At 72.5% G+C, this 56,157-nt stretch carries 45 protein-coding genes and 3 pseudogenes (2 of these 48 only partly in view); 35 read left to right on the top strand and 13 right to left on the bottom strand.

What is annotated here, in order from left to right; all coding sequences use genetic code 11:
• The 10 genes from murF to ftsZ form a co-directional block, all read left to right on the top strand.
• Positions 1-1,309, top strand: partial view of a UDP-N-acetylmuramoyl-tripeptide--D-alanyl-D-alanine ligase gene (gene murF / locus G5B56_RS12330; RefSeq protein ID WP_164963379.1) — the 3' portion only. Its footprint begins 38 nt before the window's first position; the window shows 1,309 of its 1,347 coding nt (coding positions 39-1,347); its start codon lies beyond the left edge, outside the window; it ends in the stop codon at positions 1,307-1,309.
• Positions 1,309-2,490 (top strand): phospho-N-acetylmuramoyl-pentapeptide-transferase, encoded by a 1,182-nt coding sequence (mraY, locus tag G5B56_RS12325; protein WP_009858068.1) that lies wholly within the window; start codon positions 1,309-1,311, stop codon positions 2,488-2,490. Before murF ends, mraY begins: the two co-directional genes overlap by 1 nt.
• Positions 2,487-4,127 carry a UDP-N-acetylmuramoyl-L-alanine--D-glutamate ligase gene (gene murD, locus G5B56_RS12320; protein WP_404947960.1) on the top strand — a complete coding sequence of 547 codons (1,641 nt, stop codon included), beginning with the start codon at positions 2,487-2,489 and terminating at the stop codon, positions 4,125-4,127. Before mraY ends, murD begins: the two co-directional genes overlap by 4 nt.
• Entirely contained in the window at positions 4,124-5,362 is a 1,239-nt protein-coding gene (gene ftsW / locus G5B56_RS12315) for a putative lipid II flippase FtsW (protein WP_206023518.1), read from the top strand. The genes murD and ftsW overlap by 4 nt, the downstream gene beginning before the upstream one ends.
• Positions 5,359-6,438: an undecaprenyldiphospho-muramoylpentapeptide beta-N-acetylglucosaminyltransferase gene (gene murG, locus G5B56_RS12310; protein WP_164963378.1), complete on the top strand. Its 1,080-nt coding sequence runs from the start codon at positions 5,359-5,361 to the stop codon at positions 6,436-6,438. The genes ftsW and murG overlap by 4 nt, the downstream gene beginning before the upstream one ends.
• Positions 6,435-7,856: a UDP-N-acetylmuramate--L-alanine ligase gene (gene murC, locus G5B56_RS12305; protein WP_164963377.1), complete on the top strand. Its 1,422-nt coding sequence runs from the start codon at positions 6,435-6,437 to the stop codon at positions 7,854-7,856. The genes murG and murC overlap by 4 nt, the downstream gene beginning before the upstream one ends.
• Positions 7,853-8,803 carry a D-alanine--D-alanine ligase gene (locus G5B56_RS12300; RefSeq protein WP_164963376.1) on the top strand — a complete coding sequence of 317 codons (951 nt, stop codon included), beginning with the start codon at positions 7,853-7,855 and terminating at the stop codon, positions 8,801-8,803. Before murC ends, G5B56_RS12300 begins: the two co-directional genes overlap by 4 nt.
• Before the next feature lie 7 nt (positions 8,804-8,810).
• On the top strand, positions 8,811-9,593 hold the full coding sequence (locus tag G5B56_RS12295; RefSeq protein ID WP_009858062.1) for a cell division protein FtsQ/DivIB: 783 nt from the start codon (positions 8,811-8,813) through the stop codon (positions 9,591-9,593).
• An 8-nt stretch (positions 9,594-9,601) separates the two neighbouring features.
• On the top strand, positions 9,602-10,834 hold the full coding sequence (gene ftsA / locus G5B56_RS12290; RefSeq protein ID WP_009858061.1) for a cell division protein FtsA: 1,233 nt from the start codon (positions 9,602-9,604) through the stop codon (positions 10,832-10,834).
• A 76-nt stretch (positions 10,835-10,910) separates the two neighbouring features.
• Positions 10,911-12,143: a cell division protein FtsZ gene (gene ftsZ / locus G5B56_RS12285; RefSeq protein ID WP_009858060.1), complete on the top strand. Its 1,233-nt coding sequence runs from the start codon at positions 10,911-10,913 to the stop codon at positions 12,141-12,143.
• 82 nt (positions 12,144-12,225) lie between these two features.
• On the opposite strand, the gene G5B56_RS12280 is transcribed toward ftsZ, so the two are convergent.
• The 3 genes from G5B56_RS12280 to G5B56_RS12270 all read right to left on the bottom strand — a co-directional run bounded on the left by G5B56_RS12280 (position 12,226) and on the right by G5B56_RS12270 (position 17,362).
• On the bottom strand, positions 12,226-12,993 hold the full coding sequence (locus tag G5B56_RS12280) for an immunoglobulin domain-containing protein (protein WP_164963375.1): 768 nt from the start codon (positions 12,991-12,993) through the stop codon (positions 12,226-12,228).
• A 105-nt stretch (positions 12,994-13,098) separates the two neighbouring features.
• Positions 13,099-16,320 (bottom strand): BTAD domain-containing putative transcriptional regulator, encoded by a 3,222-nt coding sequence (locus tag G5B56_RS12275; RefSeq protein WP_164963374.1) that lies wholly within the window; start codon positions 16,318-16,320, stop codon positions 13,099-13,101.
• 217 nt (positions 16,321-16,537) lie between these two features.
• A complete protein-coding gene (locus tag G5B56_RS12270) occupies positions 16,538-17,362 on the bottom strand; it encodes a M48 family metalloprotease (protein ID WP_206026548.1) in 825 nt (274 codons plus the stop codon).
• 303 nt (positions 17,363-17,665) lie between these two features.
• On the opposite strand from G5B56_RS12270, the gene G5B56_RS12265 reads away from it, so the two are divergent.
• The 4 genes from G5B56_RS12265 (at position 17,666) to G5B56_RS12250 (ending at position 21,498) form a co-directional block, all read left to right on the top strand.
• Complete coding sequence (locus tag G5B56_RS12265; protein ID WP_164963373.1) at positions 17,666-19,000, top strand: ferric reductase-like transmembrane domain-containing protein; 1,335 nt, start codon at positions 17,666-17,668, stop codon at positions 18,998-19,000.
• Positions 19,001-19,151: 151 nt separating this feature from the next.
• A complete protein-coding gene (locus G5B56_RS12260; protein ID WP_009855297.1) occupies positions 19,152-19,724 on the top strand; it encodes a YfiR family protein in 573 nt (190 codons plus the stop codon).
• The gene (locus G5B56_RS12255) at positions 19,721-20,965 is read left to right on the top strand and encodes a sensor domain-containing diguanylate cyclase (protein WP_009855298.1); all 1,245 of its coding nucleotides are present in this window, start codon (positions 19,721-19,723) and stop codon (positions 20,963-20,965) included. The genes G5B56_RS12260 and G5B56_RS12255 overlap by 4 nt, the downstream gene beginning before the upstream one ends.
• The gene (locus G5B56_RS12250; RefSeq protein WP_164963372.1) at positions 20,962-21,498 is read left to right on the top strand and encodes an OmpA family protein; all 537 of its coding nucleotides are present in this window, start codon (positions 20,962-20,964) and stop codon (positions 21,496-21,498) included. Before G5B56_RS12255 ends, G5B56_RS12250 begins: the two co-directional genes overlap by 4 nt.
• Before the next feature lie 10 nt (positions 21,499-21,508).
• On the opposite strand, the gene G5B56_RS12245 is transcribed toward G5B56_RS12250, so the two are convergent.
• Entirely contained in the window at positions 21,509-23,425 is a 1,917-nt protein-coding gene (locus G5B56_RS12245) for a radical SAM protein (protein ID WP_164963371.1), read from the bottom strand.
• Positions 23,426-23,619: 194 nt separating this feature from the next.
• Here G5B56_RS12245 and G5B56_RS12240 point away from each other — a divergent pair, with 194 nt between their 5' ends.
• The 6 genes from G5B56_RS12240 (at position 23,620) to G5B56_RS12215 (ending at position 29,549) form a co-directional block, all read left to right on the top strand.
• A complete protein-coding gene (locus tag G5B56_RS12240; RefSeq protein WP_164963370.1) occupies positions 23,620-24,597 on the top strand; it encodes a tripartite tricarboxylate transporter substrate binding protein in 978 nt (325 codons plus the stop codon).
• 63 nt (positions 24,598-24,660) lie between these two features.
• Entirely contained in the window at positions 24,661-25,245 is a 585-nt protein-coding gene (locus G5B56_RS12235; protein WP_164963369.1) for a TetR/AcrR family transcriptional regulator, read from the top strand.
• Positions 25,246-25,324: 79 nt separating this feature from the next.
• Positions 25,325-26,074, top strand: coding sequence for an SDR family NAD(P)-dependent oxidoreductase (locus tag G5B56_RS12230; protein ID WP_240920802.1), 750 nt, complete (start codon positions 25,325-25,327; stop codon positions 26,072-26,074).
• Between the two features lie 221 nt (positions 26,075-26,295).
• Positions 26,296-28,275, top strand: a complete 1,980-nt coding sequence (locus G5B56_RS12225; protein ID WP_164963367.1) for a response regulator — start codon at positions 26,296-26,298, stop codon at positions 28,273-28,275.
• Positions 28,276-28,333: 58 nt separating this feature from the next.
• A complete protein-coding gene (locus G5B56_RS12220) occupies positions 28,334-28,792 on the top strand; it encodes an SRPBCC domain-containing protein (RefSeq protein WP_164963366.1) in 459 nt (152 codons plus the stop codon).
• A 52-nt stretch (positions 28,793-28,844) separates the two neighbouring features.
• On the top strand, positions 28,845-29,549 hold the full coding sequence (locus tag G5B56_RS12215; protein ID WP_164963365.1) for a dihydrofolate reductase family protein: 705 nt from the start codon (positions 28,845-28,847) through the stop codon (positions 29,547-29,549).
• On the opposite strand, the gene G5B56_RS12210 is transcribed toward G5B56_RS12215, so the two are convergent.
• The 4 genes from G5B56_RS12210 to G5B56_RS12195 all read right to left on the bottom strand — a co-directional run bounded on the left by G5B56_RS12210 (position 29,546) and on the right by G5B56_RS12195 (position 34,109).
• Positions 29,546-30,556: a metal-dependent hydrolase gene (locus tag G5B56_RS12210; RefSeq protein WP_164963364.1), complete on the bottom strand. Its 1,011-nt coding sequence runs from the start codon at positions 30,554-30,556 to the stop codon at positions 29,546-29,548. The genes G5B56_RS12215 and G5B56_RS12210 overlap by 4 nt on opposite strands.
• Before the next feature lie 243 nt (positions 30,557-30,799).
• Positions 30,800-32,476, bottom strand: coding sequence for a 2-isopropylmalate synthase (locus G5B56_RS12205; RefSeq protein ID WP_164963363.1), 1,677 nt, complete (start codon positions 32,474-32,476; stop codon positions 30,800-30,802).
• A gap of 537 nt (positions 32,477-33,013) precedes the next feature.
• Positions 33,014-33,469: a hypothetical protein gene (locus G5B56_RS12200; protein ID WP_164963362.1), complete on the bottom strand. Its 456-nt coding sequence runs from the start codon at positions 33,467-33,469 to the stop codon at positions 33,014-33,016.
• A gap of 109 nt (positions 33,470-33,578) precedes the next feature.
• A complete protein-coding gene (locus G5B56_RS12195; RefSeq protein WP_164963361.1) occupies positions 33,579-34,109 on the bottom strand; it encodes a hypothetical protein in 531 nt (176 codons plus the stop codon).
• Between the two features lie 342 nt (positions 34,110-34,451).
• Between G5B56_RS12195 and G5B56_RS12190 the strand changes: the two are divergent.
• Positions 34,452-34,820: pseudogene (locus G5B56_RS12190) on the top strand (site-specific integrase); the annotation flags it as partial.
• A 269-nt stretch (positions 34,821-35,089) separates the two neighbouring features.
• Here the strand turns inward: G5B56_RS12190 and G5B56_RS12185 are convergent.
• Entirely contained in the window at positions 35,090-36,073 is a 984-nt protein-coding gene (locus G5B56_RS12185) for a LysR family transcriptional regulator (RefSeq protein WP_164963360.1), read from the bottom strand.
• Positions 36,074-36,204: 131 nt separating this feature from the next.
• On the opposite strand from G5B56_RS12185, the gene G5B56_RS12180 reads away from it, so the two are divergent.
• From G5B56_RS12180 to pta, 8 genes and pseudogenes are all read left to right on the top strand, one after another.
• Positions 36,205-37,626, top strand: a complete 1,422-nt coding sequence (locus G5B56_RS12180; protein ID WP_009855312.1) for a form I ribulose bisphosphate carboxylase large subunit — start codon at positions 36,205-36,207, stop codon at positions 37,624-37,626.
• Positions 37,627-37,661: 35 nt separating this feature from the next.
• The gene (locus G5B56_RS12175) at positions 37,662-38,018 is read left to right on the top strand and encodes a ribulose bisphosphate carboxylase small subunit (RefSeq protein ID WP_164963359.1); all 357 of its coding nucleotides are present in this window, start codon (positions 37,662-37,664) and stop codon (positions 38,016-38,018) included.
• Between the two features lie 63 nt (positions 38,019-38,081).
• Positions 38,082-38,885 carry a CbbQ/NirQ/NorQ/GpvN family protein gene (locus G5B56_RS12170; protein WP_009855314.1) on the top strand — a complete coding sequence of 268 codons (804 nt, stop codon included), beginning with the start codon at positions 38,082-38,084 and terminating at the stop codon, positions 38,883-38,885.
• Between the two features lie 16 nt (positions 38,886-38,901).
• The gene (locus G5B56_RS12165; protein ID WP_009855315.1) at positions 38,902-41,217 is read left to right on the top strand and encodes a VWA domain-containing protein; all 2,316 of its coding nucleotides are present in this window, start codon (positions 38,902-38,904) and stop codon (positions 41,215-41,217) included.
• Positions 41,218-41,292: 75 nt separating this feature from the next.
• Positions 41,293-41,713 (top strand): annotated as a pseudogene (locus G5B56_RS20140) (FMN-binding negative transcriptional regulator); the annotation flags it as partial.
• 89 nt (positions 41,714-41,802) lie between these two features.
• Positions 41,803-42,123 (top strand): quaternary ammonium compound efflux SMR transporter SugE, encoded by a 321-nt coding sequence (gene sugE, locus G5B56_RS12155; protein ID WP_009855317.1) that lies wholly within the window; start codon positions 41,803-41,805, stop codon positions 42,121-42,123.
• Positions 42,124-42,403: 280 nt separating this feature from the next.
• Positions 42,404-43,627, top strand: a complete 1,224-nt coding sequence (locus G5B56_RS12150; protein WP_164963357.1) for an acetate/propionate family kinase — start codon at positions 42,404-42,406, stop codon at positions 43,625-43,627.
• A complete protein-coding gene (gene pta / locus G5B56_RS12145; RefSeq protein ID WP_009855319.1) occupies positions 43,627-45,687 on the top strand; it encodes a phosphate acetyltransferase in 2,061 nt (686 codons plus the stop codon). Before G5B56_RS12150 ends, pta begins: the two co-directional genes overlap by 1 nt.
• Positions 45,688-45,706: 19 nt before the next feature.
• Here the strand turns inward: pta and G5B56_RS19890 are convergent, their stop codons facing one another.
• From G5B56_RS19890 to G5B56_RS12135, 3 genes and pseudogenes are all read right to left on the bottom strand, one after another.
• Entirely contained in the window at positions 45,707-46,936 is a 1,230-nt protein-coding gene (locus G5B56_RS19890; protein ID WP_240920804.1) for a M20 family metallo-hydrolase, read from the bottom strand.
• A 33-nt stretch (positions 46,937-46,969) separates the two neighbouring features.
• Positions 46,970-48,130: pseudogene (locus G5B56_RS19885) on the bottom strand (diaminopropionate ammonia-lyase); the annotation flags it as partial.
• Positions 48,127-49,323 carry an amidohydrolase gene (locus G5B56_RS12135; protein WP_164963355.1) on the bottom strand — a complete coding sequence of 399 codons (1,197 nt, stop codon included), beginning with the start codon at positions 49,321-49,323 and terminating at the stop codon, positions 48,127-48,129. The pseudogene G5B56_RS19885 and the gene G5B56_RS12135, both read right to left, overlap by 4 nt.
• A gap of 94 nt (positions 49,324-49,417) precedes the next feature.
• Here G5B56_RS12135 and G5B56_RS12130 point away from each other — a divergent pair, with 94 nt between their 5' ends.
• The 4 genes from G5B56_RS12130 to G5B56_RS12115 all read left to right on the top strand — a co-directional run bounded on the left by G5B56_RS12130 (position 49,418) and on the right by G5B56_RS12115 (position 53,486).
• A complete protein-coding gene (locus G5B56_RS12130; protein ID WP_164963354.1) occupies positions 49,418-49,930 on the top strand; it encodes an Lrp/AsnC family transcriptional regulator in 513 nt (170 codons plus the stop codon).
• 122 nt (positions 49,931-50,052) lie between these two features.
• Entirely contained in the window at positions 50,053-51,111 is a 1,059-nt protein-coding gene (locus G5B56_RS12125) for a phospholipase A (protein ID WP_164963353.1), read from the top strand.
• A 13-nt stretch (positions 51,112-51,124) separates the two neighbouring features.
• Positions 51,125-52,024 carry an isopenicillin N synthase family oxygenase gene (locus G5B56_RS12120; RefSeq protein ID WP_164963352.1) on the top strand — a complete coding sequence of 300 codons (900 nt, stop codon included), beginning with the start codon at positions 51,125-51,127 and terminating at the stop codon, positions 52,022-52,024.
• Positions 52,025-52,094: 70 nt separating this feature from the next.
• On the top strand, positions 52,095-53,486 hold the full coding sequence (locus G5B56_RS12115) for an amidohydrolase family protein (RefSeq protein ID WP_164963351.1): 1,392 nt from the start codon (positions 52,095-52,097) through the stop codon (positions 53,484-53,486).
• Here G5B56_RS12115 and G5B56_RS20085 read toward each other — a convergent pair whose 3' ends face one another.
• Positions 53,487-55,040, bottom strand: a complete 1,554-nt coding sequence (locus G5B56_RS20085) for a methyl-accepting chemotaxis protein (protein ID WP_164963350.1) — start codon at positions 55,038-55,040, stop codon at positions 53,487-53,489.
• A 155-nt stretch (positions 55,041-55,195) separates the two neighbouring features.
• Here G5B56_RS20085 and lpxC point away from each other — a divergent pair, with 155 nt between their 5' ends.
• Positions 55,196-56,131, top strand: coding sequence for a UDP-3-O-acyl-N-acetylglucosamine deacetylase (lpxC, locus tag G5B56_RS12105; RefSeq protein WP_009855944.1), 936 nt, complete (start codon positions 55,196-55,198; stop codon positions 56,129-56,131).
• 10 nt (positions 56,132-56,141) lie between these two features.
• Positions 56,142-56,157 carry the beginning of a hypothetical protein gene (locus G5B56_RS12100; RefSeq protein WP_014427223.1) on the top strand. 170 nt of this gene lie beyond the right edge of the window, so the window shows 16 of its 186 coding nt (coding positions 1-16); it begins with the start codon at positions 56,142-56,144; its stop codon lies beyond the right edge, outside the window.

The following is a 56,157-nucleotide window of genomic DNA, read 5'->3' as shown; positions in this document are numbered from 1 at the left end:
CGGCGCGACGCTGGTCGGCGACGGCACGACGGCGTTCGCGCGCGTGCACACCGACACGCGCACGCTGCAGCCTGGCGACCTGTTCGTCGCGCTGCGCGGCGAACGTTTCGACGGCCACGAGTTCCTCGCGTCCGCGCGCGAGGCCGGCGCCGTCGCGGCGATCGCCGAACACGGCCTGTCCGATGCGCTGCCCGGCCTGCAGGTGCCCGATGCGCTGGCCGCGCTGCAGCAGCTGGCGGCCGGCTGGCGCGCGCGTTTCACGCTGCCGCTGGTCGCCGTCACCGGCAGCAACGGCAAGACGACGGTCACGCAGATGGTCGCCGCGATCCTGCGTGCCGCGCACGGCGACGCCGCCTTCGCCACGCGCGGCAACCTGAACAACCACATCGGCGTGCCGCTGACGCTGCTCGGGCTGGAGCCGGCGCATGCCGCCGGCGTCGTCGAGCTGGGCATGAACCACCCGGGCGAGATCGCCGAGCTGGCGGCCATCGCCCGGCCGACGATCGCGCTCGTCAACAACGCCCAGCGCGAGCACCAGGAGTTCATGGCCACGGTCGAGGCCGTGGCGCGCGAGAACGGCCAGGCGATCGCGATGCTGCCGCCCGACGGTGTCGCCGTGTTCCCGGCCGACGACGACTACACGCCGCTGTGGCGCGAGCTGGCCGGCGCGCGCCGCACGATCACCTTCGCGCTCGACGGCGCTGCCGACCTGACGGCCCGCGCCACCTGGCAGGGTGATCGCTGGCGCGTCGAGATGGCGACGCCGTCCGGCCCGCTGGTCACCACGCTGGCCGTCGCCGGCCGGCACAACGTGAAGAACGCGCTCGCCGCCGCCGCCTGCGCGCTGGCCGCGGGTGTCGCGCCGGCGGCCATCGCCGCCGGCCTGGCGGCCTTCCAGCCGGTGGCCGGGCGTTCGCAGGCCGCGCGCCTGGCCACGGCGCACGGCGAGATCACGCTGGTGGACGACAGCTACAACGCCAACCCCGACTCGGCGCTGGCCGCCGTCGCCGTGCTGGCGGCGCTGCCCGGCCCGCGCTGGCTGGTGCTGGGCGACATGGGCGAGGTCGGCGAGCGCGGCCCCGAGTTCCATGCCGAGGTCGGCGCCGCGGCGCGGGCCGCCGGCATCGAGACGGTCTGGACCGCCGGCACGCTGTCGCGCCACGTCGGCGCCGATCGTCATTTCGACAACACGTCGGCGCTGGTCGCCGCGCTCGCCGACGCGCCGCAGGCCGCGTCGGTGCTGGTCAAGGGTTCCCGGTTCATGCGGATGGAGCAGGTCGTGCGCGCGTTGAAGGAAGGGGTGCGCTGATGCTGCTCACCCTCAGCCAGTGGCTCCTCTCGCTGTTCCCGGACGAGCTGGGTTTCCTGCGCGTCTTCCAGTACCTCACGTTCCGCGCGGTGCTCGCGGCGATGACGGCGCTCTTGATCGGCCTGGCGCTGGGCCCCTGGGTCATCCGCCGGCTGACCGAGATGAAGATCGGCCAGCCGATCCGCGAGTACGGCGTGCAGACCCACCTGGGCAAACGCGGCACGCCGACGATGGGCGGCGTGCTGGTGCTGCTGGGCATCGCGGTGTCGACGCTGCTGTGGTTCGACTGGAGCAACCGCTTCGTCTGGGTCGTGATGATCGTGACCTTCGGCTTCGGCGCCATCGGCTGGGCCGACGACTACCGCAAGGTCGTGCGCAAGGACCCGGAAGGCATGCGCTCGCGCGAGAAGTTCTTCTGGCAGACGCTGATCGGCCTGTTCGCCGCGGTCTACCTCGCGTTCAGCGTCTCCGAGACCTCGAACCTGCGCGTGCTGGAGCTGTTCGTGCGCTGGGTGACGAGCGGCTTCTCCAACGACCTGCCGCCCAAGGCCGACCTGATCGTGCCGTTCTTCAAGACGGTGAGCTACCCGCTGGGCGTGTTCGGCTTCATCGCGCTGACCTGGTTCGTCATCGTTGGCGCCAGCAACGCCGTCAACTTCACCGACGGCCTGGACGGGCTGGCGATCATGCCGGTGGTGCTGGTCGGCTCGGCGCTGGGCGTCTTCGCCTACGTCACCGGCAACTCGGTGTTCTCGCGCTACCTGCTGCTGCCCTACATCCCGGGCGCCGGCGAGCTGCTGGTGTTCTGCGCCGCGCTGGCCGGCGCGGGGCTGGCCTTCCTGTGGTTCAACGCCAACCCGGCGCAGGTCTTCATGGGCGACGTCGGCGCGCTGGCGCTGGGCGGCGCGCTGGGCACGATCGCCGTCATCACGCGCCAGGAGATCGTGCTCGGGATCATGGGCGGCATCTTCGTCGCCGAGGCGCTGTCGGTGATGGCCCAGGTCGCCTGGTTCAAGTACACGAAGAAGCGCTACGGCGAGGGCCGGCGCATCTTCCTGATGGCGCCGCTGCACCACCACTACGAGAAGAAGGGCTGGACCGAGAGCCAGGTCGTGGTGCGCTTCTGGATCATCACGATGCTGCTGTGCCTGGTCGGCCTGGCCAGCCTGAAGCTGAGATGACCCACCCCCGTAGCGCCTTCGGCGCTCCCCCTCGAGGGGGCGCCCCCAGTGGCCCGGCGGAGCCGGATCCACGGGGTCCGCTTGATGCGCCGGTGGAAGACATCGAGCCTGGCCCTTCGGCGATCGTCGGACTCGCGAGCCGCCTCTCGGGGACCACCGTCCTCGTGCTCGGCCTCGGCGACTCCGGGCTGGCGATGGCGCGCTGGTGCGCGCGCCACGGCGCGCGCGTGCGCGTCTGGGACTCGCGCGAGAACCCGCCCGGCGCCGCCGCGCTGCGCGAGCACTGCCCCGGCGCCGAGCTGCTGTCGGGCGCGCTGCCGCGCGAGGCCGTCGAGGGCGCCGCGCGCGTGCTGAAGAGCCCCGGGCTGGCGCCGCACGACGCGCGCATCGCCGCGGTGCTGCAGGAGGCGCGGTTCCGCGGCCTGCCGGTGCAGGGCGAGCTCGACCTGTTCGCTGAGGCGCTGGCGGCGCTGAAGGCCGAACGCGGCTACGCGCCGCAGGTCATCGCGATCACCGGCACCAACGGCAAGACGACGACGACGACGCTGACCGGGCTGCTCGTCGAACGTGCCGGGCGCAGCGTCGTGCTGGCCGGCAACATCGGCCCGACGATGCTCGACACGCTGGCCGCGCGGCTGGACGAGCTGCCCGAGGTCTGGGTGCTCGAGCTCTCCAGCTTCCAGCTCGACGGCGTCACCGGCTTCGAGCCGGCCGCCGCCGCGGTGCTCAACGTCACTCAGGACCACCTGGACTGGCACGGCTCGATGGAGGCCTACGCCGCGGCCAAGGCGCGTGTCTTCGGCCGCGACGCGGTGATGGTCGTCAACCGCGACGACCCGCTGGTCGAGGCCATGGTGCCGCCGCCGCCGCCGGCCAAGGGCCGCAACAAGCCGGTGGGCCGCAGCGTGCAGCGCTTCGGCCTGGAGGCGCCGCGCCGCCCCGGCGACTGGGGCCTGGTCGTCGAGAACGGCATGGCCTGGCTGGTGCGGGCGCTGCCGGCCGACGAGACCGTCAAGCTGCGCCGCGACGAGGACCACGAGATCCACCTGCAGCGCCTGATGCCGGCCGACGCGCTGCGCATCCGCGGCCGCCACAACGCCGCCAACGCGCTGGCCGCGCTGGCGCTGGCCACGGCGATCGGCTGCCCGCTGGCGCCGATGCTGCACGGCCTGCGCGACTACGCCGGCGAGCCGCACCGTGTGCAATGGATCGGCAACGTCGGCGAGGTCGAGGCCTTCGACGACAGCAAGGGCACCAACGTCGGCGCCACCGTCGCCGCGCTCGACGGCCTGGGCGCCGACAAGACGCCGGCCAAGCTGGTCGTCATCCTCGGCGGCGACGGCAAGGGCCAGGACTTCGCGCCGCTGGCCGCACCGCTGGCGCGCTGGGCGCGTGCCGTGGCGACCATCGGCCGCGACGCGCCGGCCATCGAGCCGCACGTGCGCGGCCCGGTGCTGGCGCGCCACGCCACGCTGGAGGCCGCCGTCGCCTGGTGCTTCGAGCAGGCCCAGCCGGGCGACGCCGTGCTGCTGAGCCCGGCCTGCGCCAGCATGGACATGTTCCGCAACTACGCCCACCGCGCCGAGGTCTTCGCCGCCGCGGTGCAGGCGCTGGCCGCGGAGAAGGGCCAGGCATGAAGGCCGTCGGCGCGATCCGCGAATGGTGGGCGGCCCGGCGCGAGAGCGTCGGCACGCTGCCGGTGCGCGACCGCGTCGCCGCCGGCGGCCGCCCGGCGACGCTGCGCGCCTTCGACCAGAGTTTCGTCGCCGTCGTCGCGACGCTGCTGCTGCTCGGCCTGGTGATGGTCTATTCGGCGTCGATCGCGCTGCCCGACAACCCGAAGTTCGCCAACTACTCGTCCTCGTACTTCCTGACGCGCCACGTGTTCGCGCTGGCGCTGGGCGCGGTGGTCGCGTTCGCCGTCGTGCAGGTGCCGGTGTCGTTCTGGGAGAAACACGCCGAGAAGATCTTCGTCGTCTCGCTGGTGCTGCTGGTGCTGGTGCTGCTGCCCTTCGTCGGCAAGGTGGTCAACAACTCGCGCCGCTGGATCCCGCTGGGCATCATGAACTTCCAGCCCTCGGAGCTGGCGAAGATCACGATCGCCATGTACGCGGCCAGCTACATGGTGCGCAAGATGGACGTGAAGGAGAACTTCTTCCGTGCCGTCTGGCCGATGGTCGTCGCGGTGGCCTTCATCGGCGCGCTGCTGCTGCGCCAGCCCGACATGGGTGCCTTCATCGTCATCGCGACGGTGGCCATGGGCATCCTGTTCCTGGGCGGCGTCAACGGCCGCATGTTCTTCCTGATCGCCGCGGTGCTGGTCGGCACCTTCGCGACGATCATCGCCTTCGACGACCTGCGCCGCGAGCGCATCCTGGCCTACCTGAACCCCTGGGACCCGGCCTACGCGCAGGGCAAGGCCTACCAGCTGACGCACTCGCTGATCGCCTTCGGCCGCGGCGAGCTCTTCGGCCAGGGGCTGGGCGCCAGCGTCGAGAAGCTGCACTACCTGCCCGAGGCGCACACCGACTTCCTGCTCGCCGTCATCGGCGAGGAGCTGGGTTTCGTCGGCGTCGCCTCGGTCATCGCGCTGTTCTTCTGGCTGACGCGGCGCATCTTCGTCATCGGCCGCCAGGCGATCGCGCTGGACCGCGTCTTCGCCGGGCTGATGGTGCAGGGCGTCGGCATCTGGATGGGCGGCCAGGCCTTCATCAACATGGGCGTGAACCTCGGCGTGCTGCCGACCAAGGGCCTGACGCTGCCGCTGATGAGCTACGGCGGCTCGGCGATCCTGATGAACCTCGTCGCTTTGGCGATCGTCGTGCGGGTCGATATCGAGAACCGCACCTTGATGCGGGGAGGGCGAGCATGAGCACGCGCCACCTCGTCGTGATGGCGGCCGGCACCGGCGGCCACGTCATTCCCGGCATCGCCGTCGCGCGCGAGATGCAGCGCCGCGGCTGGACCGTCAGCTGGCTGGGCACGAAGACCGGCATGGAGAACAAGCTGGTGCCGCCGACCGGCATCACGCTGGACACGATCGGCTTCGCCGGCCTGCGCGGCAAGGGCGCGATGGGCGCGCTGACCGGCGGCCTGCGCCTGCTGAAGGCCTTCGCCGACTGCCTGGGCATCCTGCGCCGGCGCCGCGCCGACGCCGTGCTCGGCATGGGCGGCTACGTCTGCTTCCCCGGCGGGCTGATGGCTTCGCTGCTGTCCAGGCCGCTGGTGCTGGTCAACGCCGACGCCGCGATGCTGCTGTCCAACCGCTCGCTGCTGCCGGTGGCCGACCGTGTCGCCTTCGGCTTCGACGGCGCCGCGGCGCAATCGACGAAGAACGCCGTCGTCACCGGCAACCCGGTGCGCGCCGAGATCGAGGCGCTGCCGGCGCCGGCCGAACGTTATGCCGGCCGCAGCGGCGCGCTGAAGCTGCTCGTCGTCGGCGGCAGCCTGGGCGCCAAGGTGCTCAACGAGACCGTGCCGCAGGCGCTGGCCCGGCTGGCGCCGCACGAGCGTCCGCTCGTCACCCACCAGACCGGCGCCGCCCAGCTCGAGGCCGTCAAGGCCGCCTACGACAGCGCCGGCATCGACGCCGAGGTGCTGCCGTTCATCGACGACATGCCGCGCCGCCTGGCCGAGTGCGACCTGATGCTGTGCCGTGCCGGCGCGATCACGGTCAGCGAACTGTGCGCCGCCGGCGTTGCATCGATCCTGGTGCCGCTGATCGTCAGCACGACCTCGCACCAGCGTGACAACGCCGAGATGATGGCCGCCCGAGCTGCCGCCAGGCACCTGCCGCAATCCGAACTGAACCCCGAACGCCTCGCCGACGAGCTGCGCGCGCTGGACCGCGCCGCGCTCGCCGCGATGGCCGACCGCGCCCGCGCGCTGGCCCGCCCGCAGGCGGCCGCGCGTGTCGCCGACCTCATTGAAGAACTGACCCCGCGATGAAACACGCCGTCAAGCAGATCCACTTCGTCGGCGTCGGCGGCGCCGGCATGAGCGGCATCGCCGAGATCCTGCACAACCTGGGCTACCGCGTCACCGGCAGCGACCAGGCCGCCAGCGCGACCACCGAGCGCCTGGCCGCGCTGGGCCTGCGCATCGCCATCGGCCACGACGCCGCCAACATCGAGGGCGCCGACGCCGTCGTCATCTCGACCGCGGTGAAGGGCGACAACCCCGAGGTCATCACCGCCCGTGCGCGCCGCATCCCGGTCGTGCCGCGCGCGGTGATGCTGGCCGAGCTGATGCGCCTGCGCCGCGGCATCGCCATCGCCGGCACGCACGGCAAGACGACGACGACCTCGCTGGTGGCCAGCGTGCTCGCCGAAGCCGGCCGCGACCCGACCTTCGTCATCGGCGGCAAGCTGCTGAGCGCCGGCGCCAACTCGCGCCTCGGTTCGGGCGAGTACATCGTCGTCGAGGCCGACGAGAGCGACGCCTCGTTCCTGAACCTGATGCCGATCATGGCCGTCGTCACCAACATCGACGCCGACCACATGGAGACCTACGGCCACGACCTGTCGCGGCTGCGTTCGGCCTTCGTCGACTTCATCCACCGCATGCCGTTCTACGGCGCGGCCATCGTCTGCGGCGACGACCCCGGCGTGCGCGCGATCATGCCGATGCTGTCGCGCCCGGTCGTCAGCTACGGCCTCGGCGAGGACGTGCAGGTGCGCGCCGTCGACGTCGAGGCGCTGCCCGGCGGGCGCATGCGGTTCACCGCCCAGCGCCGCAACGGCGTCGCGCTGCCCGACCTGGCGATCACGCTGAACCTGCCCGGCGTGCACAACGTGCGCAACGCGCTGGCCGCGATCGCCGTGGCGATGGAGCTGGAGCTGCCCGACGAGCCGACGGTGCGTGCGCTGGCCGGCTTCACCGGCGTCGGCCGGCGCTTCCAGCGCTGGGGCGAGCTGCCGGTGTCGGCGGCGCGCGGCGGCGGCAGCTTCACGCTGATCGACGACTACGGCCACCACCCGGCCGAGATGGCGGCGGTGGTCGCCGCGGCGCGCGGCGCCTTCCCGGGCCGGCGCCTGGTGCTGGCCTTCCAGCCGCACCGCTACACCCGCACGCGCGACTGCTTCGAGGACTTCGTCAAGGTCATGGGCAGCGCCGACGCGGTGCTGCTGACCGAGGTCTACGCCGCCGGCGAGGCGCCGATCGTCGCCGCAGACGGCCGTGCGCTGGCCCGTGCGCTGCGGGTCGCCGGCAAGGTCGACCCGGTGTTCGTCGACGCCATCGCCGAGCTGCCGCAGGCGATCGCCGAGTTTGCGCAGGACGGCGACGTCGTCATCGCGATGGGCGCCGGCTCGATGGGCGGCGTGCCGCAGAAGGTCGTGGAACTGACGCAAGGAGCCGTGGCATGAACCCCCTGGGCAAGGTCGCCGTCCTGATGGGCGGATCGAGCGCCGAGCGGCAGGTGTCGCTGATGTCGGGCCACGGCGTGCTCGAGGCGCTGCACCGCGCCGGTGTCGACGCGCACCCGTTCGACCCGGCCGAGCGCGAGCTGGCCGAACTCAAGCACGCTGGCTTCGAACGCGCCTTCATCGCGCTGCACGGCCGCCACGGCGAGGACGGCACGGTGCAGGGCGCGCTGGAGCTGCTGCGCATCCCCTACACCGGCTCCGGCGTGATGGCCAGCGCGATCGCGATGGACAAGGTGATGACCAAGCGCATCTGGGCCGCCGAAGGCCTGCCGACGCCGCGCTGGGCCTGGCTCGCGCCCGATCGCCAGGCGCGCGAGCACGTCGTCGCCGTGCCCGACCAGCTCGGCCTGCCGCTGATCGTCAAGCCGCCGCGTGAAGGCTCGTCGATCGGCATCACCAAGGTCGCCGGCTACTCCGAGATGCAGGACGCGGTGAAGCTGGCCTCCGAGTACGACGCCGACGTGCTCTGCGAGGAGTTCATCGACGGCGAGGAAGTCACCTGCGCGGTGCTCGGCGACGGCGCCTCGGCGCGGGCGCTGCCGGTGATCCGCATCGTCGCGCCGGGCGGCAACTACGACTTCGAGCACAAGTACTTCTCCGAGGAGACCGGCTACCACTGCCCGAGCGGCCTGCCGCCGGCCGAGGAGACCGAGATCCAGCGCCTGACGCTGGCCGCCTACCGCCTGCTCGGCTGCCGCGGCTGGGGCCGCGCCGACCTGATGATCCGCGCCAGCGACCGCAAGCCCTTCCTGCTGGAGATGAACACCAGCCCGGGCATGACCAGCCACTCGCTGGTGCCGCTGGCCGCGCGCGTGGCCGGCCTGAGCTACGAACAGCTGTGCGTGCACGTGCTCGAGTGCGCCGCGCTGGACCACCCGGGGACCTGAGACGACCATGAGCCGCGCCCCAGCCCTGCCGCTGGCCGAACAACCGGTCGACGTGCGCCTGATGAACGGCGTCGCGGCCGGCGTGTTCGTGCTCGCCGGTGCGGCGCTGCTGGCCGCCGGCGTGGCCTGGCTCTCGCGCGCGCCGCTGTTCACGATCCACGCCGTCGAGATCGACGGCGACCTGGGCCGCAACAGCGTGCACACGATCCGCGCCAACGCGATGCCGCGGCTGCGCGGCAACTTCTTCAGCCTGGACCTGGACCAGGGCCGCGAGGCCTTCGAGGCCGTGCCCTGGGTGCGCAGCGCGGTCGTGCGCCGGGTCTGGCCCGACCGGCTGGCGGTGCGTCTGGAGGAGCACCGCGCGGCCGCCGTCTGGCAGGGCGACGACGGCAACGACCGCCTCGTCAACAGCTACGGCGAACTGTTCGACGCCAATGTCGGCGACGTCGAGGACGACGGCCTGCCGGCGTTCTCCGGCCCCGACGAGGCTGCGGCCTCGGTGCTGGCGATGTACCGCCGGCTGCAGCCGCTGTTCGAGCCGCTGGACGCGGCGATCGGCGAGCTGCATCTGTCGCACCGCGGCTCGTGGCGTGTCGAGCTCGACAGCGGCGCGACGCTGGAACTGGGCCGCGGCAGCGAGGACGAGGTGCTCGCGCGCGCCGCGCGCTTCGTGCGCACGCTGCCCGAGGTGACGGCGCGCTGGCGCGCGCCGCTGGAATACGCCGACCTGCGCCACACCGACGGCTATGCGGTGCGACTGCGCGGCGTGACGACGAAGACGATCAACTGAAGGACAACATGGCCAAGGAATACAAGGATCTCGTCTTCGGCCTGGACATCGGCACCGCCAAGGTCATGGTGGTCGCCGCCGAAGTGCTGCCCGACGGCGAGCTGCGCGTCGCCGGCCTCGGCGTCGCGACGACGCATGGCCTGAAGCGCGGCGTCGTCGTGAACATCGACGCCACGGTGCAGAGCATCCAGCAGGCCTTGAAGGAGGCCGAGATGATGGCCGCCTGCAAGATCGACCGGGTCTACACCGGCATCACCGGCAGCCACATCCGCGGCCAGAACTCCACCGGCATGGTCATCGTGCGCGACAACCGCGAGGTGACGACGGTGGACGTGGCGCGTGTCGTCGAGACCGCCAAGGCGATCAACATCCCCAACGACCAGCGCCTGCTGCTCGTCGAGCCGCAGGAGTTCGTGATCGACGGCCACGAGGTCAAGGAGCCGATCGGCATGAGCGGCTCGCGGCTGGAGGTCAAGGTCCACATCGTGACCGGCGCCCAGAGCGCCGCCGAGAACATCCTGAAGTGCGTGCGCCGCTGCGGCCTGGAGGTCGAGCGCCTGGTGCTCAACCCCAGCGCCAGCGCCGCCGCGGTGCTGACCGACGACGAGAAGTCGCTCGGCGTGGCCGTCGTCGACATCGGCGCCGGCACCACCGACGTGCAGATCTACACCGACGGCAGCGTGCGCCACACCGCGGTGATCCCGATCGCCGGCGACCTGATCACCAGCGACATCGCGATGGCGCTGCGCACGCCGACCAAGGACGCCGAGGAGATCAAGGTCGAGCACGGCGTCGCCAAGCAGCTGCTGGCCGACCCGGCCGACCAGGTCGAGGTGCCGGGTCTGGGCGACCGCGCGCCGCGCATGCTGAGCAAGCAGGCGCTGGCCGGCGTCATCGAGCCGCGCGTCGAGGAGATCTTCACCCTCGTGCACCAGGTCATCCGCGAGAGCGGCTACGAGGAGCTGCTGTCCTCGGGGATCGTCATCACCGGCGGCTCGTCGGTGATGCCCGGGATGATCGAGCTCGGCGAGGACATCTTTCTGAAGCCGGTGCGGCGTGGCCTGCCCACGTACCACGCCGCACTCGGCGACATGGTCGCGAATCCGCGGTCGGCCACCGTCATGGGGCTGCTCGAGGAGGCGCGTCTGGCACGGCAACGCGGTCACAAGGCCGCGGCCCAGGCGGGGTCGGTGACGACGCTGCTCGGCCGCGCCAAGGACTGGTTCCTGGGCAATTTCTGAAGAGGACCCGTGACGAGGTCCCGTTTCCAACCGTCAAGTCAACCGTCTGGCAACTGCATTCACTAGGAGGCTCCACATGCCCATCGAAATGATCGAGGAATTCGACCAAGGCACGCAGATCAAGGTGATCGGCGTTGGCGGCGGCGGCGGCAATGCCGTCGAGCACATGATCGCCCAGGGCGTGCAGGGCGTGGACTTCATCTGCGCCAACACCGACTCGCAGGCCCTGCACCGCAGCGGCGCGGCGACGCTCGTGCAGCTGGGCACCAGCGGCCTGGGCGCCGGCGCCAAGCCCGAGGTCGGCCGCTCGGCCGCCGAGGAGGCCGTCGACCGCATCCGCGAGGCCATCAGCGGCGCGCACATGCTGTTCATCACCGCCGGCATGGGCGGCGGCACCGGCACCGGCGCCGCGCCGGTCATCGCCCGCGTCGCCAAGGAGATGGGCATCCTGACGGTGGGTGTCGTCACCAAGCCCTTCGAGTTCGAAGGCAAGCGCCGCGGCAAGCAGGCCGACGACGGCGTCAGCGAACTCGAAGCCAACGTCGACAGCCTGATCGTCGTGCTCAACGAGAAGCTGCTCGACGTGATGGGCGAGGACGTGACGCAGGACCAGGCCTTCGCGCACGCCAACGACGTGCTGAAGAACGCCGTCGGCGGCATCAGCGACATCATCCACATCCCCGGTCTCGTCAACGTCGACTTCGAGGACGTGAAGACGGTGATGAGCGAGCCCGGCAAGGCGATGATGGGCACGGCCACCGCCGGTGGCCCGGACCGCGCGACCAAGGCCGCCGACGCCGCCGTCGCCTGCCCGCTGCTCGAAGGCATCGACCTGTCGGGCGCACGAGGCGTGCTGGTGCTGATCGCCGCGAGCAAGGCGACCTTCAAGCTCGCCGAGAGCCGCAACGCGATGAACACCATCCGCCGCTACGCCGCCGACGACGCCCACGTCATCTACGGCACGGCCTACGACGAGAGCCTGGGCGACCAGCTGCGCGTCACCGTCATCGCCACCGGCCTGAGCTCGGCGCGCCGCCAGGAGACCCGCCCGGCGCCGCCGCTGGCCGTCGTCCAGCAGGCCCCGGCCGCGCAGCCGGTGCTGCGCACCGGCACCGACAACCTGCCGATCCTGACCCAGCCGGCGCTCGGCGCCGCCGCGCCGGCCCCGGCGCACGACTACGCCGGGCTGAACACGCCCAGCGTCTGGCGCAGCGGCCGCAGCCAGGCCGCGGCCAAGGTCGACGCGCTGGCCAGCAACGGCATGGACGAGATCGAGATCCCGGCCTTCCTGCGCAAGCAGGCTGACTAAGAGCCGACGCAACGGTTGACCAGACGGGAAGGGGCGGCCCCCAGGGCCGCCCCTTTGTCGTTCCCGCTCCTCCTCCCCCTGTTCAGTAGCGCAGCGCGCCGTCGAGCACGACCTCGGGCCCGCCGGTCCAGGCCGGCACGCGGGTGCTGGCGAAGCGCAGCGTGCGGGCCTGCCGGTCCAGCGTGATGCCCAGTGCCGGCAGGCTGCAGCCCTCGCCGGCACAGGCGTAGTTCAGTCCCATCGCGCCGACGACCCCGGGTGACAGCGTGATGCCGATGGCGTTGACCTGCGTGCCCGGCGTCGCGCCCGGCTCGGCGACGCCGTTGGACATCAGCGTGACCATCAGCTGGTCGCCCGGGCCGCGGCTCCAGATCAGCATCAGCGACGAGCTGCAGCTGCCCGCGTTGCAGGCCGGTGCCTGCGCCGAGGCCGACGCGCTCACCGGCACGTAGCGCGCGCCGGCCCCGACCGCGTCCGCGGCCGGGCCGCTCAGCGTCAGCGCGTCCTCCACCGGGGCCGCCGCGACCGACAGCACGGCCTCGGCGCTGGTCGTGCTGCCCTCGGCGTTGGAGACCACGACACGGAACACCGCGCCATCGTCCGCGGCGGTCGCCGCCGGCGTCGTGTAGCGATCGTCGGTCGCGCCCGCGATGTCCAGGCCGTCGCGCTGCCACTGGTAGACCAGCGGCGCCGTGCCGCTGGCGCTGACCTCGAACTGCGCCTGCCGGCCTTCCTCGACCCGGGTCGACGCCGGCTGAAACACGATCACCGGCGCGCCGGCCGGCACGACGTTGGTGTCGCCGCCGCTGCCACCGCCGCCGCCGCAGGCGGCCAGGGCCGCCGTCAGCATCGCGGCGAGCCACACCCGCCCCACGTCCCGTGCACGACTGGAAACCATCGCTGCGCTCCTTCCTGAATGCCGGCATCCGGCTCCCAGGGTGTAGCGGCGAGGCACTTACTGCCGCGTTACCCGCGCCGCCAGGGCGCGCAAGGCCACGTTGACCGGCTGGCGGTGCAGGAACCCCTCGACGAACGGGGCGGGCACGTGGGGCAGGGCCTCGCGGTGCACCCAGTCCAGCGCCGTGTCCAGGCAGCGGCGGGTGTCGGCGGCGCGTCCGGCGCGGTGGAAGGCCTGCGCGCACAGCAGCAGCTGGCCCGGCAGGTAGTAGGCCGGCGATCGCGCGGCCAGCGCCCGCTGCTCGACACGTTCGGCGGCCACGCCGGCGGCGGCTTCCGGCAGGAACTCGAGCACGCGTGCGGCGGCTTCCGCTGCAAGCGGAAAGAACTCGGCCGCTTCGGCACGCCGCTGCAGCGCCGCCAGCGCCTGTGCATCACCGTCCAGCGCGGCGAGTTCGACGGCTGCCGCGAGGTGGACTTGGTCATCGGGCGGTGCCTGCACCACGGCGTCGTCGAGCAGCGCCCGCGGCACCGCTGCAGTCGCCGCGGCGATCTGGGCGCGCAGCAACTGCTGCCCGGCCCGTGTCGGGCCGGGCGGGAACTCCATCATCCCGTCCAGGCAGCGGTGCGCCCGCGCCGGCTGGCCCAGCGCCAGCCAGACGCGGCCCGTCAGACCCAGGGCGACCGTGCGCTGGACGCCGTTGTCGGCCAGCATCTCGGTGGCCGTCTCCAGCAGTTCCAGCGCCTCGTCGTAACGGCCAGCTCCGGCCAGCCAGTAGCCGAGTGTCGCGCGGTTCCAGCCGACGATCGAACGCGAATGCTCGACGTCGGTGGCCAGACGGTCGGCCTCGCGGCCGTAGGCGATCGCGGCCTGCAGCTCGCCCTGCCGTCCGTGCAGGTTGGACAGGTTCATCAGCGCGCACAGCTGCTCGCCGACGGCGCCCAGCTCGCGGGCCACCGCGAGGTGGGCTTCGGCCACGGGCCGGGCCTCCATGGCCCGGTTCAAGCGCACCAGGATCGCGGCCAGGTTGCCGAGGAAGTCGCATTGCAGCGCCGGGTCGCCGACGCGGTCGATGCGCGAGCGCCACGGTTGCATCAGCGCCAGCGCCTCGTGCACGCGCCCGCGCAGCGCCTCGCCGTGGGCCAGCAGCGCGGTGGCGCGGGCGCGGGTGGCGTCGTCGCCGGCCTCGCGCAGCGCGGCCGCGGCGGTCTCGTGGCCTTCCTCCAGCTGCAGGCCCCACAGCAGCGCCAGCGCCAGCGCGGCCAGCGCCGCCGCTGCCTGCGGCGTGCCGCGGCAGGCCTCGGCCAGCGCCCGGCCTTCGGTGATCGCGGCGGTGCAGGCGCCGCTGTGCAGCACGGCTCCCAGCCGCAATGTGCGCGCCCGCCGGGCCGCGACGGCGTCCCCGGCAGCGTCGTGCTCGTGGGCCGCGTCGGCCAGCAGTTCCGCCTGCTCGCGAGGCCGGCAGGCCCTTTCCGCGAGCCGCGATGCGGCCTCGAAGGCCGCCGCCGCCTCGGCGTGCCGGCCGGCCTCGCGCCAGTGCCGCGCGACACGTGCCGGAGCGGCGCCGTTGGCGGCCAGCGCCGCCGCCACGTGGCCGTGCGTGTGCCGGGCGATCACCTGCGGGATCGCGGCCAGCACCGCGTCCTGGATCAGGTCGTGCGCGAACTGCTCGCCGCGCAGCACCTGAGCCTGCTCCAGCTCGTGCCAGGCGCCGGCCAGGCGCAGTGCCGGCACGCCCAGCACCTGCTCGGCCAGCGGCAGGTCGAAGTCGGGCGTCGCGATGGCCGCCACGCGGGCCAGCGCCAGCGCCTCGGGCGACAGCCGTGCAAGCCTCAGCTCGACCAGGTGCGCCAGCGCGCGCGGCACCGGCAGCGTGCCTTCGGGCAGGCCGTCGCGCCAGGCGGCGCGCAGCGTCTCCAGCACGAACAGCGGGTTGCCGCCGCAGCGCTGCAGCAATTGGTCGGCCAGGGCCCGCGACTGCGGCGGCGCCACGTCCAGACCCTGCAGCAGTTCGGCAAGGTCGCTGGCTTCCAGCGGCCCGAGCAGCAGGCGGCGCGTGCCGCCGCTCTCGAGCAGCGCCGCCAGTGCGTCCTCGGCGCCGTGGGGTGGCGGCCGCCGGGCGAGGATCCAGCGCAGTGCAGGTTCAACGGCCAGTGCCAGCAGCGTCTCGATGCTCGCGCGGTCGGCGAAGTGCAGGTCATCGACGGCGACGACGCGCAGGGCCTGCCGCTGCGCCGCCAAGAGCGCGTGCCGCAGCAGCGCGGGCATGCGCTCGGGACGCGCCGGCGCCGTCTCGGCCTCGGCCGGGTCCAGGCGCTGCAGCAGCCGCATCAGCGTCGCGTAGGGCACGCCTTCGTCGCCGGGCCGGGCCTGCACGTGCAGGGCGTCGGCCCGGCCGGCCAGATGCTCCTGCAGCAGCCGCGTCTTGCCGATGCCGGCGTCGCCGACCAGCAGCAGCACGGCGCCGTCGCGCTCGGCGGCCGCGAGCTCGGCCAGCGCCTCGCGCCGGCCGGCCAGCCGGGGCGGGCGCAGCAGCGCGGCGGGCACCGGCCGCACCGGCGCCAGTTCGCCGCCGCGACCGCGTTCGACCGTGCTCAGCAGGGCGCGTGTCTCGGCGTCGGGCGTCAGCCCCAGTTCGTCCTTCAGCAGCCGCTCGCAGCGCTCGAACGCCGCCACCGCGCCGGCGCGGTCGCCGCGCAGGTGGTGCAGGCGCATCAGGCGGCGGTGGGCGTGTTCGCTCAGCGGGTCCAGCGCCAGCAGGCGTTCGGCGCAGCGCAGCGCGAGCACCAGCGCGCCGTCGCGTTCGGCCGCCGCGGCGCGGGCTGCCAGCGCCTCGCGCCAGGCAGCGCCGCGCGCGGCGCGCTGATGCTCCAGCCACTCGGCCAGGGCCGGCCGGTGGGTGAAGTCGCAGCCCGCCAGCCATTCGCCCGGCTCGGCTTCGGGGTCGGCGGCGAGCGCTGCGAAGTCCTCGGGCGGCAGTTCCAGGTCGGCAGCCAGCACGAAGCGCGTGCCGGTCTCGACCAGGCGGGCGCCGGTGGTGCGGCGCAGCCGGTGCACACGCTGGTGCAGGTTGTTCAGCGCACCACGTTCGCCGGCGTCGGGCCAGACAAGCAGCGCGACCTGGCGGCTGTCGCGGCCTTCGGGCGCGGCGGCCAGCGCCAGCCAGGCGGCGTCGAGCGCGATCAGCGCCAGCGTGCGCCCCTGCGGCTGGGCCTCGAGCAACTGCGGCGCGCCGCCCAGCCGCAGCCGCCAGCCGGCCGGCGGCGCGGGCTCAGCCATCGCGCCGGTGCCGGCCCGGTGCCGGGCGGCAGGCAGTGGGGAGCATTCGTGGTCCTCCTTGCGCACGGGTGCGGCCGGGACGGTGTACACGCTGGGCGCTTACCCACCTCTTATCGGCCGCCGCGCAGCATGCCCAGGCGGCGCGGGAGACGACATCCCACGTCCCGGGAAACAAAAACGGCCGCCCGAAGGCGGCCGTTGCCGGGAATGTGGACGCTCAGAGCGCCTGCACGGCCTGGCTGCGCGCGAAGGTGCCGGCGGTGGCGTTCTGCGCGTCCATGCAGCGGCCTTCTTCGGCCGGCGCGGCGCGCAGCACGTCCAGCGCGACCTGCTGCGCCTGGGCCTTGGGCGTGCCCAGCGCCTGCAGCGAGCGCACGGCGAAGGCGTCGGCCTGCAGCTCGAAACGCTTGTTCAGCCCGGCGACCAGGCAGGTGCCGACGCCCAGGCCGGCGTCGACGGCGGCGCCGCTGGCGACGACCGAGGCGCTGATCGTCGGCAGCATGCCGAAGCCCAGCACGCTGGTGGCGTAGAAGCCGGTGGACAGCAGGCGCAGCGCGGCGGTGCGCGTGCCGTGGCGGTAGACGCCGTGGCCGAGCTCGCGCGACAGCGAGAAGGTCAGCGCGTCGGGCGTGGCCTGGTCGGCCAGCGTGGTGCTGACGGTGACGACGTAGTGCGGCGCGCGCAGGCGGCTCTGCTGCAGGTCGGTGGCGGGCTTGCCGTCGGCCGGGTCGACGGCCGAGACGATCACGTCGCCGAGCCAGTCGCGGTCCATCCAGCCGTCGTCGTTGACACGCTGGGCGGCGGCGATGGCGCGGCAGGCCGGCGCGCGCAGACGCTCCAGGCGTGCCGGTGCGGGCTTGGCCGATTCGTCGACGAGCAGCACCGAGAGCTGGCCGGGCGCGAGCGACAGGCCGGCGACGGCGGCACAGTCGACACGTTCGGCGAGGTACTTGGGCGTGCTCGCGGGGACGGCAGGCGTGGTGGCGAGCAGGGCCGGTGCGGCCAGGGCCGTCACGGCCACTGCTCTGGTTGTGTACTTCATGAGGTCCTTCCTTACGGCTGCGGGTGTGGCTGCCTGCGTGCCACGGTGGGCTTGCCAGTTCGTGAAATCGCCTGTCAAGCTGCCGTTACAGTCTAACGACTGCTTTCAATCAAGCCTCTGGAGCCAAGTCAAAGGACTTGTCGCAACGCAGGATTGCGGCGCCTGTCAGGCGTCTTGCGCCCGAATCGGCTTGAAGGCGGCCGACGGGCGACGCAAGGCCGCGCGGCGCTGTCGCGGCGCTGTCTTAAGACCAGCTTCACCTCGCACGCGCAGCATGACGGCATCGAATCCCGAGAGTCCGTCATGAAAACGATCCGCACCACCTTCGTCGCGCTCGCCGCCGGGCTGAGCGTGTTGTGGCTGGCGGCCGAGGCGTCCGCGCTGGCGGCCGCGCAAGGTGTCTTCCCCTGGCGCAACCTGCTGGTGCAGTACAGCGGCGTGCTGGGCATGGGGCTGATGAGCGCCGGCATGCTGCTGGCGCTGCGCCCGGCCTGGCTGGACGAACGCCTGCACGGCCTGGACAAGGGCTACCGGCTGCACAAGTGGCTGGGCATCGCCGGGCTGGTGCTGTCGGTGGCGCACTGGCTGTTCGCCAAGGGGCCGAAGTGGCTGGTGCAGGCCGGCTGGCTGGAACGCCCGCAGCGCGGCCCGCGGCCCCAGCTCGAGCCCGACAGCCTGCTCGCGCTGATGCAGGGCCTGCGCCACCCGGCCGAGGAGATCGGCGAATACGCCTTCTACGTGATGCTGGCGCTGATCGCGATCGCGCTGATCAAGCGTTTCCCGTACCGGCGCTTCTTCCAGACCCACCGTGCGATGGCGCTCGTCTATCTGGTGCTCGTCTTCCACTCGGTGGTGCTGACCAAGGCCGAGTACTGGCTGCAGCCGGTGGGCCTGGTGCTGGCCGCGCTGATGGCCGTGGGCACGGTGTCGGCCTTCATGAGCCTGGCGCGCCGCATCGGCCGTGCGCGCCGTGTCGAAGGCCGGGTCGAGAGCGTCGAGTTCCTGCCCGGCACCCAGGTCACCGCGGTGACGGTGAAGCTGGCCGACGGCTGGCGCGGCCACGACGCCGGCCAGTTCGCCTTCGTCACCTTCGACGCCGCCGAAGGCGCGCACCCGTTCACGATCGCCTCGGCCTGGGCGGGCGACGGCCGGCTGCGTTTCCTCATCAAGGCGCTGGGCGACTACACGCGCACGCTGCCGCAGGCGCTGAAGGCCGGCGACGCGGTGGCGGTGGAAGGCCCCTACGGCCGCTTCCGCTTCGAGGGCCGGCAGCGGCGGCAGGTGTGGATCGGCGCGGGCATCGGCGTCACGCCCTTCGTCGCCCGCCTGCAGGCGCTGGCGCGCCACCCCGATGGCCGCACGATCGACATGTTCCACCCGACGGCCGCCGTCGACGCCACCGCGCTGGCGCGGCTGGCGGCCGACGCCGGCGCCGCCGGCGTGCGCCTGCACGTGCTGCAGGACGCCCGCGACGGCCGTCTGGACGCCGCCCGGCTGCGCCAGCTGGTGCCCGACTGGCTGCACGCCGACTTCTGGTTCTGCGGCCCGGCGGCCTTCGGCGAGGCCCTGAAGCGCGACCTGGCCGCCGCCGGCCTGCCGCCGGGGCGTTTCCACCAGGAGCTGTTCGAGATGCGCTGAGCGTGCAGGACGCACGCCGGCCGCCCCGCGCGAATGAGGGGGCGGTCGCGCGCTCGGGCATCGCGCCGGGGGGATCATCGGCACGGGCGGCCCGCCGCCCGCCGGCCGCGCGGCACCCAGGCCACGCGGCCGGCCAGACCACCGCGACCCGATGACCGATTCCCGCTGCCGTGCCGCCCGCCGTCTCCCGCGCGGCGTCGGTGCCCGCCTGCTGCAGGTCCTGCCCGTCGGGCTGGCGCTGGCCGCGGCGGCCCAGGCCCAGACCACGTCCACCGTCGCCGAGAGCCGCTCGGCGCTGAGCCCGGCGGCGATCGTGCTGGGCATCGTGCGCTACACGCGCTGGCCGGCCGACGGCCCGCTGCGCCTGTGCGTCGGCGAGGGCAGCGGTGCCGAGCTGCGCGCGCAGCTCGAACGTGCACCCGACGCGCGCGGGCTGGAGGTCGTCGAGACCGCGCGCCACCTGTCCCCGCCGGCCGCCTGCTCGGTGCTGCTGTTCGACGGCTGGCCGCCGGCGGCCCATCGCGAGACGCTGCGCCGCCTCGCCGGCCAGCCGGTGCTGACCATCGGCTGGGGCCACGAGTTCTGCAGCGACGGCGGCATGTTCTGTCTGCAGCGCATCGGCGACCGCCACAGCTTCGAGGTCAACCTCGACGCCGTCGCGCGTGGCGGCTTGCGCGTGCATCCCCAGGTGCTGCGCCTGGCGCGGCCGGGACCGAAGGCATGACGCTCGACGGCGCCGCCAGACTGCCGCTGGGCGCGGTGCTGCGCCAGGGCCAGCTGCGGGTCGCGCTGGCGGCGCTGCTGGTCGTCTGCACGGTGGTCACCGTCGGTGCGGCCTGGCAGCTGAAGGCCTCCCAGCTGCACGGCCTGGAGCTGATCGGCCGCTCGATCGCCTACTCGACCGAAGCCGCCGTCGCGTTTGCCGACGACGGCGAGGCCACGCGCCTGCTGGCCGGCATCGGCGGCGCCGAGCGCCTGGACTCGGCGCGCATCGTGCTGGGCGACGGCCACGAGTTCGCGCGTTACGAGCGCGCGCCGGCCGGCACGCTCGACGCCCTGCAGCGCCGGCTGTCGCCGACGGTGGAGCTGCCGATCGTCGTCGACGGCCGCAGCGCCGGGCGCCTGGTGCTCGCCGGCGACGCCGGCTTCCTGCAGGCGCTGCTGCTGTGGGCCGGGCTCGGCCTGCTGTTCGGTGTGGCCGCCACTGCGCTGACGGTGGCGGCCACGGCTCGCCGCCAGGACGCGCTGGTGCTGCAGCCGCTGCTGGCGCTGTCGCGCACCACACGCTCGATCCGCCAGGCGCGCGCCTTCGGGCGCCGCGTCGAGCCGGTCGCCGTGGCCGAGCTCGACGCGCTGGCCGGCGACTTCAATGCCCTGCTCGACGAGGTGCAGGCCTACGAGGCCGAGCTCGTCGCGCGCAACGAGGCCCTGCGCCAGGCTTACGAGACGGTGTCGCAGCAGAGCCGGCGCGACGCGCTGACCGGCGTGGCCAACCGCCACGCCTTCGAGGAGCGGCTGGACGAGGCGCTGAGCCGCGCCCGCCGCGAGGGCGAACGGGTCGGCCTGCTGTTCGCCGACGCCGACCGCTTCAAGGCCATCAACGACGAGCACGGCCACGAGGCCGGCGACGCCGTGCTCTGCGCGCTCGCGGCGCGCCTGAGCCGCGGCGTGCGCCAGCACGACCTGGTCGCGCGGCTGGGCGGCGACGAGTTCGTCGTGCTGGTCGCGCCGCTGCGCACGCGTGAGGAGCTGGAGCCGATGGCGCGGCACCTCGAAGCCCTGGTGCGCGAGCCGCTGCCGCTGCCCGGCGGGCGGCTGCTGCGGCCCTCGGCGAGCCTGGGCGCGGCCGTCTATCCCGACGACGGCGCCAGCGCCGCCGAGCTGCTGGCCGCCGCCGACCGCGCCATGTACCGCTGCAAGCAGGCCGGCCGCAACCGCCCCGCCGCCACCGACACACCGCCATGACCCACCGCCTCGGCCGTTCCCCGTCCCCCCTGCCCGCAACCCGCCGCCGCACGGCGCTGCTGGCCCTGGCCGCCTGGGCCGTGGCCGGCTGCCAGACCGTGCCGCCCGCGGCGCCGCCGCGCCCGAGCTTCTCGCCGGAGCAGGTGCGCACGCTGCAGGGCCTGGGTTTCCGGCCCGAGGGGGATGACTGGCAGCTCGACCTGTCGATGGCGCTGCTGTTCGAGTTCGATGCCGACCGCCTGGCACCGCTGCAGATCGAGCGCCTGGGCCGCCTGGGCCGCGAGCTGGCCGAGGCCGGCATCCACCGCATGCACGTCGAGGGCCACACCGACAACGTCGGTGCCGCGGCCTACAACCAGGCGCTGTCGCTGCGCCGCGCCGCCAGCGTCGCGCGTGCGCTGTCCGGCGCCGGCTTCGACGCCGCCGGTCTGCAGGTGCGAGGCCTCGGCGCCGCGCGCCCGATCGCCGACAACACGAACGAGGCCGGCCGGGCGCGCAACCGGCGGGTGACGCTGATCGTCGTGGCGGATTGACTCGCCTGCCTCAGCGCCGCTCCAGCGCCCGCGCAATGCGCCCGCGCGGCACGGTCGGCTTGGGCACACGCTGGTCGAACCAGCTGCGCACGTCGGCGTCCAGGCCGACGCCGTGCATGTAGTTGTAGATCGCCTTCTTCAGCGCCGTGCCCAGGCGGTCGTGGTCGACGCCGGTGGGGTCGACGAAACCGACGTCGTTGCGCGCGAACGTCGTCGGCGGCAGCGGCTGCAGCGTCACGCCGTAGGCCGCCGGATCACGCCCCACCGGCGAGTGCACGGTGCAGGTGAAGCGGTGGAAGAAACCCGACTGGATGCAGCCGGCCTCGAACAGCTGGCGCACGTATTCCAGCGCGTCCACCGTGTCCTGCACCGTCTGCGTCGGGAAGCCGTACATCAGGTAGGCGTGCACCAGGATGCCGGCGTCGCTGAAGGCGCGCGTGACGCGCGCCACCTGCTCGACCGACACGCCTTTCTGCATCAGCCCCAGCAGCCGGTCCGACGCCACCTCCAGCCCGCCGCTGATCGCGATGCAGCCGCTGTCGGCCAGCTGGCGGCAGAGTTCGGGGCTGAAGCTCTTCTCGAAGCGCACGTTGCCCCACCACGAGATCGCCAGCTGCCGGCGCTGCAGCTCGGCGGCCAGCGCCTTCAGCGACTTCGGCGGCGCGGCCTCGTCGACGAAGTGGAAGCCCGTCTGCCCGGTCTCGGCGACGATGGCCTCGATGCGGTCGACCAGCGTCGCCGCGCCGGCGGCGTCGTAGCGCGAGATGTAGTCCAGGCTGGTGTCGCAGAAGCTGCACTTCTTCCAGTAGCAGCCGTGCGCCACCGTCAGCTTGTTCCAGCGCCCGTCGCTCCACAGCCGGTGCATCGGGTTGAGCATGTCCAGGAGCGACAGGTAGCGCCCCAGCGGCAGCCCGTCCCAGGTCGGCGTGCCGACCTCGGCAAACGGCACGTCGGCCTCGCCGATGTCGTGGTAGCGCACCGCGCCTTCCTCGTCGCGCATGAACGTGCGCACCAGGCGCTGGCGCGAACGTTTGCCGGCCCAGTGCTCCAGCAGCGCCAGCAGCGGGCGCTCGCCGGCGTCCAGCGTCACGGCGTCCACGTAGTCGAACAGCCGCGCGTCCGACAGCTCGCGCAGCTCGGTGTTGACGAAGCCGCCGCCCAGCGCCACACGCAGCCCCGGCTGCACCGCCTTCATCGCCTGGGCGATGCGCAGCGCGCCGTAGACCGAGCCCGGGAAGGGCACGCTCAGCAGCACGACGTCGGGCCGGTGTTCGGCCAGCGCTGCCTGCGCCAGGCGCTCGAGCGTCGTGTCGACGAGGTTGGGCGGCGCCGCCAGCGCCTGCGCCAGCGGCTCGAAACTCGGCTGGCTGGCGGCCAGCTGCTCGGCGTAGCGCACGAACTCGAAACGGGCGTCGACGGCGTCGCGCAGCACGTCGGCCAGGTCGTCCAGGTACAGCGTCGCCAGGTGGCGCGCGCGGTCCTGCGTGCCCAGCGCGCCGAAAGCCCAGGCCAGCGGGTCGCCGCCTTCGGGGTCGTCGGGGTCGACGTAGACGTCCAGCGAGCAGAAGCGTGCGCCTTCGGGCAGGAAGGCGCGGCCGGCGATGCGGTGCGCCAGCGTCGCGTCGCCGCCCTGCAGAAAGCGGATCGTCGGCGTGATCGTCGCCACGTAACGCTCGAACTGCGCCTCGAAGGCGTCCAGCCGCGGCGTGCGGCGTTCGGGCGGCAGCGCCGCGGCAGCGTCGCGCACGGCGGCGAGGCCGGCCGGCGTGAACAGCTCCAGCACCAGCGCCAGCGCGAGGTCGGTCTGCATCGCGGCGATGCCGCGCGAACGCAGAAAGCCGGTCAGGTAGGCGGTCGAGGGGTAGGGCGTGTTCAGCTGCGTCATCGGCGGGATGACGGCGAGCACGCGGAGGTCGGGGGCGCTCATCGGTGGCGGGATTCTCGCCCGCGGCGGCCGACCCCGCGGCCAGCGCGTCAAGACATGCCTATTCCGGCAAGTCTGAAAGCTGCGAAGCTCGGCTAGGCGCAAGGCAGCACGCTCCCTAGAGTGCAGGTTCCCGGCCCGCCGGACCTGCCCCGCGAGGCAGGCTGCGCAGGCCGCCAAGAGAACCAGGAGACAAGATGAAGCGATGGTTGCGGGCCACCCTGGCCCTGCTGCTGGCCGCGCCCGCGGCGGCGGCCCTGGCCCAGGCGGCGACATTCCCCGAACGCGACAAGCCGCTGCGCATCGTCGTGCCGTTCGCGGCCGGCGGCGGCGTCGACGCCGCCGCGCGGCTGCTGGGCACGCAACTGCAGAAGCAGCTCGGCGTCACCGTCGTCGTCGAGAACCGCGCCGGCGGCAGCGGCACGATCGGCGGCCGTGCGGTGCTGTCCTCGCCGGCCGATGGCCAGACGCTGCTGTTCTCTGCGGCCACGCACGTGCTCGCCAAGCAGGTGCTGAAGAACGCGCCCTACGACCCGCAGACCGACTTCGCGCCGGTGGCGCGTGTCGGCGAGGCGCCGCTGATGCTGGTGCTGGCCCCCAACCGGACACAGACCCGGCTGGCCGAGGTCCTCGGCACGATCCGCCAGCAGCCCGGCAAATGGTCGGCCGGCATCCCGGCGGCCGGCGCGCCCAGCCACCTGGCGACGCTGCTGATGGCGCGCGACGCGCGGCTCGAGCTCGCCTACGTGCCCTACAAGGGCACGCAGCCGGCGCTGATGGACGTCGCCGGCGGCCACACCGACCTGGTGTTGGACTCGATGATCTCGCTGCTGCCGCTGGCCAGGTCGGGCAAGGTGAAGCCGATCGCGATCACCGCGGCACGGCGCAGCGCGCTGGCGCCCGAGGTGCCGACCTTCAAGGAGAGCGGGCTGCCCGAGTTCGCCTATGCCTCCTGGTACGGCGTCTGGGCACCGGCCGCCACGCCACCGGGCCGCGTGGCGACCTTGAACACCGCGATCAACGCCGCCACCACCGAACTGGCACGCAGCGGCGCCTGGGCCAACCTCGGCATCACGCCGGTCACCGAGAGCGCCGAGCAGTTCAAGCGTTTCGTCGCCCGCGACGTCGCGCAGGGCGCCGAACTGCTGCGCAGCGCCGGGTTCCAGCCGGAGTGACGGCGGCGCGTTCGTCAGTGCCGTGTTTGACCGTATGGTCAAAAACGGCGTAGAGTGCGCCCCATGCCACGCGAACGCTGTTTCTCCGAAGCCGAGGTGCTGGAGCGTCTGACCGACGTCTTCGCCGCCCACGGCTACACCGGCACCAGCCTCGCGCTGCTGCAGCAGGCCACCGGCCTGGGCAAGCAGAGCCTGTACAACGCCTTCGGCGACAAGCAGGCGATGTATCTGCAGGCCATCGACTGCGCGACGCGGCGTGCGGCGCACGTCGCCGGCGCGATGCAGGGCGCGAGCGACGGCCGCGCCGCGCTGCAGGCCTTCTTCGCCGCGATGCTCGACGACTGCGCCAGCCCCGACCCCGGCCGCAAGAGCTGCATCGTCACCACCGGCCTCGTCGAGGGCCTGGACGAGGCGCCGCTGGCCTGGGCGCTGACCAGCCGCTGGCAGGCCACGCACGAACTGCTGCGCGCCAGCGTCGAACGCGGCCAGCGCGACGGTTCGGTCGCCAACCAAGCGCCGTCGGCCGACCTGGCCGAACTGCTGGCCGCACTCGTCAGCGGGCTGCGGGTCGCCGCCCGCGCCGGCCGCAGCCGCCAGCAGATGGAGCGGCTGGCGGCGCTGACCCTCGGAGTTCTCGACAGGGCCTGAGCCGCCCTGTGCCCGCCCGGCCGCGCGAGCGGCATTTCTTTCACCCTTTATTGACCAAATGGTCAAGTTGGAGACCGTGATGAACAAGCCCCTGGACGGAAAGATCGCGCTGGTCACCGGCGCCTCGCGTGGCATCGGCGAAGCGATCGCGCGGCGGCTGGCCGCCGACGGCGCCGAGCTGGTGCTGCACTACGGCAGCGGCCGTGCCGAAGCCGAGGCCGTGGCCGCGGCGCTGCACGACGGCGGCCACCGCGTGCACCTGCTGCAGGCCGACCTGGCGGCTGCCGACGGCGCCCGCCACCTCGTCGACGGCCTGAAGGCGCTGCCGTTGCCGCGTGTCGACATCCTCGTCAACAACGCCGGCGTCGCGCCGTTCGCGACGCTCGCCGAGACCACGCCCGAGGTCTTCGACAAGCTCCTCGCCGTCAACGTGCGCAGCCTGTTCTTCGTCACCCAGGGCGTGCTGCCGCTGATGCCCGACGGCGGCCGCGTCATCAACATCGGCAGCGCGGTGTCGCGCACTGCCTTCCCCGGCATCACGGCCTACGCCGCCACCAAGGGTTTCGTCGACGTGCTGACGCTGCAGCTGGCGGCCGAACTGGGCCCACGCCGCATCACCGCCAACGTCGTCGCGCCGGGCGCGATCGACACGCGCATGAGCGCCTGGATCCACGCCCCGGGCGGCCAGGAGACGCTGGCCCGGGTGCAGGCGCTGCCGGGCATCGGCCAGCCGGCGCAGGTGGCCGGCGTCGTCGCCTTCCTGGCCGGGCCGGACGGCGCCTGGACGACGGGCCAGGTCGTCGACGCCAGCGGCGGCACCAAGCTCTGAGTTCCGGGGCGGCGGCCGGAGCGTGGACTGTTCCGCGCTCTGTCCTTCGCATTCGGGACGTCGCGGGCATTCCCGCACCCGAGGGCGGGGCGGCCGCCGAATAATGCGCAGCCCATCCCGCAGGCCGCTCGCCTGCGGGTGCCAGGCCTGGCCCGAGTGACCGGAGCGCGCCGTGACCCCAGCTGCCGTTCGTTCTCCCGCCCCGGCGCATCCGCGTGCGCATGCCTGAGCGCGAGCCGGCTACGCCTCGCGGGCCGCGCCTCTGGCCCTATCTGCTCGCGCTGTCGTCGTCGCCGGCCGTGCTGCTCGCGCTGTCGTCGTCGCCGGCCGTGCTGCTCGTCTGGCGCCAGTCGGCGGCCCCCGCCGACACGCTGTTCCTGCCTCTGCTGCTGCCCGTCATCGCCTCCGTATGGGCCGGCGGCATCGGGCCGGGGCTGGTGGCGGCCGCGCTCGGTGCCGCTGGGGCGGTCTACGCTGCACCCGGCGCCGGCGCGCAGGCCTGGGGCGTGTTCGTGCTGGAGGCGCTGCTGATCTGCGCGCTGGCCGCGTTCCGGCCGCGGCCCGCAGCGCCGGCGCCAGTCCCTGTGCCCGACGACACGCACGAGCGCCTGCGGCAACTGGCCGAAGAACGCGACACGCTGTCCGAGCACGAACGTTTCATGCGCGCCATCGCCGACGCCCTGCCGGGCATGGTCGGCTACTGGGACGCGGACCTGCGCTGCCGCTTTGCCAACATCGCCTACCTGGAGTGGTTCGGCCGCACGCCGCGGCAAGTGCTGGGCATGCGGATGCAGGACCTGCTGGGCGAGGAGCTGTTCCGCGCCAACGAGCGCCACATCCGCGGCGCCTTGGCCGGCGAGGAACAGCGCTTCCAGCGCACGATGACGCGAGCCGACGGCAGCACCGGCTACACGCTCGCGTCGTACATCCCCGACCGCGTCGATGGACGGGTGCGCGGCTTCAACGTCATCGTCGCCGACATCTCCGACGTCAAGCGCGCAGAGATCGAGCTCGAACGACTCAACGTGCAGCTGGTGCAGCGCGCAGCCGAAGCCGATGCCGCCACGCGCGCCAAGAGCGCCTTCCTGGCCAACATGAGCCACGAGATCCGCACGCCGATGAACGCCATCATCGGCCTGACGCACCTGCTGGCGCGCGACGCCACCGACGACCAGCAGCGCAGCCGCCTGGCCAAGGTCGACGGCGCCGCGCGGCATCTGCTGCAGGTCATCAGCGACATCCTCGACCTGTCCAAGATCGAGGCCGGCAAGTTGAGCCTGGAGCGCGAGGAGTTCCGCCTCGACGAAGTGCTGGAGCATTCGCTGTCGATGGTGCGTACCAAGGCGGCGGAGAAGGGGCTGGAGCTGGCTGTCGACACCACGCCGCTGCCCGAGCGCCTGATCGGCGACCCGACACGGCTGGCCCAGGTGCTGATCAACCTGCTGGCCAACGCCGTGCGCTTCACCGACCGCGGCGGCGTGCGTCTGCACGGCCGCGAGCTCTGGCGAGACGAACACCGGCTGCTGGCGCGTTTCGAGGTGCAGGACAGCGGGCCGGGCATCGCCCCGGACCAGCTCGGGCGGCTGTTCGAGGCCTTCGATCAGGGCGACAACTCGGCGACGCGCCGCCACGGCGGCACCGGCCTGGGCCTGGCGCTGACACGCCGCTTCGCCACGCTGATGGGCGGCGAGGCCGGCGTCGACAGCCGCCTGGGTGAAGGCAGCACGTTCTGGGTCAGCGCCGAGTTCGGATTGCCGCCGCCCGAGGGCACGCAGCCGCCGCCGCCGCTGCAGGACCCGTGGCCTCTGCGCGCGGACCATCTTGGCCGGCGCATCCTGCTGGCCGAAGACAACCCGATCAACCAGGAGGTGGTGGTCGACCTGCTCGAAGCGGTGGGGCTGCGGGTCGACACCGCCGACAACGGCCGCCAGGCGCTGGAGATGGCGCTGCGCTCGCCCTACGCGCTGATCCTGATGGACGTGCAGATGCCGGGGCTGGACGGGCTGGCCGCCACGCGCCAGATCCGCGAGCACCTGGGCAGCGCCGTCCCCATCGTCGCGATGACCGCCAACGCCTTCGCCGAGGACCGCGCGGCCTGCCTGGACGCCGGCATGAACGACCACCTGTCCAAGCCGGTGGAGCCGCAGCGCCTGTTCGATGCCTTGCGGCGCTGGCTGGACGAGGCGCCGGCGCCCGGCTGAAGCACGCGGGCTCGCCGATTGCCGCCCCGCGCGCCGCCGCTGCCCGCCAGGGGCCCCCATGCCCGACTTCAAGCGCCTGTTCTTCGCCGTCGACATCGCCGCGCCGCCGGCGCTGGTCTGCCAGCGCATGCTGGACCCCGAGGACTACCGCGACTGGACCACGGCCTTCTGCGAAGGCTCGCATTACGAGGGCCGCTGGCTGGCCGGCGAACGCATCCGCTTCCTGGCGCCCGGCGGCGACGGCATGCTGTCCGAGATCGCCGAGCACCGGCCCGGCGATTACACCTCGCTGCGCCACCTCGGCGTGCTGTCCAACGGCGAGGAGGACACCAGCGGCGACGCCGCCGAAGCCTGGGCCGGCGCGCTGGAGAACTACCGTTTCGTGCCGACGCCCGAGGGCACGCGCGTCGAGGTGGAACAGGACGTCACCCCGGCTTACGAGGCCTACCTGGCCGCCGCCTGGCCGAGAGCGCTGCAGAGGCTGAAGGCGCTGTGCGAACGCGGCGCACCGGGCTGAAGGCGTGCGCGCTGGGCCGACAATGGCCGCCCCACGCCACCCGCCCGCGACCATGTCCCGCCCCGTCACGACTCTCTTCATGCTGTCCTCGGTGGACGGCAAGATCTCCACCGGCGACGTCGACACGCGCGACTTCGACCGCGACCTGCCGGCGCTGCCCGGCGTCGGCGAGGGCCTGGCGCAGTACTACGAGCTGGAACGCTGCACCGACCTGTTCGCGCTGAACAGCGGCCGCGTGATGGCCAAGATCGGCGTCAACGTGGCCGGGCCGGCGTCCGTGCGGCTGCCGGTCAGCTTCGTCATCGCTGACGACCACCACCTGACGCTGGCCGGCGTCGACCACCTGCTCGGCCGCTGCCGCCGGCTGTTCCTGGCGACCGCCAACCCCGCACACCCGGTGTTTGCCCGCCAGGGCGCCGAAGGGCTGGAGATCCTGCCGTTCGACGGCCGCGTCGACTTCGGCGAGCTGCTGCGCACGCTGAAGGCGCAGCACGGCGTCGAGCGCCTGACGATCCAGACCGGCGGCACGCTGAACGCGCTGCTGCTGCGCCAGGGCCTCGTCGACCGCGTGTCGCTGGTGCTGGCCCCGGCGCTGGTGGGCGGCGCGACGACGCCGACGCTGGTCGACGGCCCGCCGCTGCGCGACGCCGCCGAACTGCGCCAGGTGAAGGCCCTGGTGCTCGACGAGGTGCGCCGGCTGCAGCACTCGTGGCTGCTGCTGAACTACCAAGTGCTCAACGGCGAAGGCGCGCCCTAGCGTGGCGGCGGCAGTTCCTCGCCCAGCGCGCGCCGCCACAGCCAGGCCAGGCCCAGGCGCACGTCGAGGCGGGCGCTGCGCTGCTCGGGCGTGGCCAGCGGCCGAACCGGGCTGTGCCGTTCGGCGACGGCGAACGTGAACACGTAGGCCGGCTCCTGGCCCATGCGCAGGTCGGTGACGAAGAGCTCGTCGCCGTCGGCGTGCAGCTTGTAGAAGCCCTTGCTGAACGCGGCGACGAGGCGCACGCCGGCGATGTCCTGCAGCGCCGGGGCGAGCGCGGTGCCGCGGTCGAAACGGTCGAAACGCATCGTCGGCGTCTCGTCGAGCAGCGAGTGAAAGCCCTCGTGGTAGTGCGCCCCGTCGATCGCGACGACGCGCCAGAGCACGGTGTTGAAGGCCGTCGGCGTGACCAGCACCTGCCCGGCGGTGATGCCCTGCGCCGCCAGCGACGCGCGCGCCACGCGCTCGACCTGGGCCTGCGCCACCGCGCTCCAGCCCAGGTAGGCGCAGCCCAGCAGCAGCCCGCCGGCGTTGGCGCGCAGCCCGCGGGCGCTGCCGCGCGACGCCAGCGCCCAGCCGGCGCCGGCCAGCAGCGGCAGCGTGAACAGCGGGTCGATGATGAAGATGCTGCCGACGGCGTACGGCCAGTCACTGAACGGCAGCGCCAGCCGCGTGCCGTAGACCGTCATCGTGTCCAGCAGCGGGTGGGTGACGAGCGCCAGCCAGAGCGCCAGCCACCAGCGCCGCCACAGCGCCGTTTCGCCATGCAGCCGCGCCACGGCGGCGGCCAGCGGCAGCGACAGCAGCGTCAGCCAGAACAGCGAGTGCGTGGCGCCGCGGTGCAGCACCATGTTGCGGATGGCGTCGCCGTGGTCGACCAGCACGTCCAGGTCGGGCAGCGTGCCGGCCACCGCGCCCCATGCCGCGGCCTTCCAGACCGCGGTGCGCCGGCCCATCACCGCCACGCTGACGGCGGCGCCCAGCGCCAGTTGCGAAACGGAGTCCATGGTCGATTCTGGCGGTGGCGGCCTTGTGCCCTGGGCCGCTCCGGGGTTGGCCGGCCCTGGCGCCAGGCCACGCGGGTGGCCTGGCGCCGGGTTCGGCCGCGACCGGCCCGCGCCGGCGCCTGCGGATGGCAGGCGCGGCGGGCCGGCTCACGCCCCGGCTCGTGACCGGGGTGTGCACGCGGGCGCGGGGTGAGGGCGCGCCGCGTGACGTCGTGGAAGGCGACGCGGGAGCTCTGGGCCTGTTCAGCCCGCCGCCCCCAGCCGCGCCGCCGCGCTGAGCACCGCCAGCACGCCGGCGGTGGCGATGTCGGCGTGGCGCCCGGCGCCGAAACGTGTGCCGGCCACGCCCGGCGCGGTGGCCTCGACCAGCGCCCAGGCGGCGGCGTCGGAGCCGCCGCCGATCGAACGCTCCTCGAAGTGCACGATCTCCAGCGCGATGCCGAAGGCGCTGCGCAGCGCCTGCGCCGCCGCGTCCACCGGGCCGGCGCCGCGGCCGACGAGGCGGTGCGCGCTGCCGTCGGCGCCGGTGAGGTCCAGCGTGATCTCCACGCCGCCCGGCACCGCCGCCAGCGCGTGGCCGCGCCAGGCCAGCGTGCCGCCGGCGGCCGTCGGCGCCAGGTAGGCGGCGTCGAACAGCTGCCACAGCGTGTCGGCGTCGACCTCGGCTTCGGCGGCGTCGGCGTGCGCCTGCACGACGCTGCTGAACTCCACCTGCAGCCGGCGCGGCATCGCCAGGCCGTGGTAGCGCTCCATCAGCCAGGCGATGCCGCCCTTGCCCGACTGGCTGTTCACGCGGATCAGCCCGTCGTAGGTGCGGCCCAGGTCCTGCGGGTCCACCGGCAGGTAGGGCACCTGCCACAGGCCGCCCGGCTCCTGCGCCGCCATGCCCTTGCGGATGGCGTCCTGGTGCGAGCCCGAGAAGGCCGTGAAGACCAGGTCGCCGGCGTACGGGTGGCGCGGGTGCAGCGGCAGGCCGGTGCAGGCCTCGACCTCGCGCGCGACGTGGCCGATGTCCGAGAAGTCCAGCCCCGGCGCCACGCCCAGCGCGTAGAGGTTGAGCGCCAGCGTCACCAGGTCGACGTTGCCGCTGCGCTCGCCGTTGCCGAACAGCGTGCCTTCGACCCGCTGCGCGCCGGCCAGCAGCGCGAGTTCGGCGCAGGCTACGCCGGTGCCGCGGTCGTTGTGCGGGTGGATCGACAGCACGACGTGCTGGCGGCGCGGCAGGCGCCGGTGCATCCACTCGATCTGGTCGGCGAAGACGTTGGGCGTGGCGACCTCCACCGTCGTCGGCAGGTTCAGGATCACCGGGCGGCCGGGGCCGGCGTCCCAGGCTTCCAGCGCCGCGGTGCAGGCGGCCAGCGAGACCTCGGGCTCGGTCATGCAGAAGGTCTCGGGCGAGTACTGCAGCACCCATTCGGTCTCGGGCGCGGCGTCGGTCAGCGTGCGCAGCAGGCGCACGTGGCGGTCGACGAAGGCCAGCACCTCGTCCACGCCCATGCCGAAGACGACGCGGCGCCACAGCGGCGCGGTGGCGTTGTAGAGGTGCACGATGGCGCGGCGCGCGCCGCGCAGCGACTCGACGGTGCGCACCAGCAGGTCTTCACGCGCCTGGGTCATCACCATCGGCGTGACGTCGGCGGGCAGGCGCTGCTCCTCGATCAGGCGGCGCACGAAGGCGTGGTCGGTGGCCGAAGCGGCCGGGAAGCCGACCTCGATCTCCTTGAAGCCGACGCCGACCAGCAGCTCGAACAGGCGCAGCTTGCGCTCGGCGTTCATCGGCTCGAACAGCGCCTGGTTGCCGTCGCGCAGGTCGGTGGACAGCCAGACGGGCGCCTGGACGAGCGTCTGCGACGGCCAGCGGCGGCTGTCCATCACGGGGGCGGGATAGGGGCGGTACTTGGTCTCGGGGGCTTGCAGCATCGGGGCCTCGAAGCGGTGCGCCGCGCGGCCCTCGAGCGGGCGGCGTGCGGACGCGGGTCTGCGGACGACAGGGCGGGGGGAACGTGCTGCGGATGCCGGCGAACGGCACGACGCTCCCCTGCGGTGCCCTGGCGGGCGCCGCTTCGAGGCCGGGATCTGGGGGAGTGTCTAGCGACCCGCGAACGGGGTCGTGTCAGCCGCGCGCACGTGCGGATCCCGGCCCAGCGTCAGGCATAGGCGTAGGGAGTGCGGGAGGCGGGCGGGCATGGGGGGATTATGGGGGATCGCGGAGGGGGGCCGGAGGGGACGGTTGGCGGGGGATGACGGCTTCAGACTGATCCCGGGCCCTCGTCCGCCATAGGTCGACGGACAGCAAGCGACCCGTAGCGGCCCCTCATATCGGTGACCTCTGGACAGGAAAACGGTCGTTCAACGTTGGAGGTGGACCGGCACGCGCCAGTCGCGCGCCTCGCGGCGCGCGGTTGGTGCGTTCGAGTCGCCCGACTTGTTAGGCCGAACAGCGCGCAAAACATTGCACTACTTGAACGGCCACCGCACTTCCCAGGGCATGTAAGTGAGCTCCTTCTCCAGGATCGCTTGGATTCTCTGCATATGGTCCTCGACCTGATGCACTCGCTTCGCCGGTCCACCATCGGCTGTACTGTGAACCCACAGTTCATTGACCTGAGACGACAGTTCTTCACGGCCCGCGTCACTCATGAAGAGACGTGCTTGCGCGACGTGCTTGTTCAGCTGAGCGAATGCTTCGGTGACCTTAATACTCTTTTCATTCTCAGTACCGGGCAGGTCGTAATATGACTCCGTCGCATAGAGCCGCGTGTCGTGTAATTCGTGCAAAAAGGTAGCGAACGCCTCGGTTCGCGCCTGACGGAGCCACTTCTCGAACTCCGTGCGGCGCGTGAGAGCAGCGCCGATAAACGCACCCAGCATGGCGAGAAGGCCGGAGATTGCTGGAATCACGACGTCGCTCATCTGTTCGACCTAACGTTCGACATTAGCGGAAAACAACGGTAGTCGAAGCCTGCCGTTGTGTGCTGCTCGATGGAGTGGCTGGGCCTCAGCGCGCGGCTTGGCATGCAGATCAGTCGAGCATTGGCGACTGGAAAGACAGCTTTGCGTCTTCAACGGCGAACGCAAACAGCTCCGACTTCCACCCCGCCTCGGGATCGGCACATCGATGCTCTGGACACGCGAGCTGAATACGCCAAGCGAGCCATTCAGCCAAGCTGTTAAATGTGGGGTACTTCTCGCCGGGACTGGTGCCGAATACTCGGTACTCAACAAGACCGATTCGGTCGTTGAGGTCCTTGAGCGATTGAGCGATCTTCTCTTCAGGTGTGCGGATGCCGCCTCGATAGAAGGACGCTGACGCGAAGTGTGCGTCGAGCCCGTGCCACTCCTTGAGCATCTTGGCCAAGGTGATCTCGGGGCTCAGAGCAATTTCGACCTTGCCGAACCCGAACCGCCTGAGTAAGCCTTGCCCGGAGGCCGCGGGCGCGCTTTGGGCCAGGAGCACGTTGCCCGCGATGGCACTTCGCTTACGCCGAATGAGATTAGCGATTTCAAGGAAAGCGATGTCAGTGAGCGCAGATGCTCTGGCGGCGGACTTCATAGACGCATAAGTGCTAGGACGTTGGATTGTGACGCCCAACGTGTTGTAGATAGGCGCACGCTGCGTCCTAACACATCGACGCGTGCTGCATAACAACGGACAGGTCAGCGAACCAAGTTTGCTGCACGGCTACTTTTTCCTGTTGATTGTATTTTCATACAGCACCAAATTTACCCGCAAGTCCGGCAGCTTGTGCAACGACTTCTGCGCCTCGCCGAAGCTCAGGAGGACGGTATGCTGCCACCACTTGACGCGTTGGCGCCAGCGCGCAGGCACATGTGGGCGGCCCAGGGAGACGCAAGCCCGCTGCCGCCACTGGCGTCCCCCAGGTTGCTGGACTAGTTGCGCGAACGTATTCGCTACCTGCACTACAGCCACCGCACCGAGCAGGCTTATGTGTACTGGTGCCGCGCCTTCATTCGCTGGAACGGCATGCGCCACTCGGCCCAAATGGGTGGCACCGACGTCGAGGCTTTCCTGTCGTACCTGGCCGCCGATCGCGGCCTGGCGCCGTACAGTCGCATGGCCAAGCCGGCGACGCCGCATAGCTTGCGTCGCTACTTCGCGACTCATCTGCTGCAGGCCGGCAGCGACATCCGCACCGTGCAGGAGGTGCTCGGCCACTCCGACTTGGCTACCACGATGATCTACACCAACGTGCTGAAGATGGGCGGCGGCGCCGTGCGCGGTCCCTTGGACGCGCTTCCCCCGCCAGACCGCCACAAAGCGGACTTTGATGAGGTGCTGCTCCTGGCCGCCAGCCGTGACTCAGCCGCCCGCCGCGAGTGACTCCAACCGCTGCAAAACCGCCGTCCGTTCACACCACGTTGCGACCGCAGTTCAGGCCCCAGCGCTGGAGGCTGGCCACCCGCAGGTGAGTGCCCGGCACCGTCAACATCACTGATCGCCCGACCGACGCTGGCGCGTTGTCGCGCTCGGTGCCCGCAAGCGCAAACACCGTCCGGCAACCCGCCCCGCGCTCACCCCCCGTCGTCGACGCAGACCATCTTCGCTGCCGCAGCCGCCGGCCCCGTCACCGCCGCTGTCGCCTGCTGCGCCGGCGCCGGCGCCGCCGTGCCGCTGCGGTTGGCGAGCAGGTGCGCGATGAAGGCCGAGGCCACGGCGGACAGGTGTTTGCCGGCGGGGTGGGCGACGTGCCACTGGCGCATCAGCGGGAAGCCCGCCACGTCGAGCGGCCGCAGCGGGCCGGCTTCGCCCTCCAGCGCCAGCGTGTGGCGTGACAGCACCGAGATCCCGAGCCCGCCGACGATGGCCTGCTTGATCGCCTCGTTGCTGCCCAGCTCCATGCGCACCTTGAGCCGGCAGCCGCGTGCGGCGAAGAAGTCTTCGGCGGCCAGCCGCGTGCCGGAGCCGGGCTCGCGCAGCACGAAGGGTTCGGCGGCGATGCGCTCGGGCGGGATGGCATTGCGGCCGGCCAGCGGGTGGTCGTGGCGGGCCAGCACGACCAGCGGGTTGTCGGCGATCGGCGTGGCCACCACGTCCAGCTCCGACGGCGGCTTGCCGAGGATGACGAGGTCGTCCTCGTTGGCGGCCAGCCGCGCCAGCAGCTTCTCGCGGTTGGTCACGGTCAGCGACGCCTCGATGCCCGGATGGCGGCTGCAGAACTCGCCCAGCAGGCGCGGGACCAGGTACTTGGCGGTGGTCACCATCGCGATGCGCAGCCGGCCGCGCTTGAGGCCCTGCATGTCGGCCAGGCGCATCTCCAGCCGCTCCACCGCGTCCAGCGTCTCGCGGCTGGCCGCCAGCACCTCCTCGCCGGCCGCGGTGAGGTGCAGCCGCTTGCCGACACGCTCCAGCAGCGGCAGCCCCACCGCCTCCTCCAGCTGCCGCACCTGGGCGAACACCGCGGGCTGCGTCAGGTGCAGTTCCTCGGCCGCGCGGGTGTAACTCAGACGGCGCCCGACGGCGTCGAAGATCTGCATCTGGCGGAGGCTGAAGCGCATGGCCGAAGAATAAACAAACCGCTATAGCGAGGCTAAAAATTATCCAGTTCTGCTAATTCGCGACGCTCGCCATAGTGCGGCCACCCCGAACGCTTCGGGTGCCACCCACAACCCCCGTCCTGGAGAGCCGCATGGCAGCCAAGAAATACGACGCCGGCGTCAAAGAGTACCGCACGATGTACTGGCAGCCGGATTACCCGGTAAAGGATTCCGACTTCCTCGCCGTCTTCAAGGTCGTGCCCCAGCCCGGCGTCTCGCGCGAGGAGGCCGCCGCGGCCGTCGCCGCCGAGTCGTCCACCGCCACCTGGACCACGGTCTGGACCGACCTGCTGACCGACCTGGAGTACTACAAGGGCCGCGCCTACGCGATCGAGGACGTGCCGGGCCACGACGAGGCCTTCTATGCCTTCATCGCCTACCCGATGGACCTCTTCGAGGAGAGTTCTGTCGTCAACGTGTTCACCTCGCTGTGCGGCAACGTCTTCGGCTTCAAGGCGGTGCGCTCGCTGCGGCTGGAGGACGTGCGCTTCCCGCTGTGGTTCGTCACCACCTGCCCGGGGCCGCCGCACGGCATCCAGGTCGAGCGCGACAAGATGGACAAGTACGGCCGGCCGCTGCTGGGCTGCACGATCAAGCCCAAGCTCGGCCTGTCGGCGAAGAACTATGGCCGCGCCGTTTACGAATGCCTGCGCGGCGGTCTCGATTTCACCAAGGACGACGAGAACGTCAATTCGCAGCCGTTCATGCGCTGGCGCGATCGATTCTCCTTCGTGCAGGAGGCCATTGATAAAGCTCAACAAGAAACGGGTGAGCGCAAAGGCCATTACCTGAACGTCACCGCCGGCACCACCGAGGAAATGATGGAACGCGCCGAGTTCGCCAAGGAACTCGGTTCGCCGATCATCATGAATGACTTCCTCACCACCGGCTGGGCGGCGCACCAGAGCCTGTCCAAGTGGTGCCGGCGTCACGGCATGCTGCTGCACGTGCACCGCGCGCTGCACGGCGTCATCGACCGCAACCCCGTGCACGGCATCAACTTCCGCGTGCTGGCCAAGCTGCTGCGCCTGATGGGCGGCGACCACCTGCACTCCGGCACCGTCGTCGGCAAGCTCGAAGGCGACCGCGAGGCCACGCTCGGCTGGGTCAAGCTGATGCGCGAGCGCCACATCAAGGCCGACCGCTCGCGCGGCATCTTCTTCGACCAGGACTGGGGGCCGATGCCCGGCATGTTCCCGGTGGCCTCCGGCGGCATCCACGTCTGGCACATGCCGGCGCTGGTGACGATCTTCGGCAACGACTCGGTGCTGCAGTTCGGCGGCGGCACGCTGGGCCACCCCTGGGGCAACGCCGCCGGCGCCTGCGCCAACCGGGTCGCGCTCGAAGCCTGCGTGCAGGCGCGCAACGAGGGCCGCGCGCTGGAGAAGGAAGGCAAGGACATCCTGACCGAGGCCGCCCGCACCAGCCCCGAGCTCAAGGTCGCGATGGAAACCTGGAAGGAGGTCCGCTTCGAGTTCGACGTCGTCGACAAGCTGGACGTCCAGCACCGCTGAGCCGCCCCCTTCCCGTCACCCGAAAGGACTGAACCATGAGCACCGTACAAGACTACGCCTCGCGCCTGAGCGATCCGGGCAGCCGCAAGATGGGCACCTTCTCCTATCTGCCGCCGATGAGCCCGCAGCAGATCCGCAAGCAGATCGACTGGATCGTCCAGAACGGCTGGAACCCGGCCATCGAGCACGTCGAGCCGCAGCACGCGATGCACAGCTACTGGTACATGTGGAAGCTGCCGATGTTCGGCGAGACCGACATCGACCTCGTCCTCGCCGAGCTCGAGGCCTGCCACCGCGCCAACCCCGGCAACCACGTGCGCCTGATCGGCTACGACAACTTCAGCCAGAGCCAGGGCGCCAGCATGGTGATCTATCGCGGCCGCGCGGTCTGAGGCCCGCAACTCCGCCCCGCCGCGGCGGCCCGGCCGCACGGCGGGGGCACGACAGGAACTGGCATGAACGACACCCTCGCGCAGTACCGCATTCCCGCCGAACCCTATTACCGCCCCGTCGCCGACGAAGTCCTGCTGTTCGAGACCGCTTACGCGGCCAGGATGCCGCTGATGCTCAAGGGCCCGACCGGCTGCGGCAAGACACGCTTCGTCGAGCACATGGCGTGGCGGCTGGGCAAGCCGCTGGTCACCGTCGCGTGCAACGAGGACATGACGGCCTCCGACCTCGTCGGCCGCCACCTCCTCGACGCTGCCGGCACGCGCTGGCAGGACGGCCCGCTGGCCGTGGCCGCGCGCCACGGCGCGATCTGCTACCTCGACGAGGTCGTCGAGGCGCGCCAGGACACGACGGTGGTGATCCACCCGCTGACCGACAAGCGCCGCGCGCTGCCGCTCGAGAAGAAGGGCGAGCTGCTGCGCGCGCATCCCGACTTCCACCTGGTGATCTCGTACAACCCGGGCTACCAGAGCGCGATGAAGGATCTGAAGCAGTCGACCAAGCAACGCTTCGGGGCGCTGGACTTCCAGTACCCGGCGCACGCGGTCGAGACCGAGATCGTGGCCCACGAGGCGGGCATCGAGCCGGCCGTCGCCGACAAGCTCGTCGCCATCGCCGAAAGGGCGCGCAACCTGAAGGGCCACGGCCTCGACGAGGGCCTGTCGACGCGCATGCTGATCCATGCCGGCGAGCTGATCGCACGCGGCGTGGCGCCGGTGGCCGCGTGCCGCGTCGCGCTGGTGCGGCCGATCACCGACGACCCCGACATGCGCGACGCGCTGGACGCCGCCGTGGCGACCTTCTTCTGAACGCACGGGGCGCGACATGGGGTCCAACCTCGCGGAGCATCAGGCTCTGCTCGACGAGCTGCCGGCCCACGAACGGCAGCTCGTCGCCGCCGCCTGGCCCGAGGCGCGGCGGGCGCTCAGCCCGCGCGGGCTCGACAACTGGCTGAAGGGCGCGCTGGCGCTGCAGCGCGTGGGCCGCGGCAGCGGTGTCGTCGCCGCGTGGACGGCCGACGTGCCGGCGGTGGCGCGCGAGCTCGGCGAGGATCTGCTGCCCGAGTTCGTCCAGCACTGCCTGCTGTTCGCCTCGCGGACCTCGGGCGCGGTCATCGAGCAGATCGTCGCCACCGCGCCGACGGCGGCCCGTCGCCTGGGCGACGCCGAACTGTTCCGCGACTACCTGCAGCTGCTCGACGTCCTGCTCGCGCAGGCGCCGCGCGGCCTGCGCCCGATGCTCGGGCATCTCGACGAGCTGCTGGGCGTGCTCACGCTGGGCGGGCTGCGCCGCTGGGCGCTGTGGGGCGCGCAGGCGCACCGCAGCGATTTCGCCGAACAGCTGCGCTACTTCAGCCTCGCCTCGGCGGAGTCGCAGGCCGTGCTGCAGAAGGAGCGCAAGGGCACGCTGCTCGTCGACGTGCAGCGGCGCCTGGGCATGTACCTGCGCGCGCTGTGGGCGCGCGACTTCCTCATCCGCCCGAGTGCCGGCGACTTCGAGACGCGCGAAGGCCTGCGGCCCTTCATCGCCGACTTCTTCCTGCACCTGCCCGACGCCTGCGACGACTGGCATGGCGTGCCCGGGCTGGAGCTGTACCGGGCGGCCGCGGCGCACGGCGCGGCGCACGTCGTGGCGACGGCGGCGCGCCTCGACGACGACGGCTGGTCGGCGCTGCAGCGGGCCTGCGTCGGCCTGATCGAGGACGCGCGTGTCGAGGCGCTGGCGATCCGGCGGTTCCCGCGGCTGAAGGCGCTGTGGGGGCAGTTCCACCGCCCTGACGCGCAGGGGGGCGGCGTCGCCGATCGCCTCGGGCGCATCGCCCGGGCGCTGCTCGATCCCGACGCGGCCGACGGCGATGGCGACGCCCTCGTCGCCTGGACCCGCACGCGTTTTGCCGCCGCCGCCCTGGACAGCCACGCCGTCTCGCGCGAGCTCGGTCTCGCGCTGGCGGCGGAGATCGTGCGCCTCGGCCTGGCGTTCTCGCCTCACCGCGACGCGCTGGCCGTCCCGTACCGCGACGACAACCGCTATCTGTGGGCCGACGACGAGACGCGTGCCGCCCCGGCTTTCGCCGACGCGCTGCACGCGCCGCAGCGGCGCCGCTACGTCAGCGTATCGGAGATGGTCAACGAGGTCGAGGTCGAGACCGCCGGCGAGGACGCCCAGGAGGTCTGGGTTTGCGCCAGCGAGCTCTTCGACGACGACGGCGTCTCGTACAACGCCCGCGAGGGCCGCGAGCCGGTCGCCGAGCCCTGCCACTACGACGAGTTCGACTACCAGCTCCAGCTCAGCCGCCCGCTGTGGACCACCGTGCACGAGAAGCGTCCGCGGCTCGGAGACCTCGCGGTGGTCGAGCGGATCATCGAGGCCCACCGCCCGCTGACCCGGCGCCTGAAGCACCTGCTGGAGGCGCTGCAGCCGCAGGGCGTGCAGCGTGTGCGCAAGCTGGAGGACGGCGACACGATCGATCTGGAGGCGGCGATCCGGGCGCAGGTCGACCTGCGGCTGGGCAAGGCGCCCGACCCGCGCGTGATGACCCGTTCGCTGCGCAAGACCCGCGACATCGCCGTGCTGGTGCTGCTGGACCTGTCCGAGTCGACCCGCGACCCGGTCGCCGGCCAGGACTACACGGTGCTGGAGCTGACCCGCGCGGCGACCGTGCTGCTCGGCGAGGCGATCGACACCGTCGGCGACGCCTTCGCGCTGCACGGCTTCTGCTCCGACGGGCGGCACAAGGTCTTCTACCAGCGCTACAAGGACTTCGCGCAACCCTGGGGCGATCTCGCCAAGGCGCGGCTGGCCGGCATGGAGGGCCGCTGGTCGACGCGCATGGGCGCGGCGCTGCGCCACGCGGGGCAGCAGCTGGCGCGCGTGCGCGCGACGCGCAAGCTGCTGCTCGTGGTCACCGACGGCGAGCCGGCCGACATCGACGTGCGCGACCCGCTCTACCTGCGCCTGGACGCCAGGCAGGCGGTCGAGGGCCTGGTCGCCCAGGGCATCAGGCCCTTCTGCCTGACGCTCGACCCGCGTGCCGACCCGTACGTCGCCCGCATCTTCGGCCAGCGGAACTACCTCGTGCTGGACCGCGTCGAGCGCCTGCCCGAGCGGCTGCCGCAGCTCTACGCGGGGCTGGCACGGTGATGCGGGTGGCCGAGTCCCATGCCGTTCGCCACAACGGCATCATCACCTTGCCCCCTCCCGCCCAGGCGCCGCCCCATGTACCTCCCGCCCCCCCTTCACCGTCCGTGACCCCGCCGCGCTGCACCGCGTGATCCGTGAGCACCCGCTGGGCATGCTGGTCATGCACGGCGACGGCGGGCTGGACGCCGACCACCTGCCGTTCGAGCTGGACGCCGCTGCCGGCCCGCACGGCACGCTGACGGCGCATGTGGCGCGCGCCAACCCGCTGTGGCAGCGTGCCGCGGGCTGCGAGGTGATGGTCGTCTTCCGCGGCGCCCAGGCTTGCATCTCACCCAACTGGTATCCCGGCAAGCACGAGGCGCACCGTCAGGTGCCCAGCTGGAACTACGAGGTGGTGCACGCGCACGGCCGGCTGGTGGTGCAGGACGACGAACGTCTCGTGCGCGGGCTTGTCGGCCGCCTCACGCGCCGCCACGAGGCCGCCGAGCCGCGGCCCGCGCGGCCGCCTCCCGGTGGATCATCGGCGCCTCGCCGCGGGCGCCGCCCGGGGCCTCCGTTCTGTTCTGTTCTGTTCAGGAGAGTCGCATGGCGTGGGTTCTGCTCGTCGTCGCCGGTCTGTTCGAGGTGGCCTGGGCCATCGGGCTGAAGTACACCGAGGGTTTCACGCGGCCGCTGCCCAGCGTGCTCACGCTGGCGGCGATGACGGTCAGCGTGCTGCTGCTGGGCGTGGCGATGAAGTCGCTGCCGGTGGGCACGTCCTACGCGGTCTGGGTCGGCGTCGGCGCGGTCGGCACGGCGCTGCTGGGCATCGTGCTCTTCGGCGAGCCGGCCAGCGCCGGGCGGCTGGCCAGCCTGGGGCTCATCGTCGCCGGCATCGTCGGGCTCAAGCTCGCCAGCCCGGCCTGAACGGCGGCGCACGGAGTGCGCCTGAATCGTCATCGCTTGACGTATCCACCCCCGGCGCCCATTCCGCGCCGGCCTCGGACAGGTTATATATCGGGGCTGCCGGAATGCGGGTTTACGTGGGCCCGCAACTTGATCCCGGTTCGCCCGCAGGCAGACAGGAGTGTCGTCATGCCGCGAGTCAGTCCCGAGATGGGCGCCCTTCCCAGCAGGCGATCAGCACGATTCGAGTTCCGCCCCTTCGCGGGGGCGGGTCTGCTGGTTCCTGTCCGAAAGACTTCCGATGCCCATCTCCTCGCCGCTCACCCTGGTCGTGAACTGCGGCTCCTCGTCCCTGAAGTTCGCGCTCTACGACCCGCGCGAACCCGAAGCCCTGCTCGGCGGCCTGGCCGAGTGCCTGGACTCGCCTGACGCGCGCATCCGTTTCGACGCCGACGGCGAACGCACCGTCACGCCGCTGGCCGGCGGCGGCCACCGCGAGGCGCTGGACGCGCTGCTCGCCTTCCTGGCCGCTCGCGGCCTGCTCGAACGTGTGGCCGCCGTCGGCCACCGCGTCGTGCACGGCGGCGAACGTTTCACGCAGTCGGCCGAGGTCAGCGCCGAAGTGCTGGCCGACATCGAGGCCTGCGCCGAGCTGGCGCCGCTGCACAACCCGGCCAACCTGATCGGCATCCGCGCGGCGATGGCCGCGCTGCCGGCGGCGCGCCAGGTGGCGGTGTTCGACACCGCCTTCCACCAGACGATGGCGCCCGAGGCCTACCTCTACGCGCTGCCGCAGCAGTACCGCCGCGACTACGGCGTGCGCCGCTACGGCTTCCACGGCACCTCGCACCGCTGCGTGTCGCAGCGCGCCATCGAGCGCCTGGAGCTCGACCCGACCGACAACGCGCTCGTCGTGCTGCACCTGGGCAACGGCGCCTCGGCCACCGCGGTGCGCAACGGCCGCAGCGTCGACACCTCGATGGGGCTGACGCCGGTCGAGGGCCTCGTCATGGGCACGCGCTGCGGCGACGTCGACGCCGGCGCGCTGCTGTACATCGCCCGCCGCGCCGGGCTCGACCTCGACGCCGTCGACACGATGATCAACAAGAAGAGCGGCCTGCTGGGCCTGTCCGAGCTGTCCAACGACTGCCGCACGCTGGAGCAGGCCGCGGCCGCCGGCCACGAGGGCGCGCAGATCGCGCTGGACGTGTTCTGCTACCGCATCGCGCGCACCGTCGGCGCGCTGGCCGCGTCGCTGCCGCGCCTGGACGCGCTGGTCTTCACCGGCGGCATCGGCGAGAACTCGGCCCACGTGCGCGCCAAGGTGCTCGAGCGCCTGGCGATCTTCGGCCTGGACCTCGACCCCGAACGCAACGACGTCACGCGCGGCGGCGCCTGCGCCGTCATCAGCCGCTCGCACCGGCCGGCGGCGATCGTCGTGCCCACCGACGAGGAGGGCACGATCGCGCGCGACACGGCGGCCATCGCCTTCGGCCTGTCGGCCTCGGCTGCGGAGGTGGCGTGATGCAGAGCCCCCGCCATACCCGCCTGGTCTATGTCGTGCCGACCGCCCCGGGCGTCGGCGTGTCCTCGGTCGCGCTCGGTTTCGTGCGCGCGCTGCAGGCCGCCGGCGTGCGCGCCGGCTTCGTCAAGCCGATCGCCGACCCCGGCGTCGGCCGCGACGGCGAGGACCGTTCGGTCGGCTTCGCGCGCCGCCTGTTCGGCCTGGACACGCCGGCCGCGCTGCCGATGGACACCGCCGAGGCGATGACACGCTCCGGCGAACTCGACACCCTGCTCGAGGACGTCGTCGCGCTGGTGCACGCCGTGGCCGAGACGGCCGACGTCGTCGTCGTCGAAGGCGCGACGCTGGACGACGGCCACCCGCTCGTCGCCGACCTGGACCTGGCCGTCGCCAAGGCGCTGCGCGCCGAGATCGTGCCGGTGGTGCCGGGCAGCGTCGACGGCGGCCCGACGCTGGCCGACCGCATCGCCGACGTCACCCACCGCTTCGGCCGCGACGGCGCGGCGCCGATGGGCGTCGTCGTCTCGCGCGCCCCGGCCGGGCTGGACGAGGTGCCCGACACCGCCGCGCCGGTGCTCGGCGTCGTGCCCGACGAGCCGTCGCTGGCCGCGCCGCGCATGGCCGACGTCGTCGAGGAGCTGGGCTTCGAGATCGTCGAGGCCGGCGACCTGGCCGGCGCGCGGCTGCAGAACGTCGTCGTCGCGGCGCGCAGCCCCGAGCACCTTGTCGTGCGCCTGGGCCCGGGCACGCTGGTCGTCACGCCGGGCGACCGCGCCGACGTCGTGCTGACCACCAGCTTCGCCAAGGCCACCGGCATGCCGATCGCCGGCGTGCTGCTGACCTGCGGCGAGCAGCTCGCGCCCGAGCTGAAGAGCTTCCTCGAGCCGCGCCGCGCCGGCCTGAACATCCTGCGCACCGAGCTGCAGACCTTCGAGGCCGCCACCCGCCTGGCCAGCCTCGACCGGCGCGTGCGCCCCGACGACCTGGAGCGCATGGAGCGCCTGGTCGAGCACGCCGCCGACCACCTCGACGTCTCGGTGCTGGCCGTGGCCGCGGCGGTGCCGCGCTCGGCGACGATGACGCCGCCGATGTTCCGCCACGCGCTGATCCGCGAGGCGCGTGCGGCGCACAAGCGCATCGTGCTGCCCGAGGGCGACGAGCCGCGCACGCTGGCCGCCGCCGCGATCTGCGCGCGCAAGGGCATCGCGCGCTGCGTGCTGCTGGGCGCGCCCGACGCGGTGCGCGCCGCGGCCACGCTGCACGGCATCGAGTTGCCCGACACGGTCGAGATCCTCGACCCGGACGTGGTGCGCGAGCGCTACGTCGCGCCGATGGTCGAGCTGCGCAAGTCCAAGGGCCTGACCCCGGGCCAGGCGGCGATGCAGCTGGAGGACACCGTCGTGCTCGGCACGATGATGCTGGCCACCGGCGACGTCGACGGCCTCGTCTCGGGTGCGGTGCACACGACGGCGAGCACGGTGCGCCCGGCGCTGCAGCTGATCAAGACCGCGCCGGGTTCGTCGATCGTCTCGTCGGTGTTCTTCATGCTGATGCCCGACCAGGTGCTGGTCTACGGCGACTGCGCGATCAACCCCGACCCGAGCGCCGAGGAGCTGGCCGAGATCGCGATGCAGTCGGCCGACAGCGCCGCCGCCTTCGGCATCGAGCCGCGTGTGGCGATGATCTCGTACTCGACGGGGTCGTCGGGCACCGGCGCCGACGTCGACAAGGTCCGCGAGGCGACGCGCATCGTGCGCGAGCGCCGCCCGCAGCTGGCCATCGACGGCCCGATGCAGTACGACGCCGCCTCGGTGGAGAGCGTGGGCCGCCAGAAGGCCCCGAACTCGCCGGTGGCCGGCCGCGCCAACGTGTTCGTGTTCCCGGACCTCAACACCGGCAACACGACCTACAAGGCGGTGCAGCGCTCGGCCGGCGTGGTCTCGGTCGGCCCGATGCTGCAGGGCCTGCGCAAGCCGGTGAACGACCTGTCGCGCGGCGCGCTCGTCGACGACATCGTCTACACGATCGCGCTGACCGCGATCCAGGCCGTGACGGCCTGATCGCGCGCGCTGGCCGGCATCAGCCGGCCAGCCGCCGCAGCACGTCGAGCAGCACGTTCGCACCCTGCGCGAGCTGCCCGGCCGGCGTGTGTTCACGCGGGTTGTGGCTCAGGCCGCCGGCGCTGGGCACGAAGATCATCGCCGCCGGGCCGATGCGCGCCATCATCTGCGCGTCGTGGCCGGCGCCGGAGGTCATGCGGCGCACGCCGTAACCGCGCGCCGCGGCGGCGGCTTCGATCGTGCGCACCAGGCGCTGGTCGAAGACCACCGGCTCGAAACGCGCCAGCCGGCGCGACTTCACCGTCAGGCCGCGTTCGGCCGCCAGGCGTTCGAGAAACGCCGCGAGTTCGGCTTCGGCCTGCTGCAGCTTGGCTTCGTCGGTGTGGCGCAGGTCCACCGTCAGCGTCGCACGCGCCGGGATCACGTTGATCAGGTCCGGGTGCAGGCGCAGCCGGCCGACGGTGGCGACCTGGGGCTCGCCGAGACGCAGCGCCAGCTCACGCACGAAGACCACGATCTCGGCCGCCGCGGCGCCGGCGTCGCGGCGCAGCCGCATCGGCGTCGTGCCGGCGTGGTTGGACTGGCCCTCGACGGTGATCTCCTGCCAGGAGATGCCCTGCAGGTCGGCGACGGCGCCGATGGCTACACCTTCAGCTTCCAGCACCGGCCCCTGCTCGATGTGCAGCTCGACGAAGGCGTGCGGGCGGATCGTGCCGACATCCAGATCGCCGGCGTAGCCGATGCGCGCGAGCTCGTCGCCCAGGCGCGTGCCGTCGATGCCGACGGTGTCCAGCGCGTCGGGCAGTGCCAGGCCGCCGGCGTGCACCAGCGAACCCATCATGTCGGGCTGGTAGCGCACGCCTTCCTCGTTGGTGAAGGCGGCGACGACGATCGGCCGGCGCGTCGTGATGCCCAGCTCGTCGAGCCGGCGCACGGCTTCGAGCGCCGCCATCACGCCGTAGACGCCGTCGTAACGCCCGCCGGTGGCCACCGTGTCGAGGTGCGAGCCGGTCATCACCGGCGCCGCGCCGGGTTCGCTGCCGGCGCGCGTGCCGAAGACGTTGCCGATGCGGTCGACCTGCACCGTCAGCCCGAGCTCCCGCATCCAAGCGACGAGGCGGTCGCGGCCGTCGCGGTCGGCGTCGCTCAGCGCCAGGCGGCAGACGCCGCCGTCGGGCGTGGCGCCGATCTCGGCGTGTTCGGCCAGCCGCGCCACGAGACGGTCGGCGGCGATGCCGTCGCGCACCAGACGTTCCTGCTGCGCGGCGAGCACCTCGTGCGCATCGCGGCCGACGAGCCCGGCGTAGACACCCGGCGCGGTCGCACCTTCGCTGTTGATCAGCAGCACACGGGCGTGGCGGTCCAGCCCCAGCCGCTCACGCACCGCCGGGTCGGCGCACAGCGCCTGCAGCGCCGCCAGCCCGGCGACACCCGACTCGCCGCCGACCAGCGGCAGGTCGCCGTGCGCGCCGTCGGCCAGCTCGCGCATCGCCTGCGCGGCGGCCTCGTCGGGCACGGTCATGAAGGTGTCGACCGCCGGCGCGAGGAAACGCCAGGCCAGCGGCGACGGTTCGCCGCAAGCCAGCCCGGCCATCAGCGAGTCGGTGCTGCCGCTGGCGCGCACCGCGCGGCCGGCGAGCGCGCTCTGCAGCAGGCAGTCGGCCTGCTCGGGCTCGACGACGATGAACCGCGGCCGCGCCGCACCGGCGGCTTGCCACAGCCGGCTGACGATGCCCGCGGCCAGCCCGCCGACGCCGCCTTGCAGCACGACGTGGGTGTAGGGCGTGTCGACCAGTTCCAGCACTTCGTCGGCGATGACGGCGTAGCCCTGCATCACGTCGCGCGGCACGGCCTCGTAGCCTTCGTACGAGGTGTCGGAGACGACCTCCCAGCCGTTGGCCGCGGCCAGCCGCGCGGCTTCGACGACCGAATCGTCGTAGTCGCCGGCGATGCGCACGATCTCGGCGCCGAAGGCGGCGATCGCGTCTTCACGCTCGCGGCTCACCAGGGCGTGCAGCACGATGACGCAGCGGCAGCCCAGGCTCTGCGCCGCCGCGGCGAGTGCTCGGCCGTGGTTGCCGTCGGTCGCGGCGATGACGGTGAAGCCGGCCAGTGCGGCGGCGTGTCGTCCGGCGAACAGGTCGGCGGCGCTCCACCCGGTGCCGCCGAAGCGGCGCTGCACCAGGCGCAGCAGCGCATACGGCGCGCCCAGCGCCTTGAAGCTCGCCAGCGGCGAACGCCGGCTCTCGTCCTTCAGGTCGACGGCGGCCAGGCCCAGCGCGGTGGCGCGGCCGGGCAGGGGCCACAGCGGTGTCGGCTGGCGCGCCAGCAGCGGCCAGTGGGCCAGCGCTTCGCGGGCGGCGCGGGCGGCGTCGGCGTTCAGCAGGGCGGCGAGTTCGGCGTCGTAAGGGCGGCGCGTGGCCTGCGGGTTGTGGACGATCACGGGCGGGTCTCGGAGGCGTGGGCGGGCAGGCGCAGGCGCACCAGTTCGGCGAACCAGCGTGCGCCGACGGGCAGCAGCGCGTCGTTGAAGTCGTAGCCGGCGTTGTGCAGCGGTGTCGCGCCGGGTTCGCTGCCGGCGCCGTTGCCCAGGAAGACGAAAGCGCCGGGGCGGTGCAGCAGGAAACGGCCGAAGTCCTCGGACGCCATCACCGGCGGCGTGTCGTCGTCGATCTGTGCGGCCGCGACGACGCGGCGCGCGGCTTCCAGCGCCGCGGCCACCGGCGCGGCGTGGTTGATCGTCGGCGCGAACTCGTGCGTGTACTCGACCTCGCAGCGTGCGCCGTGGGCCTGCGCGATGCCGTCGGCCAGCTCGCGGATGCGGCGCTCCAGCAGCGCCTGGACCTCCGGCGCGTAGCTGCGCGTGTCGCCTTTGATCACCACCTCGGACGGCACCGCGTTGCGGATGCCGTCGGTGTGGAACTCGGTGCACGACAGCACCGCCGGCTGCTGCGGGTCCACCGATCGTGCGACGACGGTCTGCAGCGCCAGCACGATCTCGGCGCCGACGACGAGCGGGTCGACCAGCTGATGCGGCCGCGCCGCGTGGCCGCCGCGGCCGTGCACGCGGATGACGAAGTTGTCCTCGCTGGCCATCAGGCCGCCGACCCGCGTGGCGATTCGCCCGGCCGGCAGCCCCGGCATGTTGTGCACGCCGTAGATCTCGTCGAACGGGAAGCGATCCAGCAGCCCGTCGGCCAGCATCGCCGCGGCGCCGCGGCCGTGCTCCTCGGCGGGCTGGAAGACGAAACGCACCGTGCCGTCGAAGCCGCCGCCTTCGGCGAGCAACTGCGCCGCCGCCAGCAGCATCGCCATGTGGCCGTCGTGGCCGCAGGCGTGCATGCGGCCGGCGTGTTGCGACGCGTAGTCACGGCCCGGCGCGTGCTCGGTGATCGCCAGCGCGTCCATGTCGGCGCGCAGCGCGACGATGCCCGGCCCGTGGCCGCGGCGTAGCGTGCCGACGACGCCGGTGCCGCCGATGCCGCGTTCGACCTCGAGGCCCAGCAGCGAGAGCACCTGCGCGACACGCTCGGCGCTGCGGTGTTCGTCGAAGCCGGTCTCGGGGAAGCGGTGGAAGTCGTGGCGCCAGCGGCGCCAGGTGGTTTCGGCGTCGGGGGCGGGTGTGGCGAGGTCCATCGGCGTGCGGCGGTGGCAGCGGTGGCCGTCATTGTTGGGGCGCCGCGGCGGGACAGAAGCTCGATTCAGCGTGCCTCGCTGCTATCGTCGTCTCATGAAACCGCTGCCTGACGAGACGAACACCGCTGCCGTCGCGCTGGACGCGCTCGACCTGCGCCTGCTCGACCTGCTGCAGGACGACGCGACGCTGCCGATGCGCAGCTTGGCGGCCAAGGTCGGCTCGTCGCCGGCGACCTGCCAGCGCCGCATCGCCGCGATGCGCGCCTCGGGCGTGCTGCTGCGCCAGGTGGCGATCGTCGACCGCCAGCGGGTCGGCCGGCCGCTGACGGCTTTCGTCTCGGTCGAGCTGGACCGCCAGAACGATGCGCTGCTGCGCCAGTTCGAGCAGCGCATGGCCGCCGAGCCGGCGGTGCAGGCCTGTTACGAGGTCTCGGGCGAGTTCGACTTCCTGCTCGTCGTCACCGCGGCGTCGATGCAGGAGTACCACGCGTTCACGCGCGCCGCCTTCGCGTCGCACCACAACGTGCGCAACTTCAAGAGCACCTTCGCGATGCACTGCTCGAAGTTCGAGACCCGCGTGCCGCTGCGGCCGGCCGCCTCCGGCTGAGGCGCCCGCACCGCACGCACGATCGCGGCGCCGGCGGCCATGGCCCCGGCCTTGCATGCGCCGTCGCCGGCATGCCGCGCGGGCTTTAAGCTGCGCCGCCTCGACACCTCGCCTGACCGTCCATGTCCGTCCGCCTCCTGCCCGTGCCGCTGCTCTGCGCCTGTGCCGCCGCCGTCGCCCAGACGCCCGACGCGCGCCTGGCCGCCTGCGTCGAGATCGCCGCCGCCCCCGACCGCCTGGCCTGCTACGACCGCCTCGCCGGCCGCGCGCCGGTGGCGCCGCCGCCGGCCGCCGAGGCGCCGCCGACGCTGCTGGCCGCACGCGGAGCGCCGGTCGCCGACCCGGCCGAACCGCGCGAGACCAGCCTGCTGTCGCGCTTCTGGGAGCTCGACCGCGCCGACAAGCGCGGCATCTTCAACTTCACCGGCTACCGGCCGAGCTACGTGATGCCGGTGCACTACACCGACCGCATCAACCGGCGTCCGAAGACGCCGACCCAGCCCGAGCTCGACCAGCCCAACTACCGCAACGTCGAGGCCAAGTTCCAGCTGTCGGTGCGCGCCAAGCTGGCGCAGGGGCTGCTGCTGCCCGACGCCGACCTGTGGTTCGGCTACACCCAGCAGGTGCTGTGGCAGATCTGGAACACCACCGACTCCAAGCCCTTCCGCAACGCCGACTACGAGCCCGAGCTGATCTACATGGTGCCGACGCCGCAGGGGCTGCAGCGCTTGCCGCTGGGCTGGCGCTGGCGCTTCACCGAACTCGGCCTGGCGCACCAGTCCAACGGCCAGAGCGACCCGCTGTCGCGCAGCTGGAACCGCACCTATCTCGGCGCCGGCTTGGAGCGCGGGCCGTGGACGCTGCAGGCGCGCATCGCCCACCGGCTGTCGGAGTCGCGTGCCGACGACGACAACCCCGATCTGGTGCATTACCGCGGCCGCGCCGACTTCACGCTCGGCTGGGCCTCGGGGCCGCACGCCGCGTCGCTGCTGTACCGCACGACGCTGAAGGAGGGCCGCACCGGCGCCTTCCAGTTCGACTACACCTACCCGGTGTTCTCCGACCAGCCGAACGGATTGCGCTGGTACTTCCAGCTGTTCAGCGGCTACGGCGAGACGCTGACCGATTACAACTTCCGCCAGAACAGCGTCGGCCTGGGGCTGAGCTTCGTGCAGTTCTGACACCGGAGAGGCGATGACGATCCTGTTGCTGGACCTCGAATCCGCGCCGCCGGCCGAGCTGGCGCGCCGCCTGGACGACGCGCTGCGCGCCGACGGCTTCGTCGCCGTCACCGGCCACGGCGTGCCGGCCGACGTCGTCGCCGCGGCCTTCGACGCCAGCCGGCGCTTCTTCGCGCTGCCCGAGGCCGTCAAGTGCCGCTGGCACATCGACCGCTGGCCGCTGCACCGCGGCTTCGACCCGGTGGGCTGGCAGGCGCTGGACCCCAACCGCCCGGCCGACCTGAAGGAGAGCTTCTACCTCGGTGTCGAGGCGCTGGGCCCGAACCAGTGGCCCGACGAGGCGCTGGTGCCGGGCTTCCGCGCCGCGCTCGACGCCTACGCGGCGGCGCTGCGCACGCTGGCGGCGCGCATGATGGGGCTGTTCGAGCTGGCGCTGTCGCTGCCGCCGCGCCACTTCGACGTGTACACGCGGCGCCCGAACTGCGTCACCCGTCTGCTGCACTACCCGCCGGCGCCGGCCGTCGTGCTGCCCGGGCAGCTCGGCTGCGGCGCACACACCGACTGGGGTGCGCTGACGCTGCTGGCGCAGGACGACGCCGGCGGCCTGCAGGTGCAGCGCGCCGACGGCCGCTGGCTCGACGTCGAGCCGGTGCCCGGCGCCTTCGTCGTCAACATCGGCGACATGACGCGGCGCTGGACCAACGACCGCTGGCGCTCGACGATGCACCGCGTCGTGCCGCGCCGCGTCGGCATCGAGCGCTGGTCGATCGCCTACTTCTTCGACCTCGACGCCGACGCGCTGGTCGCGCCGCTGCCAACCTGCGTCGACGCCGCGCACCCGGCGCGCTACGCGCCGATCACCGCCGGCGAGCACCTGGCCGAGATGTATCGCCGCACCACGCTGCCCGGCTGAGCTGGCGCACGGGGCGGACGGCGCGGCGGGCGGATACTCGCGGCCGTATTCCCGTCCCTGCCTCCTCCCCATGACCGACTTCCTCGTCCGCGGCGCCGCCGAACTGTGGACCGGCCGCCGCGACGCGATGCGCGTGCGCGGGCCGGTGGACCTGCGTGTGCGCGCCGGCCGCGTCGCCGCCATCGGCACGCTGGCCGCCGAGCCCGGCGAACGTGTGCTCGACGCCGCCGGCTGCATCGTCTACCCGGCCTGGGTCAACACCCACCACCACCTGTTCCAGAGCCTGCTGAAGGCCATCCCCGAGGCCATCAACCTGCCGCTCGTGCCCTGGCTGGGCGCGGTGACGGTGCCGTACCGCGCCGGCTTCCGCGACGAGCACGCGTTCCGCACCGCGGTGCGCATCGGCCTGGTCGAACTCGCGCTGTCGGGCTGCGGCACGGTGGCCGACCACCAGTACCACGTCTACCCGGGCATGGACTACGACCCGTCGGCGGTCTGCTTCGAGGAGGCCGAGCGCCTGGGCCTGCGTTTCGTGCTCTGCCGTGGCGGCCAGACGCTGCCCAGCGCCGACGCCCCGCCCGAAGCCGTGCCCGAGACGCTGGAGCAGTTCCTTGCGGGCGTCGAACGAGACGCGGCGCGTTTCCACGACCCCTCGCCGCACGCGATGCGGCGTGTCGTCAGCGCGATCACGACGCCGCACACCAGCTGCACTTCGGGCGAACTGCGCGAGATCGCGCGCCATGCGCGCGGTCTGGGGCTGCGCCTGCACAGCCATCTGTCGGAGACCGACGACTACCTGCGCTGGGCACGCGAGCACCACGGCTGCTCGCCGATCGAGTTCGCCGAACGCCACGAGTGGCTGGGCCCGGACGTCTGGTACGCGCACATGGTGCATCTGGACGACGCCGAGCTGCGCCGCTGCGCCGAGACCGGCACCGGCATCGCGCACTGCCCGCAGAGCAACGCGCGGCTGGGTTCGGGCATCGCGCGCATCCCCGAGGCGCTGGCCGCCGGCGTGCCGGTCGGCCTGGCGGTCGATGGCGCAGCGTCCAACGAAGCCTGCGACATGTTCAGCGAAGCCCACGCCTGCTGGCTGACGCACCGCGCCGACCCGCGTTCGGGCCGTTTCGCCGGCCAGCCCGGCGGCCATGCCGGGGCGATGACGGTCGAGGACGTGGTGCACGTCGGCACCGCCGGCGGCGCGCGGGTGCTGGGGCTGGACGGCGTCGGCACGCTGGCCGTGGGGCAGGGCGCTGATTTCGCGGTCTACGACCCGCGCGAGCCGCGCCACTTCGGCCTGCACGACCGGGCGGTGGCGCCGGTGGTCAGCGGCGGGCGCACGCCGCTCAAGGCGCTGGTCGTCGCCGGGCGTGTCGTCGTCGAGGACGACGCCATTCCCGGTCTGGACCTGGCGGCGCTGCGCGAGGACGCGGCGCACTGGGTGCGCGCGCTGCGCTGCTGATCAGGCCGCCTCGAGGCGGAAACGGGCGACCAGCGTCTGCAGCGCCTCGGCCTGGCGGCGCAGGCTGTCGGCGGCCGCGGCGCTCTGCTCGACGAGCGCGGCGTTCTGCTGCGTCACGTCGTCCAGCGTCGTCACGGCCTGGCCGACCTGGTCGATGCCCGAACGCTGCTCGGCGCTGGCGTTGCCGATCTCGCCGACCAGGGTGCTGACACGCTCGACCTGGGCGACGATGGTGGTGATGCGCTCGCCGGCATCGGCGACCAGCCGGTTGCCCGACTCGACGGTGTCGCGGCTCTGGCCGATCAGCGTCTTGATCTCGCGCGCCGCCTCGGCGCTGCGCTGGGCCAGCAGGCGCACCTCGCCGGCCACGACCGCGAAGCCGCGGCCCTGTTCGCCGGCGCGGGCCGCCTCGACGGCGGCGTTGAGCGCCAGGATGTTGGTCTGGAAGGCGATGCCGTCGATGGTGCCGATGATGTCGCCGATGCGCTGCGAACTGCTGCCGATGGCCTGCATCGTCGCCACGACACGCTGCATCGCCTCGCCGCCGGCGCCGGCGCCGGTGCTGGTCTCGGCAGCCAGGCGGGCGGCCTCTCCGGCCGTCTCGGCGTTGCTGCGCACGGTGGACGCCAGTTCCTCCATCGACGCCGCGGTCTGCTGCAGGCTGCTGGCCTGCGATTCGGTGCGCCGGCTCAGGTCGGCGTTGCCGGTGGCGATCTCGGCGCTGCTGGTGGCGATCGAGTCGGCGGCGCCACGCAGTTCGCCGACGAGCTGCACCAGCGCCGCGTTCATGCGCGACAGCGCGGTCAGCAATCGGCCGGTCTCGTCGCGCCCGCCTTCGGGGATGCGGCTGCTCAGGTCGCCGGCGGCGACACGGTCAGCCACGGCGACGGCGGCATTCAGCGGCACCGTGATCGAGCGCGTGATCAGCCAGGCCAGCAGCGCGCCGGTGGCCAGCGCGATCAGCGCCGCGACGACCATCATCACGCGCGCCCGGTCGTAGGCGGCAGCGTCCTCGGCGGTGGCTTCCTTCATCGCCGTCTGGCTGAACGTCTGCAGCTCGCGCAGCGCGCCGGCGAAGGCGTGCAGCGACTCGTAGGTCACGCCGAAGAGCTGCGCCGCGGCAGCGCCCTCGTCGGCGTTCTCCACCGTCTTGAAGACCTCGGCGACCTCGCGCTTGTAGCGCTGGCGCGTGGCCTCGGCCTTGTCGAACAGCGTCACCGCCTCGGCGTCGTCGAGCAGCGGCTTGAGCTCGGCCATTGCGTCGTCGAAGGCCTTGATGTTGACCTCCAGCCGTTCACGCGCCTTGGCCAGACGCTCGGGGCTGGTGTCGCCGACGATCTGCATCACGCGGCCGATGCTGCCGCGCACGTTGTCCAGCGCCGCGCCGACCAGCGCCACCTTGCGGTACTCGGTGACGGCGATGTGCTCGGTGCGGGCGTGCATGCCGGCCATCGTCCAGCCGGCCAGCGCCAGCGTGGCCACCATCAGCAGCAGCACGGCGACAAAGGCGGCGCCCAGGCGCACGCCGATGCGGAGATCACGGAAAACAGTCATGCCAGCCCTCTTAGGCCCATCGGGATTACCGGCTGTATCGGCCCGGGTGGCGTGTGGCTTGAGCGCGCGTTGTCAATAATTTCATCAATTCTGCCAATCGAGGCGATGTTGACCCGCGCCGGCCCGGGGCGAGCGCCATGCGGGACAATACGGTCATGATCCAGCAGCGCACCCTGAAGAGCCTCACGAGGGCCGTGGGCGTCGGCGTCCACAGCGGGCAGAAGGTCGAGCTGACCCTTCGCCCGGCCCCGCCGGACACCGGCATCGTCTTCCGCCGCATCGATTTGCCGGTGCCGGTGGACATCCCGGTGCGTCCCGACACCGTCTGCGACACGCGCATGGCGACGACGATCAGCCCCGGCGGCGACCCCGGCGCGCCCAAGGTGCAGACCATCGAGCACCTGCTGTCGGCCTGCGCCGGTCTCGGCCTGGACAACGTCTACATCGACATCACCGCCGAGGAGGTGCCGATCCTCGACGGCTCGGCGGCGAGCTTCGTCTTCCTGCTGCAGAGCGCCGGCATCCAGCTGCAGAACGCGCCCAAGCGTTTCCTGCGCGTGAAGAAGCCGGTCGAGCTGCGCGAAGGCGAGGGCCCGACGCTGAAGTGGGCGCGCCTGGAGCCGTACCACGGCTACAAGCTGAGCTTCGAGATCGAGTTCCACCACCCGGCGCTCGACGCCACCGGCCAGCGCCACGAGTTCGACTTCGGCAGCGGCCGCTACAAGACCGACATCGCGCGCGCGCGCACCTTCGGCTTCACGAAGGACGTCGAGATGATGCGCTCGCGCGGGCTGGGCCTGGGCGGCAGCATGGACAACGTCATCGTCGTCGACGAGTACCGCGTGCTCAATGCCGACGGCCTGCGCTACGACGACGAGTTCGTGAAGCACAAGATCCTCGACGCGATCGGCGACATGCACGTCGCCGGCCAGCCGCTGCTGGCCAGCTACACCGCCTTCAAGGGCGGCCACGCGCTGAACAACAAGCTGCTGCGCAAGCTGCTGGCCGACAGCACGGCCTACGAGATCGTCAGCTTCGAGCGCGAGAGCGACGCCCCGCGCGGCTTCGCCGAGCTGGCGCCGGCCTGGTGACACGCGGCCGATGCTGATCTTCCGCC

It is taken from the genome of Rubrivivax sp. JA1026, assembly GCF_011065555.1.
GTDB lineage: Bacteria > Pseudomonadota > Gammaproteobacteria > Burkholderiales > Burkholderiaceae_C > Rubrivivax > Rubrivivax benzoatilyticus.
The sequence above is the reverse complement of the archived record's forward strand: the minus strand, read 5'-3'. Positions and strand labels throughout refer to the sequence as shown.

What these genes read in the sequence shown, in the direction of transcription:
- G5B56_RS12205 (WP_164963363.1), bottom strand. Translation starts at nt 32,476, where the DNA reads ATGCTGCAAGCCCCCGAGACCAAGTACCGCCCCTATCCCGCCCCCGTG.
- G5B56_RS12135 (WP_164963355.1), bottom strand. Translation starts at nt 49,323, where the DNA reads ATGGACCTCGCCACACCCGCCCCCGACGCCGAAACCACCTGGCGCCGC.
- G5B56_RS12245 (WP_164963371.1), bottom strand. Translation starts at nt 23,425, where the DNA reads ATGAGCGCCCCCGACCTCCGCGTGCTCGCCGTCATCCCGCCGATGACG.
- G5B56_RS12180 (WP_009855312.1), top strand. Translation starts at nt 36,205, where the DNA reads ATGGCAGCCAAGAAATACGACGCCGGCGTCAAAGAGTACCGCACGATG.
- mraY (WP_009858068.1), top strand. Translation starts at nt 1,309, where the DNA reads ATGCTGCTCACCCTCAGCCAGTGGCTCCTCTCGCTGTTCCCGGACGAG.
- G5B56_RS12165 (WP_009855315.1), top strand. Translation starts at nt 38,902, where the DNA reads ATGGGGTCCAACCTCGCGGAGCATCAGGCTCTGCTCGACGAGCTGCCG.
- G5B56_RS12195 (WP_164963361.1), bottom strand. Translation starts at nt 34,109, where the DNA reads ATGAAGTCCGCCGCCAGAGCATCTGCGCTCACTGACATCGCTTTCCTT.
- G5B56_RS12235 (WP_164963369.1), top strand. Translation starts at nt 24,661, where the DNA reads ATGCCACGCGAACGCTGTTTCTCCGAAGCCGAGGTGCTGGAGCGTCTG.
- ftsW (WP_206023518.1), top strand. Translation starts at nt 4,124, where the DNA reads ATGAAGGCCGTCGGCGCGATCCGCGAATGGTGGGCGGCCCGGCGCGAG.
- G5B56_RS20085 (WP_164963350.1), bottom strand. Translation starts at nt 55,040, where the DNA reads ATGACTGTTTTCCGTGATCTCCGCATCGGCGTGCGCCTGGGCGCCGCC.
- murG (WP_164963378.1), top strand. Translation starts at nt 5,359, where the DNA reads ATGAGCACGCGCCACCTCGTCGTGATGGCGGCCGGCACCGGCGGCCAC.
- G5B56_RS12280 (WP_164963375.1), bottom strand. Translation starts at nt 12,993, where the DNA reads ATGCTGACGGCGGCCCTGGCCGCCTGCGGCGGCGGCGGTGGCAGCGGC.
- G5B56_RS12120 (WP_164963352.1), top strand. Translation starts at nt 51,125, where the DNA reads ATGACGATCCTGTTGCTGGACCTCGAATCCGCGCCGCCGGCCGAGCTG.
- G5B56_RS12270 (WP_206026548.1), bottom strand. Translation starts at nt 17,362, where the DNA reads ATGAAGTACACAACCAGAGCAGTGGCCGTGACGGCCCTGGCCGCACCG.
- G5B56_RS12185 (WP_164963360.1), bottom strand. Translation starts at nt 36,073, where the DNA reads ATGCGCTTCAGCCTCCGCCAGATGCAGATCTTCGACGCCGTCGGGCGC.
- G5B56_RS12200 (WP_164963362.1), bottom strand. Translation starts at nt 33,469, where the DNA reads ATGAGCGACGTCGTGATTCCAGCAATCTCCGGCCTTCTCGCCATGCTG.
- ftsA (WP_009858061.1), top strand. Translation starts at nt 9,602, where the DNA reads ATGGCCAAGGAATACAAGGATCTCGTCTTCGGCCTGGACATCGGCACC.
- G5B56_RS12260 (WP_009855297.1), top strand. Translation starts at nt 19,152, where the DNA reads ATGACCGATTCCCGCTGCCGTGCCGCCCGCCGTCTCCCGCGCGGCGTC.
- G5B56_RS12295 (WP_009858062.1), top strand. Translation starts at nt 8,811, where the DNA reads ATGAGCCGCGCCCCAGCCCTGCCGCTGGCCGAACAACCGGTCGACGTG.
- G5B56_RS12255 (WP_009855298.1), top strand. Translation starts at nt 19,721, where the DNA reads ATGACGCTCGACGGCGCCGCCAGACTGCCGCTGGGCGCGGTGCTGCGC.
- murC (WP_164963377.1), top strand. Translation starts at nt 6,435, where the DNA reads ATGAAACACGCCGTCAAGCAGATCCACTTCGTCGGCGTCGGCGGCGCC.
- lpxC (WP_009855944.1), top strand. Translation starts at nt 55,196, where the DNA reads ATGATCCAGCAGCGCACCCTGAAGAGCCTCACGAGGGCCGTGGGCGTC.
- G5B56_RS12275 (WP_164963374.1), bottom strand. Translation starts at nt 16,320, where the DNA reads ATGGCTGAGCCCGCGCCGCCGGCCGGCTGGCGGCTGCGGCTGGGCGGC.
- murD (WP_404947960.1), top strand. Translation starts at nt 2,487, where the DNA reads ATGACCCACCCCCGTAGCGCCTTCGGCGCTCCCCCTCGAGGGGGCGCC.
- G5B56_RS12230 (WP_240920802.1), top strand. Translation starts at nt 25,325, where the DNA reads ATGAACAAGCCCCTGGACGGAAAGATCGCGCTGGTCACCGGCGCCTCG.
- G5B56_RS12130 (WP_164963354.1), top strand. Translation starts at nt 49,418, where the DNA reads ATGAAACCGCTGCCTGACGAGACGAACACCGCTGCCGTCGCGCTGGAC.
- G5B56_RS12115 (WP_164963351.1), top strand. Translation starts at nt 52,095, where the DNA reads ATGACCGACTTCCTCGTCCGCGGCGCCGCCGAACTGTGGACCGGCCGC.
- sugE (WP_009855317.1), top strand. Translation starts at nt 41,803, where the DNA reads ATGGCGTGGGTTCTGCTCGTCGTCGCCGGTCTGTTCGAGGTGGCCTGG.
- G5B56_RS12150 (WP_164963357.1), top strand. Translation starts at nt 42,404, where the DNA reads ATGCCCATCTCCTCGCCGCTCACCCTGGTCGTGAACTGCGGCTCCTCG.
- ftsZ (WP_009858060.1), top strand. Translation starts at nt 10,911, where the DNA reads ATGCCCATCGAAATGATCGAGGAATTCGACCAAGGCACGCAGATCAAG.
- G5B56_RS12170 (WP_009855314.1), top strand. Translation starts at nt 38,082, where the DNA reads ATGAACGACACCCTCGCGCAGTACCGCATTCCCGCCGAACCCTATTAC.
- pta (WP_009855319.1), top strand. Translation starts at nt 43,627, where the DNA reads ATGCAGAGCCCCCGCCATACCCGCCTGGTCTATGTCGTGCCGACCGCC.
- G5B56_RS12250 (WP_164963372.1), top strand. Translation starts at nt 20,962, where the DNA reads ATGACCCACCGCCTCGGCCGTTCCCCGTCCCCCCTGCCCGCAACCCGC.
- G5B56_RS12125 (WP_164963353.1), top strand. Translation starts at nt 50,053, where the DNA reads ATGTCCGTCCGCCTCCTGCCCGTGCCGCTGCTCTGCGCCTGTGCCGCC.
- G5B56_RS12300 (WP_164963376.1), top strand. Translation starts at nt 7,853, where the DNA reads ATGAACCCCCTGGGCAAGGTCGCCGTCCTGATGGGCGGATCGAGCGCC.
- G5B56_RS12215 (WP_164963365.1), top strand. Translation starts at nt 28,845, where the DNA reads ATGTCCCGCCCCGTCACGACTCTCTTCATGCTGTCCTCGGTGGACGGC.
- G5B56_RS12240 (WP_164963370.1), top strand. Translation starts at nt 23,620, where the DNA reads ATGAAGCGATGGTTGCGGGCCACCCTGGCCCTGCTGCTGGCCGCGCCC.
- G5B56_RS12220 (WP_164963366.1), top strand. Translation starts at nt 28,334, where the DNA reads ATGCCCGACTTCAAGCGCCTGTTCTTCGCCGTCGACATCGCCGCGCCG.
- G5B56_RS12210 (WP_164963364.1), bottom strand. Translation starts at nt 30,556, where the DNA reads ATGGACTCCGTTTCGCAACTGGCGCTGGGCGCCGCCGTCAGCGTGGCG.
- G5B56_RS12225 (WP_164963367.1), top strand. Translation starts at nt 26,296, where the DNA reads ATGCCTGAGCGCGAGCCGGCTACGCCTCGCGGGCCGCGCCTCTGGCCC.
- G5B56_RS12265 (WP_164963373.1), top strand. Translation starts at nt 17,666, where the DNA reads ATGAAAACGATCCGCACCACCTTCGTCGCGCTCGCCGCCGGGCTGAGC.
- G5B56_RS12175 (WP_164963359.1), top strand. Translation starts at nt 37,662, where the DNA reads ATGAGCACCGTACAAGACTACGCCTCGCGCCTGAGCGATCCGGGCAGC.